General features: G+C 55.8%; 55 protein-coding genes, 2 tRNA genes and 1 riboswitch (1 of these 58 running past the window's edge). Of the genes, 33 read left to right on the top strand and 24 right to left on the bottom strand.

What is annotated here, in order from left to right; genetic code table 11:
* On the bottom strand, nt 1-416 hold the 5' portion of the coding sequence (locus tag NUV55_RS06465; RefSeq protein ID WP_367280366.1) for an RNA pyrophosphohydrolase. 73 nt of this gene lie to the left of the window's left edge; 416 of the gene's 489 nt are visible here — the first part of the coding sequence; it begins with the start codon at nt 414-416; its stop codon lies off the left edge, out of view.
* Between the two features lie 34 nt (nt 417-450).
* Here NUV55_RS06465 and NUV55_RS06460 point away from each other — a divergent pair, with 34 nt between their 5' ends.
* From NUV55_RS06460 to NUV55_RS06420, 9 genes are all read left to right on the top strand, one after another.
* Complete coding sequence (locus NUV55_RS06460) at nt 451-1,479, top strand: hypothetical protein (protein ID WP_296671386.1); 1,029 nt, start codon at nt 451-453, stop codon at nt 1,477-1,479.
* A gap of 70 nt (nt 1,480-1,549) precedes the next feature.
* A complete protein-coding gene (locus NUV55_RS06455) occupies nt 1,550-2,203 on the top strand; it encodes an HAD family phosphatase (protein ID WP_296671384.1) in 654 nt (217 codons plus the stop codon).
* An 11-nt stretch (nt 2,204-2,214) separates the two neighbouring features.
* The gene (locus NUV55_RS06450; RefSeq protein ID WP_296671382.1) at nt 2,215-3,186 is read left to right on the top strand and encodes an iron ABC transporter permease; all 972 of its coding nucleotides are present in this window, start codon (nt 2,215-2,217) and stop codon (nt 3,184-3,186) included.
* Nucleotides 3,186-3,947 (top strand): ABC transporter ATP-binding protein, encoded by a 762-nt coding sequence (locus NUV55_RS06445; protein WP_296671380.1) that lies wholly within the window; start codon nt 3,186-3,188, stop codon nt 3,945-3,947. Before NUV55_RS06450 ends, NUV55_RS06445 begins: the two co-directional genes overlap by 1 nt.
* A gap of 177 nt (nt 3,948-4,124) precedes the next feature.
* A complete protein-coding gene (locus NUV55_RS06440) occupies nt 4,125-6,488 on the top strand; it encodes an EAL domain-containing protein (protein ID WP_296671379.1) in 2,364 nt (787 codons plus the stop codon).
* Between the two features lie 176 nt (nt 6,489-6,664).
* Nucleotides 6,665-6,856: a hypothetical protein gene (locus NUV55_RS06435; RefSeq protein ID WP_296671377.1), complete on the top strand. Its 192-nt coding sequence runs from the start codon at nt 6,665-6,667 to the stop codon at nt 6,854-6,856.
* A 188-nt stretch (nt 6,857-7,044) separates the two neighbouring features.
* A riboswitch (cobalamin riboswitch) is annotated at nt 7,045-7,338 on the top strand.
* Nucleotides 7,339-7,449: 111 nt separating this feature from the next.
* Nucleotides 7,450-9,504: a TonB-dependent receptor gene (locus NUV55_RS06430; RefSeq protein ID WP_296671376.1), complete on the top strand. Its 2,055-nt coding sequence runs from the start codon at nt 7,450-7,452 to the stop codon at nt 9,502-9,504.
* Nucleotides 9,505-9,506: 2 nt separating this feature from the next.
* Nucleotides 9,507-10,136 (top strand): energy transducer TonB, encoded by a 630-nt coding sequence (locus NUV55_RS06425; RefSeq protein WP_296671375.1) that lies wholly within the window; start codon nt 9,507-9,509, stop codon nt 10,134-10,136.
* A gap of 2 nt (nt 10,137-10,138) precedes the next feature.
* Nucleotides 10,139-10,690, top strand: a complete 552-nt coding sequence (locus tag NUV55_RS06420; protein WP_296671373.1) for a cob(I)yrinic acid a,c-diamide adenosyltransferase — start codon at nt 10,139-10,141, stop codon at nt 10,688-10,690.
* On the opposite strand, the gene NUV55_RS06415 is transcribed toward NUV55_RS06420, so the two are convergent.
* The 9 genes from NUV55_RS06415 to NUV55_RS06375 all read right to left on the bottom strand — a co-directional run bounded on the left by NUV55_RS06415 (nt 10,687) and on the right by NUV55_RS06375 (nt 16,819).
* Entirely contained in the window at nt 10,687-11,586 is a 900-nt protein-coding gene (locus NUV55_RS06415; RefSeq protein ID WP_296671371.1) for a cobalamin-binding protein, read from the bottom strand. The genes NUV55_RS06420 and NUV55_RS06415 overlap by 4 nt on opposite strands.
* Before the next feature lie 23 nt (nt 11,587-11,609).
* A complete protein-coding gene (locus NUV55_RS06410; RefSeq protein ID WP_296671369.1) occupies nt 11,610-12,344 on the bottom strand; it encodes an adenosylcobinamide-GDP ribazoletransferase in 735 nt (244 codons plus the stop codon).
* Between the two features lie 3 nt (nt 12,345-12,347).
* Complete coding sequence (gene cobC, locus NUV55_RS06405; RefSeq protein ID WP_296671368.1) at nt 12,348-12,959, bottom strand: alpha-ribazole phosphatase family protein; 612 nt, start codon at nt 12,957-12,959, stop codon at nt 12,348-12,350.
* A complete protein-coding gene (cobT, locus tag NUV55_RS06400; protein WP_296671366.1) occupies nt 12,956-14,011 on the bottom strand; it encodes a nicotinate-nucleotide--dimethylbenzimidazole phosphoribosyltransferase in 1,056 nt (351 codons plus the stop codon). The genes cobC and cobT overlap by 4 nt, the downstream gene beginning before the upstream one ends.
* The gene (cobU, locus tag NUV55_RS06395) at nt 14,008-14,553 is read right to left on the bottom strand and encodes a bifunctional adenosylcobinamide kinase/adenosylcobinamide-phosphate guanylyltransferase (RefSeq protein ID WP_296671364.1); all 546 of its coding nucleotides are present in this window, start codon (nt 14,551-14,553) and stop codon (nt 14,008-14,010) included. Before cobU ends, cobT begins: the two co-directional genes overlap by 4 nt.
* 74 nt (nt 14,554-14,627) lie before the next feature.
* Nucleotides 14,628-15,557: a regulatory signaling modulator protein AmpE gene (locus tag NUV55_RS06390; protein ID WP_296671363.1), complete on the bottom strand. Its 930-nt coding sequence runs from the start codon at nt 15,555-15,557 to the stop codon at nt 14,628-14,630.
* 63 nt (nt 15,558-15,620) lie between these two features.
* Nucleotides 15,621-16,169, bottom strand: a complete 549-nt coding sequence (ampD, locus tag NUV55_RS06385) for a 1,6-anhydro-N-acetylmuramyl-L-alanine amidase AmpD (RefSeq protein ID WP_296671360.1) — start codon at nt 16,167-16,169, stop codon at nt 15,621-15,623.
* Nucleotides 16,170-16,237: 68 nt separating this feature from the next.
* Nucleotides 16,238-16,313, bottom strand: a tRNA-Thr gene (locus NUV55_RS06380).
* Between the two features lie 80 nt (nt 16,314-16,393).
* Nucleotides 16,394-16,819: a Fur family transcriptional regulator gene (locus NUV55_RS06375; protein WP_296671358.1), complete on the bottom strand. Its 426-nt coding sequence runs from the start codon at nt 16,817-16,819 to the stop codon at nt 16,394-16,396.
* 316 nt (nt 16,820-17,135) lie between these two features.
* On the opposite strand from NUV55_RS06375, the gene NUV55_RS06370 reads away from it, so the two are divergent.
* The 6 genes from NUV55_RS06370 to NUV55_RS06345 all read left to right on the top strand — a co-directional run bounded on the left by NUV55_RS06370 (nt 17,136) and on the right by NUV55_RS06345 (nt 24,825).
* On the top strand, nt 17,136-17,756 hold the full coding sequence (locus NUV55_RS06370; protein WP_296671357.1) for a GspH/FimT family pseudopilin: 621 nt from the start codon (nt 17,136-17,138) through the stop codon (nt 17,754-17,756).
* Complete coding sequence (gene pilV, locus NUV55_RS06365) at nt 17,753-18,244, top strand: type IV pilus modification protein PilV (RefSeq protein ID WP_296671355.1); 492 nt, start codon at nt 17,753-17,755, stop codon at nt 18,242-18,244. Before NUV55_RS06370 ends, pilV begins: the two co-directional genes overlap by 4 nt.
* The gene (locus tag NUV55_RS06360; protein WP_296671354.1) at nt 18,241-19,251 is read left to right on the top strand and encodes a PilW family protein; all 1,011 of its coding nucleotides are present in this window, start codon (nt 18,241-18,243) and stop codon (nt 19,249-19,251) included. Before pilV ends, NUV55_RS06360 begins: the two co-directional genes overlap by 4 nt.
* Nucleotides 19,248-19,748 (top strand): PilX N-terminal domain-containing pilus assembly protein, encoded by a 501-nt coding sequence (locus NUV55_RS06355; protein WP_296671352.1) that lies wholly within the window; start codon nt 19,248-19,250, stop codon nt 19,746-19,748. The genes NUV55_RS06360 and NUV55_RS06355 overlap by 4 nt, the downstream gene beginning before the upstream one ends.
* A gap of 31 nt (nt 19,749-19,779) precedes the next feature.
* Nucleotides 19,780-24,225 (top strand): VWA domain-containing protein, encoded by a 4,446-nt coding sequence (locus tag NUV55_RS06350; protein ID WP_296671351.1) that lies wholly within the window; start codon nt 19,780-19,782, stop codon nt 24,223-24,225.
* A 90-nt stretch (nt 24,226-24,315) separates the two neighbouring features.
* Nucleotides 24,316-24,825 carry a type IV pilin protein gene (locus NUV55_RS06345; protein ID WP_296671349.1) on the top strand — a complete coding sequence of 170 codons (510 nt, stop codon included), beginning with the start codon at nt 24,316-24,318 and terminating at the stop codon, nt 24,823-24,825.
* A 36-nt stretch (nt 24,826-24,861) separates the two neighbouring features.
* Here the strand turns inward: NUV55_RS06345 and ispH are convergent, their stop codons facing one another.
* From ispH to murJ, 6 genes are all read right to left on the bottom strand, one after another.
* Nucleotides 24,862-25,797, bottom strand: a complete 936-nt coding sequence (ispH, locus tag NUV55_RS06340) for a 4-hydroxy-3-methylbut-2-enyl diphosphate reductase (RefSeq protein WP_296671348.1) — start codon at nt 25,795-25,797, stop codon at nt 24,862-24,864.
* 31 nt (nt 25,798-25,828) lie between these two features.
* On the bottom strand, nt 25,829-26,299 hold the full coding sequence (gene lspA, locus NUV55_RS06335; RefSeq protein WP_296671346.1) for a signal peptidase II: 471 nt from the start codon (nt 26,297-26,299) through the stop codon (nt 25,829-25,831).
* Nucleotides 26,299-29,112, bottom strand: a complete 2,814-nt coding sequence (ileS, locus tag NUV55_RS06330) for an isoleucine--tRNA ligase (protein WP_296671344.1) — start codon at nt 29,110-29,112, stop codon at nt 26,299-26,301. Before ileS ends, lspA begins: the two co-directional genes overlap by 1 nt.
* Before the next feature lie 21 nt (nt 29,113-29,133).
* Nucleotides 29,134-30,105, bottom strand: a complete 972-nt coding sequence (gene ribF / locus NUV55_RS06325) for a bifunctional riboflavin kinase/FAD synthetase (protein ID WP_296671343.1) — start codon at nt 30,103-30,105, stop codon at nt 29,134-29,136.
* 84 nt (nt 30,106-30,189) lie between these two features.
* Complete coding sequence (locus tag NUV55_RS06320) at nt 30,190-30,606, bottom strand: DUF2203 domain-containing protein (protein ID WP_296671341.1); 417 nt, start codon at nt 30,604-30,606, stop codon at nt 30,190-30,192.
* Complete coding sequence (gene murJ / locus NUV55_RS06315) at nt 30,599-32,173, bottom strand: murein biosynthesis integral membrane protein MurJ (RefSeq protein ID WP_296671340.1); 1,575 nt, start codon at nt 32,171-32,173, stop codon at nt 30,599-30,601. Before murJ ends, NUV55_RS06320 begins: the two co-directional genes overlap by 8 nt.
* 175 nt (nt 32,174-32,348) lie before the next feature.
* Between murJ and rpsT the strand changes: the two genes are divergently transcribed.
* Nucleotides 32,349-32,612 carry a 30S ribosomal protein S20 gene (gene rpsT, locus NUV55_RS06310; RefSeq protein WP_296671338.1) on the top strand — a complete coding sequence of 88 codons (264 nt, stop codon included), beginning with the start codon at nt 32,349-32,351 and terminating at the stop codon, nt 32,610-32,612.
* 63 nt (nt 32,613-32,675) lie between these two features.
* On the opposite strand, the gene proB is transcribed toward rpsT, so the two are convergent.
* The 4 genes from proB to rplU all read right to left on the bottom strand — a co-directional run bounded on the left by proB (nt 32,676) and on the right by rplU (nt 35,505).
* Nucleotides 32,676-33,809, bottom strand: coding sequence for a glutamate 5-kinase (gene proB / locus NUV55_RS06305; protein WP_296671337.1), 1,134 nt, complete (start codon nt 33,807-33,809; stop codon nt 32,676-32,678).
* The gene (gene cgtA, locus NUV55_RS06300; protein ID WP_296671335.1) at nt 33,806-34,846 is read right to left on the bottom strand and encodes an Obg family GTPase CgtA; all 1,041 of its coding nucleotides are present in this window, start codon (nt 34,844-34,846) and stop codon (nt 33,806-33,808) included. The genes proB and cgtA overlap by 4 nt, the downstream gene beginning before the upstream one ends.
* A 74-nt stretch (nt 34,847-34,920) precedes the next feature.
* Nucleotides 34,921-35,178 (bottom strand): 50S ribosomal protein L27, encoded by a 258-nt coding sequence (rpmA, locus tag NUV55_RS06295; RefSeq protein ID WP_296671334.1) that lies wholly within the window; start codon nt 35,176-35,178, stop codon nt 34,921-34,923.
* 15 nt (nt 35,179-35,193) lie between these two features.
* Entirely contained in the window at nt 35,194-35,505 is a 312-nt protein-coding gene (gene rplU / locus NUV55_RS06290) for a 50S ribosomal protein L21 (protein WP_296671332.1), read from the bottom strand.
* A 160-nt stretch (nt 35,506-35,665) separates the two neighbouring features.
* Between rplU and ispB the strand changes: the two genes are divergently transcribed.
* The 17 genes from ispB to NUV55_RS06210 all read left to right on the top strand — a co-directional run bounded on the left by ispB (nt 35,666) and on the right by NUV55_RS06210 (nt 54,449).
* Nucleotides 35,666-36,634, top strand: coding sequence for an octaprenyl diphosphate synthase (gene ispB, locus NUV55_RS06285; RefSeq protein ID WP_296671331.1), 969 nt, complete (start codon nt 35,666-35,668; stop codon nt 36,632-36,634).
* 16 nt (nt 36,635-36,650) lie between these two features.
* Nucleotides 36,651-36,727, top strand: a tRNA-Pro gene (locus tag NUV55_RS06280).
* A 90-nt stretch (nt 36,728-36,817) separates the two neighbouring features.
* Nucleotides 36,818-37,054, top strand: a complete 237-nt coding sequence (locus NUV55_RS13805; protein WP_367280365.1) for a PP0621 family protein — start codon at nt 36,818-36,820, stop codon at nt 37,052-37,054.
* A gap of 166 nt (nt 37,055-37,220) precedes the next feature.
* On the top strand, nt 37,221-38,891 hold the full coding sequence (locus NUV55_RS06275) for a PAS domain-containing sensor histidine kinase (protein WP_296671329.1): 1,671 nt from the start codon (nt 37,221-37,223) through the stop codon (nt 38,889-38,891).
* Entirely contained in the window at nt 38,888-40,264 is a 1,377-nt protein-coding gene (locus NUV55_RS06270) for a sigma-54 dependent transcriptional regulator (RefSeq protein WP_296671328.1), read from the top strand. The genes NUV55_RS06275 and NUV55_RS06270 overlap by 4 nt, the downstream gene beginning before the upstream one ends.
* A 396-nt stretch (nt 40,265-40,660) precedes the next feature.
* Nucleotides 40,661-41,101 carry a pilin gene (locus NUV55_RS06265; protein ID WP_296671326.1) on the top strand — a complete coding sequence of 147 codons (441 nt, stop codon included), beginning with the start codon at nt 40,661-40,663 and terminating at the stop codon, nt 41,099-41,101.
* Nucleotides 41,102-41,215: 114 nt separating this feature from the next.
* Entirely contained in the window at nt 41,216-43,174 is a 1,959-nt protein-coding gene (locus NUV55_RS06260) for a hypothetical protein (RefSeq protein ID WP_296671325.1), read from the top strand.
* Between the two features lie 56 nt (nt 43,175-43,230).
* The gene (locus NUV55_RS06255; RefSeq protein ID WP_296671323.1) at nt 43,231-45,147 is read left to right on the top strand and encodes a hypothetical protein; all 1,917 of its coding nucleotides are present in this window, start codon (nt 43,231-43,233) and stop codon (nt 45,145-45,147) included.
* A 160-nt stretch (nt 45,148-45,307) separates the two neighbouring features.
* Nucleotides 45,308-47,284 carry a tetratricopeptide repeat protein gene (locus NUV55_RS06250; protein ID WP_296671321.1) on the top strand — a complete coding sequence of 659 codons (1,977 nt, stop codon included), beginning with the start codon at nt 45,308-45,310 and terminating at the stop codon, nt 47,282-47,284.
* Nucleotides 47,285-47,382: 98 nt separating this feature from the next.
* Nucleotides 47,383-48,261, top strand: coding sequence for a glycosyltransferase family 2 protein (locus NUV55_RS06245; protein WP_296671320.1), 879 nt, complete (start codon nt 47,383-47,385; stop codon nt 48,259-48,261).
* 70 nt (nt 48,262-48,331) lie between these two features.
* Nucleotides 48,332-49,096 carry a glucose-1-phosphate cytidylyltransferase gene (gene rfbF, locus NUV55_RS06240; protein ID WP_296671319.1) on the top strand — a complete coding sequence of 255 codons (765 nt, stop codon included), beginning with the start codon at nt 48,332-48,334 and terminating at the stop codon, nt 49,094-49,096.
* Nucleotides 49,090-50,181: a CDP-glucose 4,6-dehydratase gene (rfbG, locus tag NUV55_RS06235; RefSeq protein WP_296671317.1), complete on the top strand. Its 1,092-nt coding sequence runs from the start codon at nt 49,090-49,092 to the stop codon at nt 50,179-50,181. The genes rfbF and rfbG overlap by 7 nt, the downstream gene beginning before the upstream one ends.
* Nucleotides 50,171-51,400 carry a class I SAM-dependent methyltransferase gene (locus tag NUV55_RS06230; RefSeq protein WP_296671316.1) on the top strand — a complete coding sequence of 410 codons (1,230 nt, stop codon included), beginning with the start codon at nt 50,171-50,173 and terminating at the stop codon, nt 51,398-51,400. Before rfbG ends, NUV55_RS06230 begins: the two co-directional genes overlap by 11 nt.
* Nucleotides 51,401-51,928: a dTDP-4-dehydrorhamnose 3,5-epimerase gene (gene rfbC, locus NUV55_RS06225; protein ID WP_296671314.1), complete on the top strand. Its 528-nt coding sequence runs from the start codon at nt 51,401-51,403 to the stop codon at nt 51,926-51,928.
* Nucleotides 51,919-52,605, top strand: coding sequence for an acetyltransferase (locus NUV55_RS06220; protein WP_296671313.1), 687 nt, complete (start codon nt 51,919-51,921; stop codon nt 52,603-52,605). Before rfbC ends, NUV55_RS06220 begins: the two co-directional genes overlap by 10 nt.
* Nucleotides 52,598-53,317 (top strand): cephalosporin hydroxylase family protein, encoded by a 720-nt coding sequence (locus NUV55_RS06215; protein WP_296671311.1) that lies wholly within the window; start codon nt 52,598-52,600, stop codon nt 53,315-53,317. The genes NUV55_RS06220 and NUV55_RS06215 overlap by 8 nt, the downstream gene beginning before the upstream one ends.
* A gap of 7 nt (nt 53,318-53,324) precedes the next feature.
* Nucleotides 53,325-54,449, top strand: coding sequence for a DegT/DnrJ/EryC1/StrS aminotransferase family protein (locus tag NUV55_RS06210; protein ID WP_296671310.1), 1,125 nt, complete (start codon nt 53,325-53,327; stop codon nt 54,447-54,449).
* Here the strand turns inward: NUV55_RS06210 and NUV55_RS06205 are convergent.
* The 4 genes from NUV55_RS06205 to NUV55_RS06190 all read right to left on the bottom strand — a co-directional run.
* Entirely contained in the window at nt 54,446-55,279 is an 834-nt protein-coding gene (locus NUV55_RS06205; RefSeq protein ID WP_296671308.1) for a hypothetical protein, read from the bottom strand. The genes NUV55_RS06210 and NUV55_RS06205 overlap by 4 nt on opposite strands.
* 125 nt (nt 55,280-55,404) lie before the next feature.
* Nucleotides 55,405-56,274, bottom strand: coding sequence for a glycosyltransferase family 2 protein (locus NUV55_RS06200; RefSeq protein ID WP_296671306.1), 870 nt, complete (start codon nt 56,272-56,274; stop codon nt 55,405-55,407).
* Between the two features lie 23 nt (nt 56,275-56,297).
* A complete protein-coding gene (locus NUV55_RS06195; RefSeq protein ID WP_296671305.1) occupies nt 56,298-57,455 on the bottom strand; it encodes a hypothetical protein in 1,158 nt (385 codons plus the stop codon).
* Nucleotides 57,456-57,487: 32 nt separating this feature from the next.
* The coding region (locus NUV55_RS06190) for a hypothetical protein (protein WP_296671303.1) at nt 57,488-57,671 on the bottom strand (184 nt) is incomplete at its 5' end.

Below are 57,671 nucleotides of genomic sequence, written 5' to 3'. Positions count from 1 at the left end.
AAACTGATGATGTTCTCCAGCGCGCTCCAGTATTCGATCCAGCGCCATTCATCGAATTCGGGCCGCTCGCACAAATCGAGCCGCACATCCTGGTCCTTTCCGACCAAACGCAACAAATACCAGATTTGCTTCTGGCCCCGGAACGCACTGTGTGGATGGCGACGGCGAAAATTGTCGGGTATGTCGTAATGCAACCAGTCACGGGTGCGGCCCAGTATTTCAATGTGCGACGGCGACAGGCCCACTTCCTCACGCAATTCGCGGTACATGGCCTCGTTAATCGGCTCTTTGGGCCGGACACCACCCTGCGGAAACTGCCAGCCATCCTGGCCACAACGCCGTGCCCAGAAAACCTGGTTCAGGCGGTTGCATAGAATAATGCCCACATTGGGGCGGTAACCGTGTTCGTCTATCATTACAATCCCGTCAAAATCGGAATATTCCAAATCAATGCGCATGATTTTTCCACGAAGCCGCCGTGACAGCAATGCGGCATTGGGTCGACGGCGGTTCGCCGGTATTGTATGGATGATGGCCGGACTGGCACTGGTCGGATGCGTGTCGACACCCCGCGTTCCCGCCAATGTGGTCCTACGGGACGTTCACAACAACGGCTATGCGCTCGCCTTTGGCAGCGAATCGAAGACATTCGCCTCAGGCGGCTCGGAGGGGCGCATACGCCTGTGGACCTTGCCGGAAGGAAAAGAGGTCGCCGGCTGGGCGGCGCACGCTGGCTCGCTCCAAGGGCTGCAATTCCTCAACCATGATCGTGAAATACTGTCCGCGGCTTACGATGGTGTGTTGGCGCGCTGGACGCGCGACGGCACTCTGCTCAAACGCTTTGTCACGCCCTCCCCGATCACCGACATGGATGTCGATGAAGCCAGCGCCTTGGTCATCACGGGGCACAGCGACGGACATGTGCGCCTCTGGCGGTTGACCGATTTTTTTCTCATTCACGATCTGTCGCTTCACCGCGGCGCGGTGCGCGCCGTGGCCTACCACCCTTCCACCCGACAACTGGCTTCCGGCGGCACGGATGGGCGGGTCTTTTATTGGCGTCTGGAAGAACAACCACGACCGCTGCCGTCTCCGCCAACAGATGCGCAGGACCTGGCCTTCGCGCCCGATGGGAATTTCCTCATGGGCAGTGGCTGGTTCAAGCTGTTCCGCTGGCGGCTGGCCGACGAATCGCTCACTATTCTGCCCACGGAGCATCATGGCATCGTCAAGTCCATCAGCTTCAACCGCGATGGCCGGAGCCTCGCCAGCATCGGCCGGCAAACCGACAGCGCCGTATACATACTGGATGCGCAAACCGGCAATGTCCTGAAACGTTTCCAGCCGCATGAACTCTGCGGAACTGCCGTTAGTCTTTCGTCCGACGGGCGCTATCTGGCCTCGACTTCCGACGATGCGAATGTCTACCTCTGGGACTTGCAGCACCTGCTGCCAGAACAGACATTCTTTCCGAAATGAAATATATTCTCTCAGCCTTGAAGTTTTTGGCATCCTTGACGGTTCAAATTCATTAAACAGGAATTAATTCTTGAGTCTCGCGATTTTCGACCTCGATAATACCTTGTTGCGTGGCGACAGCGACTACGCTTGGGGGCGCTACCTCATCGACAACCACATTGTGGATGGCGAGGAGTATGAACGTGAAAACGAACGCTATTACGCCGAGTATCAGGCCGGCACGCTCGACATCATGGAGTTTCTCGCATTCGCCCTGCGTCCGCTGGCGCAACACGACCGCGCCACGCTCGATGGCTGGCACCGGCAATACATGCAGGCCAAAGTTCTGCCCATGATCACGCCCGCCGCCCGTGCGCTCGTGAACTTGCACCGTGCGCACGGCGACACGCTCGTCATCATCACCGCGACCAATCGCTTCGTCACGGCGCCGATCGCCTGGGAGTTCGATATTCCACACCTGATCGCCACCGAGCCGGAGGAACGCGACGGACGTTTCACGGGCAGGGTCGCGGGCACACCCTGCTACCGCGAAGGCAAGGTCACGCGGCTGAAAAGCTGGATGCAGGAACAAGGACAGACGTTGCAGGACAGTTGGTTCTACAGCGATTCGCACAACGATTTGCCGTTGCTTTCCATCGTCGACCACGCGGTGGCAGTCAATCCCGACGATATCCTGCGGCGCGAGGCGCAGCGGCGCGGTTGGCAGATTCTGCCCCTGCGCTGAGCGAATCGCCCATGAGCCACCGCCTGCTGACAATGCTGATCCTGCTGGCGCTGGCGCCACTAGCCCTGTGGTTCGCGCTATCCCACGGCAGCCTGAATATCAGCGCGCAAGAACTGTGGCTCGCGTTGCGCGGCAATTCCGACAACGCAATGTCATACATGGTCATTCACGAGCTGCGCCTGCCACGCGCCCTGTCGGCTTTCGCCGTCGGTGGCTTGCTGGCGCTTTCGGGCGCCTTACTGCAAGTGCTGTTGCGCAATCCGCTCGCGGACCCTTATGTGCTCGGCATCTCGGGCGGCGCGGCCGTCGCCGCGCTGCTTTCCATGCTGGGTGGTCTCGGCATCGGGTGGGTGCGTGGAAATGCCTTCTTGGGCGCGTTGCTGTCGATGCTCATCGTTTTCGGATTGAGTCGCCTGGGTTCTGTCTGGACACAGAATCGACTGCTGCTTACCGGCGTGGTGGTCGCGGCGGGCTGGGGCGCACTGATCAGCCTGATATTGGCGCTGGCGCCCGTGGCACAAGTACAGGGCATGCTCTTCTGGTTGATTGGCGATCTGAGTTACGCCACGCAACCTGCCATGGCGCTGCTGGCGCTGCTGGCCGGACTCGCCGTCTCGCTTTGGTTCGCCCGGGCACTCAATCTTCTGTTACGTGGCGAGAACACCGCTGCCGCGCTGGGGGCAAACCCCGCGCGCTTGCGCTACATCATTTACCTGGTCGCTTCACTATTGACGGCCATGGCAGTTACGCTCGCCGGCAGCGTGGGTTTCGTGGGCCTGGTGATTCCCCATATATTAAGGTTGGTGGCCGGCTCGGATCACCGCTTTCTGTTGCCGGCCTGTGTGCTGCTCGGCGGCGGATTTCTGACGATCGCCGATACCATCGCGCGCAGCTGGGTTGCCCCTGTACAGCTCCCTGTCGGGGTCATCACCGCCTTGCTGGGTGTTCCAGCCTTTCTTTTTCTTCTGATCCGCTCACGCTGATGCTGCGTGCTCAAAATCTGACGCTGAGGATCGCCGGACGTACCTTGTGCGCCAACCTGAATGTCAGTCTGGAAGCCGGTGAGAACTGGGTAATGCTGGGCGCTAACGGCAGCGGAAAAACCACTCTGTTGCATACGCTTGCCGGCTTGCGCGCGCCAGAGACAGGCACGGTCAGTCTCGACAACGGGGAGATCAACAAGATTCCGGCCCGCACCCGCGCACAGCGTCTCGGCGTGCTGTTTCAGGATATGGAGTCAGGATTTCCCGCGACAGTCATTGAAACGGTATTGACCGGTCGCTACCCGCATCTCGATCGTTGGCAATGGGAGGGCGCAGAGGATTACCGCGCGGCTGAAGCCGCGCTGGATGCCGTTGGTTTGAACGGCTTGGACCGGCGTCCACTGGCGACACTCTCCGGCGGCGAGCGGCGGCGGGTAGAGATCGCCACCCTGCTGGCGCAGGACGCGCCCATCTGCCTGCTGGATGAGCCGATTAATCATCTCGACCTGCGGCATCAGGTTCAGATGCTGGACTTGCTGGCGGATCGTGCACACCGGCCGGGGCATCTCAACCTTTTCGTGCTGCATGACGTCAACCTGGCATTACGCTTCGGCACGCATGGCATGCTGCTGTTCGACAATGGCGAGTGTCTGCATGGTCCGTTGTCCGAATTGCTGAATCGCCCCAATCTCGAACGGCTGTACCACTGCCGTTTGCGCGAAATCCGTGACGATGTCACCAGCTGGTTTTTGCCGGCGTAACGACCGTCGGGCGGTGTGGATTAATCAAGGACCGGCCGTTATACTTTCCGCCACTCGCAGCGGCACTTAATATAACGATAGGACACATGCCTTGGTGCTAAGTCGTCTGCCGGAAAACCCGCGGGAGCACTGGCTCCCTGACGGTTCTTTACTCTCTCTTTTCCCGGTGGTTCGGTAATGATCCGCCTGCCGTGGCTGCCGCGAACCCTGCGCAACCGGATAGCTGTCACTTTCTCTTTCCTGCTGTTGCTCACCGCCGCCGTCGTCACCGCGGTCTTTGCCCGTCAGGCAGCGCAGACCCATTTCGGGACTCAGCAGCAATTGGCGCAGAAACTCATGGTGCTGGTGGAGCCGGCGATCCGCAGCATGGTCGCGAGCTACGACATCGTCGGCCTCGACCGATACATGAGCCAGATTGCCGACGACCCGGCGATCGCTTCCATTCGGATTATCGACGGAGGTGGCGGCTCACTTCTCTACGGACACGAAGGCAATACGGAACCGGCCAGTTGGCTGGCACGGACACTTTCTGACGCCACCAAAACAACACCGCTGCTCGTCTCGGACGTTATCGTCAATGGCGCGAAAGTTGGCCGGATCGAAGCGGTATTATCCAACGCACCGCTCAATCAGAACATTCGGAATGTAGTCATGGTCGGCGTTATCCTGGCCGCCGTTTTGCTGGCCGTGGTTTTTCTGCTGGTTTATCTATTGTTGACCCGTTTCACCGCGCCGCTACGGCCGCTAATGGAATGGGCGCGCGAATTCGCCCACGGCAACTGGCATCCACGCACTAAACTCATTGACTCCGGGAGCCGCGAGATCCAGGAACTCAATCAGTCCTTCACCGAAGGCTCGGCAACCCTGCGCCATTACATTCAAAGCCTTGAGGAAACACGCGAGCTGCTCGAATACAGCGACACGCGGCTGCGCAAACTCGTCAACAGCATGCACGAAATCCTGTTTGAGCTCGACGCCGACGGACGCATTGTGTTTCTCAATCCGGCCTGGAAAGGATTGACCGGCTTTGCCGCGGACGACTCGCTCGGCAAACCTTTCGGCGATTTTCTGGTAGACGAGGACGCCATACGCGATTTTGACCCGCCGGCGCTGCCACGCCTGCACGAGAAAAACCGCGAAATTTCACTACGTTCGGCAGACGGCAAGCGCCTGTGGATGAGTCTCGACGCCGATGCCCAGACCGACTCGGCCGGAAACTTCACCGGCATCATCGGCACGCTCGGCGATGTGACCAAGAGCGTCGAGCTTAACCACCTGCTCACCAAATATCAGGACGAGCTCTATCATCTGTCCGTCACCGATCCTCTGACGGGTCTCTACAATCGACGACACTTCGACAGCCAGCTGGAAGTCATCCTGTCCGACCACCTGCCGAAGACTTTGCCCGTATGTTTGTTGTTGATTGATCTCGACGGGTTCAAATTCATTAACGATACCTACGGCCACCCTTTCGGTGACGAGGTGCTGCGTGCTACCGCGCAACTGCTCAAGCAACAGGTCCGACGCAATGACTATATCGCGCGTCTCGCGGGCGATGAATTTGCCATGGTGCTAAAAAATACCGACATTGAAAATGCCACGCGCATTGCCCAAAAGCTGCACGACCGCATCAGTGAAACCCGCATTCCGTTGCCGGTCGGGCACATGCAGCTCCAATCGTCCATGGGCGTGGCCGAAGCGCCAACGCATGGCGCTAATGCCCAGGACCTGGTGAGCGCGGCTGACGTCGCGCTGTATCACAGCAAGCGTCGCGGACGTAATCGTATCGAAGTACTGTCACCGGATATCAGCCGCGCGGTGATGTCTATTTTCAGTCAAGGCTTCCAGTTGCGAAATGCACTCGAACAGGGACACATCCATCCCGCGTTCCAACCCATCTGTAACCTCAAAAATGGCGAGCCCGTGGCCTATGAAGTCCTGGCACGCATGCGCGTCGATGGCCTCGTCATCCAGGCCAAGGATTTCATAACGGTGGCGGAGGAGCTGGGGCTGACACGAGAAGTGGATCTGCACATCATCGCCCAGGCCCTGAAGCTGACTCCGCCGGAATATGCCCTGTTCCTGAATGTGGATATTTCCTCCTTCAATGACAAGGACTTCGTGGGGGAGCTGAGTGACCTGCTCAAACCGGCCTGCGACGAAGGACGCTCGATTACGATCGAAATCACAGAACGTGAAACGATCCCCTTGAGCGACGGGCTGCATGAGGACATCCAGACCCTGCGTGCTCTTGGCTGCAAACTGGCCCTCGACGACTTCGGCAGCGGTTACTCTACCTATAACTTCCTTAACTTATTCCGCCCGGATTACCTCAAGATTGAGGGATCTTTTGTGCGCGGCATGCTGCGCAATGAATCCGATCACAAGATTGTCACGCATATTCACGAGCTGGCGACCTCTTTTGGCATGAAAACCATCGCTGAAAGCGTGGAAGACGCCGCCACTGAACGAGCCCTGCAAGCCATCGGGATTAATACCGCCCAAGGGCTGTTTTATGGCGCCCCGCGACTTGCTTCCTGAATAGTCCCCGGCCTTTGGCTGGGCAGGCATGCCAATTAATCCTGGCATGCAATAACAGCAATGAAAATTTTAATAATTTGAGTAAAATAGCAACCGGCTGCAAGATTTAGAGCTTAAACAGCCATTTTCCCATTCACGGTAAATCATCCACACCTCAACAAGGAAACGTAATTTATATGAAAAAGTACACGATTCTGCTGGCCACCCTGTTGTCCATGACGGCAATTGCTGCCTGTGAGAAAAAGGCAGCGGTGCCGGCGCCGGCAACCACGACTGCCCCGGCCGCTCCTGCGATGGATGCCGCTAAGCCGGCGGATGCGGCGGCGCCTGCTGCCCCAACTGCCCCTGCGGCTCCGGAAAAGAAATAAGGCTGATAGTTTTAGCTGTCAATCTGAAATTTCAAAGCCGGCCTTCGGGCCGGCTTTTTTATTTCTGGTGCTGTGAAAAAAATAATTATTTGCATCGCTCTCTTTCCTGGTGATTTGTTTCACGATTTCCGGCAATCTTTGAAAGTCATTGACACATTTCTTTCCTCTACCTATAGTGCATCAGAGTTTGCAGTTCATCAGCTTCAGGTGTTTCCCGTAACTGTCGTTTCGGGAAATGAAACGGGAAGCCGGTGCGTTCCTCGAGATTCCGCGATGAACCATCCCGGCGCTGCCCCCGCAACGGTAAACGAGTGTGTATGTTGAAAGAGTCCTTCCTTGGACTCTTTCGGGCGAATCAACCGCCACTGTCCGATCGTTAAATTGCCCAGGCAATTGACGGCGACGGGAAGGCGATTCGCCAAGAGTGACTCTCGTCACTCCACTCGTGAGCCCGGAGACCGGCCTGAAGCACAACCCATTAGGGTGTCGCGGAGGGCGGCCCGGGCGGCAATGGCCTTCGCATTCCGCTTTTCCATCCTCCGCACTTCCTGATCAACCACCGCGCGGGTGCGTGCGGTTTGCGGAGGAAATTCATGAAGTCAGCTTTTTATATTCTTAACGTTTCATTCGCCATCTGTACTTTCCCCTTTTATGCGATGGCTGCCACGACTTTGGAACACCCAGCCGTGATTGTCACCTCTACTCGCATGACGGATGACAACGCACGCTTGCCAGCATCAGTAAGCGTGATCACGGCAGAAAGTATCTCTCGCAGCCCGGCATCAACGCTTCCGGAACTGCTGGCACTGGAAGCCGGCGTTGCTACGCGCAGCCTGTATGGAAACCATGCCGCGCGCGCCACGGTTGACATGCGTGGCTTCGGTGCGGCCTCCACTCAGAATACGCTCATCCTGCTCGATGGCCGCCGGTTGAATGACATCGACCTCTCTGCCGTGGATTTCGCGGCTATCCCAGTGGAAAGCATCGAACGCATTGAAATCATCCGTGGGGGCGGTGGAGTGCTCTATGGCGACGGGGCGGCAGGGGGCGCCATCAACATCATCACCAAACAACCGGGGCGCCGTGGAACTTCCGGCAGTATTATCGCTTCCCTTGAGTCTCATCAATCACACCGACTGGACGCCGCCTTCAGCCATGGTCAGGATTTATTTGCGGCGAATGCCTTTGTGAGCAGCATTAATGCAGACGGCTACCGCCGCAATAATGAACTGAAGCAAAATAATCTCCAGACCGACCTGCGCTGGTTCCACGACAGGGGTGAGTGGTTTCTCAAACTGGGAGCAGACGACCAGAGCGTACGCCTTCCCGGGGAACGCCGTGTTGATCCCGGCGCCGGGGTTGATGAGCTGAACAATGACCGTCGTGGAACAAGTCGTCCCCGCGATTATGCCAACCAGAATGGCGGTTCCCTGACAATGGGTCACAGCCACTTCTTGTCAGCAGATCAGGAACTGATTATTGATCTGGGTTACCGCAAAAAAAATCAGAAAGCATTCTTTGATGATTATGCCTTCGGCGGAGCTTTTGCCAATTACTATGACACCAACCTTGCCACCGTCTCGCTCACACCGCGCTTGAAAATTCGCCATCGCTTGTTTGACCGGCCGGGAACTCTCGTCACGGGTGTCGATTATTATCATTCGCAATACGATTCCGATCGCTCATTGAACCCCTCCACTGCGAGCACTCCGATTCACCGGTTGGATGTGAATCAAACAAGTCTTGCCGTCTACGGACAAGACACCAGCGAAATCAGCGATCGGTCTCTGCTGACACTGGGGGGTCGATGGCAGCGGGTGAAAATGCAGGCCCATGATGACTTTAATCCGGGCGCTCCTGGCGGCGCTTTTGGAAGTGGCGCGCCGGAGCGCAAAAGCTCCGATACGGAACACATCCTCGACATGGGCCTGCGTCACCGGCTCAATGAGACACTGTCGATTTTCGGCAAGATAGGGCGCAGTGTACGATTTGCCACCATTGATGAATTCTTCCAGACGGATTCAAACAGCTTTCTTCAGACCTTTTCTCCCCTGAAACCGCAGACGGCGGAAAGTCTCGACCTGGGCGCAGACTACGCTCAAGGCGACACGCGTCTCGGGGTTGGCATTTATCGCATGAATTTTCGCAATGAAATTCACTTCAATTCTGCCACGTTCGCCAATGAAAATCTCGACCCCACGCGCCGCCATGGCATGACCGTGTCAGCCGAGAAACGGATAACGGAAAGTTCGCGCGTAACAGCGGATTACGCCTACACGCGCTCCACCTTCCGCTCCGGTACCTTCGCCGGCAATGAAGTGCCGCTGGTGTCGCAAAATACAGGCAGTCTCGCCTATTCCTGGGCTTCAAACCGGAAACTGACAGTCTCAGCGGCAGCACGTTATACCGGGGAGAAGCACTTTGACAACGATCAAACCAATACCTTCCAGAAAATTCCGGCCATTACGACAGTGGATATCAAGCTCATGAGAAAAATCGATGCCTGGAAATGGCAGGCGGCCGTCAACAATCTGTTCAACAGAAAAGCATTCGATTACGGAGTCCGCAGCACCAGCTCATCAAGCATCTACAACGCCTATCCCCTGCCCGAAAGATTTTTTTCATTTTCCCTGGGGAGGGATTTCTGAACATGATCCGGCCCCTTCATACTGTTTCGTTGGCGCGATTTCTGCTGTTGTCGTCCGGGCTACATTTTATCTTTCTGCTCGGCATGGACAAATCGGACGGCAACCTGTCTCTGCCTGATCTCGGACAGCGTGTGTTGGATGTAAGGATTGAGAATTCAATGCATCCTTTACAGACGGGGCCGGGAAAGACATCAATTTCACAACCACCCGGGCAGGAGGCAAATAATATCCTCCACGCTATCCACCCTGAAACACACCTCGCGTTCCAGCCCGCTTCATCGATCGTGGAAACCGCCCGGGAGACGGAACAGGAAACGGCCGCCGCCATGAGCACTGAACTGCGCAACCAACTGCTAGGAAAATTGCAAACCCGTCTTTCGCATTACCTGGTATATCCGCCACAGGCGCGCAAACATGGATGGGAGGGTACCGTGCTATTGAGATTGCGCGTGGAATCCGACGGACATCTCGATAAACTTCGCGTTGAGCGCAGCTCCGGCTATGCCGTTCTGGATCATTCGGCGTTAAACTCCCTGAGCCGGCTCGGCCATCTTGCCGGAGCGTCGCTCTGGCTTAACGGCCGCGGCGTGGATATGCAATTGCCCGTTATCTACCGGCTGGTGGAAAACTGAACATGGGACATCGCCTTTCCAAAATTTATACGCGCACGGGAGACGACGGCACCACGGGCTTGGGCGATGGCGCGCGCGTGAAAAAAACCAGTCCGCGTGTGGAAGCCATGGGCGCGGTGGATGAGCTCAACAGCGTCATCGGCATATTGCTGACACAGGATGTCCCGGAAGATATCCAGGCGCCTCTCACCGACATCCAACACGAACTCTTCGATCTGGGCGGCGAACTTAGCATCCCGGGGCGGACGGCCATCACGGAAGCCCAGGTCGAGCGCCTCGAAGCAACCCTGGATCAATTGAATGCCGGCTTATCACCACTCAAGGAATTCATCCTACCGGGAGGATCCCAGACATCGGCCACGTGCCATCTGGCGCGGGCGATTTGCCGCCGCGCAGAGCGACGCACGCATGCCCTGAGCGAAGTGGAGAAAATCAATGTCGTAGCGGCGAAATACCTGAATCGTCTTTCCGACTTGTTGTTTGTCATGGCACGTGTACTGAATGCCCGCGCCGGTCGCGGCGACGTCCTGTGGCAACCGGGGAAAAACCGCTAATGTTTTGCGCGCCGGGTCCGCACCTGCTCTAGATTCTGACAAACTTGCTCGGCTCCTTCCAGGATACGTGGACCGTTACGCTGCATCAAATCGGGGGGAATAAAAAATAAATTGTTTCCTCGAACCGCTCGCAGCAAAGGGTATTGGCGCCAATCCTCCAGCCACTCCGGCGACTTCTCATTCATACCGCTCGCAATAATCGCCTCAGGATCGGCTTTAAGTACCGCTTCAAGATCGATCACCGGCGCCAGGGGCGCTAATTCGGCAAATACGTTACGACCGCCACATAGCTGCATCATACGGCTGATTAAATGCTCGCCATTCACGGTCATCAGCGGTTGATTCCATATTTCATAAAACACACTCACCATGGGACGACTGGCATAGCGGTGTTGAAGACGCGTATAGCGCTGTCGAAAAGCCGTTGCGGCCTGTTGGGCGGTGCGCGCGGTGCCGGTCAGTTCTCCCAAACGTTCGAGGTTGCTCGGCACGTCTTCGAAGACGCGCGGTTCGCCCAAATAAATAGTCAAACCGAGATTTCTTAAACGCTCCACTTGCACCGTGGGATTTCCGCTCTGCCAGGCAACAACAAGATCCGGTTTTAACGCCAAGATGCGCTCGGCATCGAAGCTATCGTAATTACCGACGCGTGGAATCTGCAAAGCTTGCTTTGGATAATCGCTGTAATTCACCGTTCCAACAAGCGCTGAGCCGGCGCCGGCAGCGAACAGAATTTCAGTGAGGTATGGGGCCAAACTAATGATGCGCTTAGCAGGCATTTTTAGCTTAACAATGCGGCCGGCATCGTCAACGACTTCGACGCCCCATGCCGATAAGGAGATAAAGAAAAAAATGCCCAATACTGTCAAACAATGAAACCGTTTCTTGCGCGACAAATTTATCTCTCCTATGCGCATCGTTAGCTCACCACCAAGGCCATGGCCATCAGAACGGCAGCCTCGATTAATTCGCAAGCGGCGCCGAGTGTATCGCCGGTAGCGCCGCCCAGACGTTTTACCATCATTAACCGCAATATCAGCAACAAACCAAGTCCCGCCGCCAATGCCACCAGCCCTATTCCACCCCGTGCGATGACAGCTGCCGCGATAAGAATCAAGACAATAATGGCTGCGAGACGCGGTAAATGCATAGCGTGGTCAGCACCCAAACCTCCCATCCGGACATAAGGCGTGCTCGCAAACAAAAATACAATCGCCATACGGCCGAGCACCGGCGCCATCACTAAACTCATCCAAACATTTTCACGAAGCAAAACCGACAGGGCGGCGAACTTAAGCAGCAAAACCAAGACCACGGCGGTAACCCCGGCGGGTCCGCTGGCCGTGTCCTTCATGATGCGCAAGGCCTTGTCGCGATCGCCATGCGATCCCGCCCAGGCATCGGCGCTGTCCGCGAGCCCGTCGAGATGCAAGCCGCCGGTAAGGAGCACCCACAGCAACAACACCAAAGCCGACTGCAAACCGACATCCGCTGACGTCAGCAAAGCCTGCATGCCCGCGATCAGCGCGCCCAGCAAAAAACCCACCAAGGGGTAAAATAGCACGGATCTACCGCGATCTTCCGGGCTGGCTGACGTTGAACGTGGCGCCGGCAGGCGCGTGAGGAACTGCAAGGCGATCCAGAAATAACGCATCGCTCAAAGCCGGCCGGCGTGAAATACCAGCCGTGGCAACGGGCCCGTGCCGTTGGCATCGATACGGATACGGCTTATTCCCGCACTGGGCACATCGATACGAAACATTCGATCCAGTGGCATATCGAGCGCATGGCTGACGAGCAATCGTATGACGCCGGCATGACAGACAAGGAGCACATGCCGCCCTTCATGGCGTGAGAGCGCCTCATCGAATGCGTCTTTTATACGATTCCGAAAGGTCGCGAGGGTTTCACCGCCGGGTGGCGCATGATTGACCGGGTCTTGCCAGAAGCGCGTCAGCAACTGCGGATCGCGTTCAAGCAACTCGGTGGCCGTACGTCCCTCCCATTCTCCAAAGCCCAGTTCCATGAATCGCGTCTCGATCTCGAGGGGCAGATCATGCCGGATAGCCAGTTCCCGGGCGAATGCCGCACAACGGGAAAGTGGCGAGCTCAGAATAACGTCCCAAGGACAATGTTCACCGACGGCTTCACGCATTTGCCGCCAACCCCTTTCACTCAGGGGGTCGTCGAGTTGACCGCGATATTTTCTGCCGCCCACGGGCTCACCATGACGCAACAGATCGAATAACGTGGAGACTGCCTGCGTCATTCCAGCGCTCTTGACACACCGGCCTCGGCAAAGGTCGCCATCTGGTTATGCAGCAGGCAGGCCATGCGCAACAATGGCACTGCCACCGACGCGCCGCTGCCCTCGCCCAAGCACATGCCGAGATGTAACAAGGGGCGTGCTCCGAGCGCTTCCATGACAAATCGATGCCCCGGCTCCGCTGAATGGTGCCCATAGAAAAACCACGCCGATACGTCGGCGTTCAAACGTTGCGCACAAAGCGCGGCGACAGTCGAAATATATCCATCGACAAGCACCGGGATGCCCATCTGGGCGCAGTGAAGGTAAGCACCGGTTAAGGCGGCGATTTCGAAACCGCCGAGACAACGCAACACACCCAGAACATCGGCGCGCGCGCAACCGTGACGGGCAATGGCTTCATCAATGACACGTGCCTTGTGTCGCACACCAGCATCATCCAAACCCGTTCCAGGTCCAGCCAAAGCGGCGCCGGCCATACCCAGCAGGGCACAAGCCACGGCGCCGGCCGACGTAGTGTTAGCGATACCCATCTCCCCGCCGATGAAAAGATCCATACGGTTAACGCTGGCACGCTCGGCGGCCTCGATGCCAATCTGCAAAGCGTTTTCGAGTTGCGGCGGCGTCATGGCCGGTGCATGACGTATGTTGGCAGTACCGGGCGCAATGCGCCTGTTGATGACACCGGGCAGCGGGCCGAGATCGTCCGCCGTACCGACATTCACCACCTCGAGCGTGGCATTCAACGCACGCGCCAGCACACTGATCGCAGCACCGCCACGTGAGAAATTACGCACCATTTCCACGGTAACCGACTGCGGAAAAGCCGATACGCCTTCTTCGGCCACGCCATGATCCGCCGCAAACACCACGATAAGCAAACGATCAATGCCGGGCCGGTCACGGTCCTGCAATCCACAAAGACGTACTGCAATCGTCTCAAGTTCGCCGAGTGAACCGGGCGGCTTGGTAAGCTGCCCTTGACGCTGGCGCGCGGCCTGTGTGCGAGCCTCGCTGGGGCTGGCCATGGGTCGCAGCCACCATTTCGCACTCATGCGGCATTCCCCTTCACCACGAGTGGCAAGCCAGCGACCATCAATGTCACTCTGTCACAGAGTCCCCCCAGGTCTTGATGTAGCCTCCCGATTTCGTCACAGAAACGCCGCGATAATTCCCCGAGCGGGACAATGCCCATGCCCACCTCGTTACTGACAAGAATTATGTAGCCCGCGAGCGTAGGAAGCGTGGCGACCAGTGCCTCCCGCTCGCGCGCGAAAACCGATTCGGGTGAACCGACCACCGGATCGCCATGATCGGCATGCAGAGTGTTAGAGAGCCACAGCGTTAAACAGTCGACCAGCAAACACCGATCGGGAGCCGCCAGTGTTTGCAGGGTAGTGGCTAATGAAACAGGCTTCTCAACAACCTTCCAGTGTGGCGGGCGCTTCTCACGGTGGTAGCGAATGCGTGCAGCCATTTCTTGGTCGTTGGGTTGTGCGGTGACAATACAGGTCACGGCCATTCCGCTCGCTTCCGCCCTGCTTTCGGCAAAACCGCTTTTGCCCGAACGCGCCCCACCCAGAATCAACTCCTTCATTGAACCTCGTTAGCATATGCACAGCGATGGCGGAACAGACGCATAACCGGCCACATGAGACAGGAGATGGGAAGTCAGGCTGTGATAAAACCGATCAGATGCGCACCGGTCATCAAAATACCGATCACCAACCACAACAGCAGCATCCGCCAGACCAGCGCCACGGCGCGTTGCACATGACCGGCATCCGGGATGACGGTAAGGTCGGATGTTTTCTCTTCGTATTCACTCTCTTCAGCTGCTTCACAAATCTGCATATGCATGGCGCCGAAACCGGAGGCCAGCAAAGGACCGCTGTTAATATCCGACCACACACCGACACGCCGGCGCCAACAATGTAACGCGTCCTCGAAGCTGCCCATCAACGCGTAGGAGAGCGCCGTGATGCGCGCCGGTACCCATCCCATTAAATCATCGAAGCGGGCTGCGGCCCAACCGAACTCGGCGAAACGTTCATAACGATGGCCCCAAAGCGAATCGAGAATGCAGCTCAGCCGTTGCAACACGGCACCGAAGGGGCCCAGGAGAATGAACCAGAAGATGGGCGATACAATCAGCGAATTGCCCTGCTTAAGAACGCCTTCAACGGCGGCGCGTGCGATATTCGCATCGGTCCTTTCCGGAACGCCTTTTCCGATCAGATCCCGCAGTTTATCGTCCGCCTCGCCCAGCTCACCGGACTCCAGGGCATTCGATATCGCATTCGCGGTTTTACCCAGGCGATGTACATCCAGACACAGATAAAGCACCACGACATCGAAAGCAACGCGCAATATCCAGCCGAGCTCCCCGAGAATGTAATGAATCAGCATAACGCCCGCTACGATCGGAAGTGTCGCCAACATGACAGCGCCGATACCGTGCGTGCGTTTCCCGCCGTTGAAACGCTCTTCGATGGATTCCGCCCAATCCCGATACCAGGCGAATGGTTTGATGCCCTGACGATCGGGAATCAGATGGTCAAGCAGAATTGCCAGCAAAACAATAATCAGTATCTCGCTCATACCAACTGCTCTCTATCCTCTGTACTGTTAAATGTAACGGTCATGACTGACACAAGGCAAGCCCTAGGAGCAAGACTTCAAATAACGATTCCAGTCAAACATCGGTCCCGGATCAGTCTTGCGTCCAGGCGCAATATCGCCATGGCCGTATATACGCTCCCTGGTGATGGCAGGATATTGGAGCCGAAGAGCGCTGGTAAGTTTCGCGAGCGCCTCGTACTGGACGTCCTCGAAAGGAAGATTATCCGCGCCTTCCACTTCCACACCGATGGAAAAATCGTTGATATTCGTGCGTCCCTCACAATACGACTGTCCGGCATGCCAGGCACGCTGGTGCAGCGGCACGAACTGGACAAGATCGCCATTGCGGCGAACGAGAAAATGTGCGGAAACTTTCAGATCCTTGATTTCGCGATAATAGGGATGCTCATTCGGATCAAGGCTATTACAGAACAGACGTTCGACACCGGGCCCGCCGAACGTGCCCGGCGGCAGGCTGATCGAATGAATGATCAAGGTGTCCACCGGAACTCCGGTCGGGCGCGCATCGCAATTGGGAGATGACACGAATCGAACTCCCTGTATCAAACCGCTGCCAGAATCAATCTGCATGATCCCGCCGGATTCCTTTGCCGTTTCGAGAATTAACTCTCTGAAGATATTAGCTGACAACCCGGAAATGGTGCCGGTGACCGGAGTCGAACCGATGACCTACTGATTACGAATCAGTTGCTCTACCAACTGAGCTACACCGGCCTCACGCGATGACAGCGGGCCGAAAGTATAAGCTGTTCCTTCGGACGAACCAACCTTGCAGGGCGGTCAGAAAACCAGAATCACTTCTCGGGACGCAAACGCACGATCACGTCCACGCCTTCGAGCCTGGCGCCCGGCGGAAGTGGCGGCAAATTGCTCACGTGAATCTGATCCACGCTGATATCGGTCAGTTTGCCGGAGGTGACATCGAAGAAATGATGATGGGGTTGCGTGTTCGGGTCGTAAAAGATTCGCGTGGGATCGGCGAGCACTTCCCTGACGACGCCCTTCTCTGCCAGCAGTCCGAGCGTGTTGTATACCGTGGCCTTGGAAACCTGGCGGTTACCCGCGTTAACCAGACGGAAAACATCTTCCGCGGACAGGTGCGTGCACTTCTCAAACAGAAGCCGTGTGATAATTACCCTCTGAGAAGTAGGGAAAATACCATGGCTGCGCAAGAGATCTTTAATCTCTGGCTCTGATTTTGGTTGTGCGGTCATGCTCATTTAGAACGATTATAAATTAGAGAATTAGCGATGTCTAACAGCGTCGAGCTACGCGTCGAGATCTTTGCGCAATCAAATCAGAAATATATCCTGGCATCATGTAATAATTTCACATAATACAGTTACCGCCTATCGGCTATACATAACCATTCATCACCAGCGCTCACTTACCAACTGCTATTCTGGAAGTCACCAAATCAAGTTCGTCTGACAATTAGCGGCAATTGCGGATTACATATACGCGATTAGACTTAGGTAATTGAGACTATTTCAATATTGGAAAACGCGTATTTTTAAGCATTATCCGCACTGCACCATGCATAATCGTTATCTCAAGTTAGGAAAAGCCTCCCAGAATGAAACTCCTTCTGTCTGCCGATTAATGCCGTTCATCGGTATAAAGAATCCAGTAGTATCACCATTAGTCGGCCAGAAATTACCTTTTATCTGCAATAGAGGTTTCACGCTGGTTGAATTGATAATTGTCTTAACTATTGCAGGGGTATTGATGGCTTTGGCAGCTCCCGGTATGCAGAATTTTGTCGCGTCCAACCGACTTACCGCCCAGGTTAACGATCTTCTGGGAGATATAAACATTGCCAGAAGCGAGGCTATCAAACGCAATACCTCAGCTGGTATCTGCGTGACAGCCGTTGGCGGCTCAACCTGCACCGTAGCCGGTAACTGGGCAAACGGTTGGCTGGTTTACTACGTCGATCCTGACACGGCCGCTTCTGTCGCCATCAAAATTCACGAGAAATTCTCTGGAAATAACACCCTGACGGCGCCCACTGACGCATTGGTTTTCAACAAAAGCGGTTTTCTGACGACCGCCGCAGGAGATTTTACGTTATGCGACAGCAAGCTGGGCAAATCACGGCTCGTGCAAGTCATTATCACCGGACGACCTGCGTTGACGGAAGGGACCTGTCCATGAAACCGATTCACAACAACAGATCTCGTCCACGACACCAGGGCTTCTCTTTGATCGAAGTCATGGTCGCACTGCTGGTGCTCTCCATCGGTCTGCTTGGGCTAGCGGCACTGCAAACAACATCACTGCAATTTAACACTGGCTCCTATTACCGTACTCAGGCCACCTTCCTGGCCTATGACATCCTTGACCGCATGCGCGCCAACTCCATCGGGGTAAAGGCCGGTAGCTACAACGCCACGACTTCCGCTGCCGCAGCGGCCGCTAAAGCCGACACCACAGCCTGCAGTACAGGTTGCAACACCACCGACCTCGCCAAATACGATCTCGGTGAATGGTATAGAAGGATGGAGATCATGCTTCCGGGCTCCACACTCCCCACCAATAACTATGCATTGATATCAAGGGATGCAGCAAACGTTGTCACCATAACCATCAACTGGGTCGAAAAAGATTTAACGATGCGACAAATCTGGGTTGTTCAATTATGAAACCGTTAAACGCTTTCCGGCATCGCATGCTCGGACTGAGTCTGGTCGAGTTGATGGTGGCGATCACCATCGGGCTGATTATCCTGACAGCCGTTTCGACTCTTTTTGTCAGCAGCAAACAGACCTATACCACTCAGGACAGCCTGGCCCGTCTGCAGGAAAATGCGCGTTTTGCCATGCAGTTCCTGATCAAGGACATCCGTCTCGCGGGCTATTATGGCTGCCTGCACAATGTTGACGCGAGCACGACGAATACATCGCTGAATGGCGGTACCACCTTTAACAACGACGCCTTCTTCCCTTTCGAAGGTGTTGAAAATGCTACCGGGACATGGTCACGTTCCGGAACTGCACTTCCCGCGAGCATGAAATCAGGCACTGACGCTATCGTTGTCCGCTTGGCAAACGAATCAGTCTCGTCGACCGTCGCCCCTGGCATGCTCAACGAAGCGAGCACCTTGAATGTGAACGACGCCGCTCCCTTCGCCACCAATGATGATGTCGTCGTATCAGACTGCGAGGGCGCCGACGTCATGAGAGTAACCGGCATAGCCGGCAATGCGCTTCAGCACACTGCAGGAGGCCTTAAAAAGGCTTACGAGCCGCCGGCACGTGTTTACCAAATGGTTACACGTCAGTATTTCATTCAAACAAAAACGGTCAACGGAAAGACAGTCCCGGTGTTGCGTCGCCAGGAAAATGGCGGCCTTGCCGATGAATTAGTGGAAGGAATCGAAAGTCTGCAATTCCTCTACGGCGAAGACACTGACACCCCGCCGGATGGCGTGCCCAACATCTACCGAAAAGCCAATACTGTTGTCAATTGGGCCAGGGTATACAGCATACGCGTCGGAATCCTGGCAAGAACCATTGACGACAAGAATCCTGATTTGGACACCAACTCTTATGACGTGGACGGAGACGGCACAAATGAAGTCGCCGCACCGGGCGACCGTTACCGGCGCCGTATATTTCAAGCCACCGTCCAGTTGAGAAACATGCTATGAACGCACGCGCCCTGCATGCGGCCCGCCGCCATTCCCCGCCTCGAAAAATGGCAGGGCCGGCAGCACTTTCATGGGGAAATCGGCGTGAGCGTGGTACCGCACTCATCATGAGCCTGGTCATCCTGATGATCCTGACAATCCTGGGCATCTCGGCGATGGGCACGGCCACGCTTGAAGAAAAAATGTCCGGCAACATCCAGGAAGGCACACGGGGATTTGAAGTGGCGGAGTCCGGCCTGCAAAAGGCACTACTTGATGGCGCTCAGTACGCCGTCAGCACAACGCCCATTACGACAATCTATTCAGCGATCAACAATCGCAAGCCGCAAGTCACCACGACCTACCTGCAGGAAGGAAGCCCGCCGCGTGGTTTCGGTTTCTCAACCGATCAAAAGGCTTATCACTTTTCTCAGCAAAGCAAGGTAAATGCGCAAGTAGACAGCGTTAACATCGGTCTCAACACGACGGTCACGCGCGGCGTCGTGCAGATTAAATAGTTCACGAGCAAACTCAATTGAGGGCAACACCATGAACACGACAACCCCCAACCAGCGTCGCACTGCATTTGCATTCATCATCGCCGGTGTCCTTTTCGCGCTGGTCTCGACCAATGCTCCGGCGCGCGATACCGATATCTATTTCACCGACCCCTCCGCCAGCGGTCTCAAGCCCAACGTGCTGCTGATCCTGGACACCTCGGGCAGCATGAACGAGTACGTGAGCAACGGCATGAGCCGCATCGACCATATGAAGCAGGCGATGAAGACCATCATTGACGAGAGCACCAATATCAACCTGGGCGTCATGCGCTTCTCGCGCGGCCAAGGCGCGGCCGTGATCTACCCCCTAAGCGACCTCGATGCCGACGTGCCGGATGACGGCAATCTGATCGCCGCCATGCAGAACAGCGCCGATGACGCCTATGAATCATCGTCCGGCACCGTGACCACGACCGAGACAACCCATACCTTTCAATCCGGTCGTACCGTCGGCATCCGCTTTAGCAACGTTTACATCCCCAAGGGCGCAACCATCACCAGCGCCTATGTGACGCTGATCGCCTCGAGCAGCAATTCAAACGCGACAAGCATGACCATTTCCGCAGACGCCTCTGATAATGCGCCGGCCTATACCGCCGTCGCCAACGATATCACCAGCCGCGTCCAGACCGCCGCGGTAGCCTGGGCCACGCCGGCTTGGACCAACGGTGCGCGCTATTACAGTCCCGATATATCGGCGGTCGTGAAAACTATTGTCGACCGCAGCGGCTGGCAGAGTGGCAACGCCATGGCATTTCAATTCACCACCGCCTCGGGCACCCGCATTGCGTATGCGTATGACCGTTATGTCGATCCCGGTGCCAATTACGAGAGCTTCTTTCCCAAACTCGTCGTCAAATACGACTCTTCCGGGGTCGGCGGCTCTGTCACATGCAACAAAACCGCCGTTGCACGCGTGAATCTCGGGACCGACGATGCCGAAGAGCGCGCGAACGGCGCCGGCATTGGCGGCATGACGACCGCCCAAACCAACTCAAATCCGATTCAGCTCACAAAGCAGGGCACCAGCAACGAACAGTATGTCGGTGTCCGCTTCCAGAATATACAGGTTCCACAGGGGGCCACGATTGTTTCGGCGGAAATGGATTTCCGCATTCGCACTACCAACTCGGCAGCGGCCTCGTTAATCATCGACGGACAGGCGTCGGATAGCGCCACTACCTTTACGGGGACCGCCTTCAATATATCGAACACCACGCTGCGCCCGAGAACATCCAGTTCCGTATCCGTGCCGTGGAACAGTCTCCCCAATCCGGCGGCCGGACAACCGCTCACCACACCCAGCCTCACGGGTATTGTGTCGGAAATAGTGAATCGTACGGGCTGGGCGAGCGGTAATGCCATGGCTTTTTTCATCAAGGCCGGCGCGGCATCTGGCCCGCGTAACGTCGAGGCCTTCGAAACCTCGCCTGGCAGAGCGCCGTTCCTGCGCATCACCTATCAGGCCTCCTGCGCGGCGCGCAAGGCGCGCGATGAAATAAAAGCCGCCATCGTGGCCATGAGCGCCGGTGGCAGTACTCCGATCGTGGACGCCTTGTACGAAGGCGCACTTTATTTCCGCGGCGATGCAGCCGACTACGGCAAAGCGCGTGAAAACGGCACCTCCGGCACCAACACCTACCTGCTGCGCGTGAGCCATTCGCTATCCTACAGCCCCAACAACCTGAGTCAGCCAACGGGCTGTAGCAACGCGGACCTCGAGGCCGATGCCTGCATCACGGAACAGATTACCGGCAATGTGACTTATAAATCGCCGGTCACGGCGGGCTGCCAGTCGAATCATATGGTACTGCTCACCGACGGCGCGGCCACGGCCAACAACTCCAAGGTCAAGGTCAGGACCATGACCGGAGCCGCCAGCTGCTCCGGGTCAGGCTTCGAGGACTGCGGCGTTACGCTGACAACCTATCTTGCCAATAGCGATCAATTCTCCGCGTACGTCGGCACCCAGCCGATCTACACGCATACCGTCGGCTTCAACATCAGCAACACGTTCCTCAGCGACCTCGCCTCGACCGGCAAAGGCTCGTATCAGACGGTCAATAACGCCGACGAACTGACTGACGCCTTCCGGGAGATACTGAACCAGGTGCTGAGCGACCCGACGGGATTCGTCTCGCCCTCGCTCACGGTCAACGCCTTCAACCGGCTCTATGACCAGGACGATGTGTATTTCAGCGTGTTCAGCCCGCAACTGGCGGTCGGCTGGCCGGGCAACGTGAAAAAATACCGTTTGTGCGACAAGGGCGAATCCTGCCTCTTCGGCGAAGTAGTGGATGCCAACGACGACCCGGCCATCGATACCAACACAAGCAAAATCAAGGGCACGGCCCAAAGCTTTTGGAGCTCTTCACCGGATGGACCCACCGTGGATCTGGGTGGTGCGGGAGCGAAAGTTCCCGCCTACACCGCTGGCACACGCAAGGTATACACCTACACCGGTACGGCAAGCACAACCGATAACGACGACTTCCCCGCCAGTGCAGAAGACCTGACGCTGGCGAGACATGTCGTCAGCCAAGCCGTGGTTGGCACGCCTGATAACGCCGCCCTGTCCAAGACCCTGCTCGGCAACGCCTCGATGACCGATCAGGAATACTACGACACCATCCGCTGGATGCGCGGCCAGGACGTGCAGGACGACGACAGCAACGGCTCGACCACGGACAATCGCTGGAAATTCACGGACGCTTTGCACAGCCGTCCGGCCACGGTCACCTACGGTGGCACGGCCGCCAGTCCCGTGAGCAAGCTCTTCGTCGGCACCAACGACGGCGGCCTGCGCATGATCAATACCTCGAATGATGCCACTACCGGTGGACAGGAAGAGTGGATAGTTTATCTCCCCGAGTTTCTGCCGAAAATGAAGAGTCTCATGGACAACAACAGTGGCGAGCATATCATCGGCCTGGACGGTGCGTCATCGGTATGGGTTGTGGACAACGACAAAGACGGCAGCATCGAGCCCGGCGGCGGCAATAACGACAAAGTCTATCTGTATATAGGCATGCGCCGCGGAGGACGCGACGTTTATGCCCTCGACGTCACGCCCGACAGCGGTCCGGTGACCACCCCTGCGGCCACCGGCGAGATCAAGCCGAAATTTCTCTGGCGCATCAAGGGTGGTGGCGCTGGCGACTATGCGGAGCTCGGCCAGACCTGGTCATACCCAGCTGTCGCCACCATCCGCGTCAAGTGTGCGAGCGGCGACACCACCTGCGATGACAGCGACGGCAGCACGCTGGACAGCAAGAAGAAGACCGTGCTCATCTTCGGCGGCGGCTATGACCCCGCCCAGGACGGCGTGATGCCCGCTGGCGCGGATTCCATGGGTAACGGCATCTACATCGTGGACCCGCTTAATGGCTCGCTCGTGTGGCGGGTTGGCGGCACGGGTTCCGGCGCACCGCTGGTCATGCCCGAGATGAAATATTCCATTCCCTCGGATGTCGGCATGCTGGATAGCAACGGCGACGGCGCGGTGGATCGCCTTTATGTCGGCGACATGCGCGGCCAGGTGTTCCGCATTGACCTTAGCAACCAGATCGATCCGTCAGCCAGCACAGCAGCTTTGAGAAACGGCGGAACGAGCGGTTTTGTGTTTGCCGACATCGGCTGCACCGGCGGTGTGCGCAGTAATAATTGCAGTGCCACGGATAAATTCGAACGGCGCAAGTTCTTCTACGCACCCGCGATCGTGCAGACGCGCGACTCGACATACTCCTCGGCCAGCGATTACGATATCATCGCCATCGCCAGCGGCGACCGCGAGGATCCGCTCGACAAGATCACCAAAGCCCTGAGCATCGATGAGGTGCATAACCGCATTTATGCCTTCCGCGATTATAACTACCCGTACGGCAGTCCCGGGACAACGTCGACACTATCCGAAAGCGATCTTTACAACAGCACCTCCAATGCGTTGCAAGACCCGAGCGGTACAGGATATTCAGCGGCGCTGACGGACATCAAGGCGGCGGATGGCTGGTACGTAGACCTCGCGGAATCAGGCAGCGACTGGATCGGCGAAAAGGGGCTTTCGCACCCGACGGTATTCTCCAGCGTGCTTTATGTCACGACCTATATACCGCCCAGCGGCGGGCCTGTCGTCACGGGCACATGTCCGCCGCCGGCTGAGGGATCTGCCCGCCTCTATGGCCTCAATTATCTTTCGGGCGCGGGGATTATCGACTTGAACGGAACCACCGGCATAGATCGCTACGTCGACATCGGCGGCGGGATACCATCTGAAATCGTGGTTGTTAGCCGCGAGGGCGGTACCACCGCGATCGTCGGCACCAGCGGTGGCGCCAGCATTGGCGGCGGAGATGGCGGTGGCGGATGCACTCCCCCGTTTTGCTTTCCGTTTCCCGATGATGTGTCGCGCATTCCGACCTTCTGGCATGATGATTAGCCTGAGCTATAGTCAAACGCCATGAATCAAAGCGCCTCCTCCGGATAACCGGAGGAGGCTGGTATTTGAAACCTTGAGGAGAAAATCGGGATGAGGGATATACGGTTACACGGCTTTACACTCATCGAACTCATGATTGTGGTGGTGATCATCGGGATTCTCGCCACCATCGCCTATCCGAGTTACAGAAATTTCACCACCCAGGCCCGGCGTTCGGATGCGCAGATTGCCCTGACTCGGGTCGCCGCCCAGCAGGAAAAGTTTTTTTCAGACTGCACCACTTACGCTGGGACACTGGTGGGCACCCGGGATTGCGCCACGGGCATACTCGGCCTTGCGGCTGCCACCCCGGTGCTTTCTCCGGACCTGCACTATGAGATGACCCTGGTGGCCCCGACCGCCAGCACTGGCACCTGTCCCATCACCAGTTGTTTTCACCTACAAGCCAATCCTGATGGAGCGGGTGTAACACGGCGTCAGGCCGGTAATGGCCGGCTAAGAATCAATCACTTGGGCCAAAAGTCCTGGGATAAGGATAATACCAATACACCGAATCCCACGACCCACGGGAGTTATTCCAAAAAGTGGTCGGATAAATAATTAGGCTGGCCGTGCTGACGAAATATGAATACCAGATCAAGGGATAAAGTTTTTCCGTAATTCTTTGGGAATGGGGAAAGAAATACTTTCCGTTTTTCCTGGCTGTTCCTCCACGACCTCCGCGCCCCATTCGCGTAGTCGCGTGACCACTCGCTGTACCAGCTCCTCCGGCGCCGAGGCGCCGGCGGTCAGCCCGATTTTCTGCACTCCGGTCAACCATTCGCGCCGGATGTCATCCGGCCCATCAATCATGTACCCACGCACGTTCTGGCCCTCCGCCACTTCACGCAGGCGGTTGGAATTGGAACTGTTGAGCGAGCCAACAACCAGCATTACGTCGACAGCTGCCGCCAATGCCTTCACAGCATCCTGGCGATTTTGCGTGGCATAACAGATATCGTCTTTTTTCGGGCCTTTGATATTGGGATAACGCACACGCAAGGCATCGACAATCCTCGCCGTATCATCCATGGACAATGTTGTCTGGGTTGCGTACGACAGGTTGGCTTCATCTTTCACATGCAACTTTGCTACATCTTCGACCGCTTCAACAAGATGCATCCCGCTGTCCGCCTGCCCCATCGTCCCCTCCACCTCGGGATGGCCGGCATGGCCGATCAGGACGCATTCCGTGCCGTTGCTCCGGTGGCGCGCCACTTCCGTGTGAACCTTGGTCACCAGCGGGCAGGTGGCGTCAAAGATACGCAGGCCACGCTGAGTGGCTTCCTCGCGCACCGCGCGCGAAACGCCGTGGGCGCTGAATATGACCGTCGCCCCTGCAGGCACTTGATCCAGCTCTTCGACAAAAACGGCGCCCTTGGCACGCAAGTTTTCCACCACGAAACGGTTGTGCACCACCTCATGGCGCACGTAGATCGGCGCGCCGAATATTTCCAGCGCACGCTCAACGATTTCAATGGCGCGGTCGACGCCGGCACAGAAACCGCGGGGATTGGCTAGATAAACTTGCATGAATAAATAATACGCTGCATTGCGAACAGCATCAGGAGTTCCGCGTCTTCCGGATTCCCAGCGCATCAAGAATTAGCAGGGCTGCACCCATGGTGATGGCAGAATCGGCCACGTTGAACGCCGGCCAGTGCCAGGTTGCGTAATAGACATCAATAAAATCAATTACATATCCATGTAACAAGCGATCGGCGAGGTTGCCCAGCGCCCCGCCCAACACCAGCATCAGCGCTATAGCGAGAAGCCTTTCCTTGCTGTCCAGGCGCCGGATCATCCACAAAATAAAAGCGCTTGCGGCCCCAGCGACGATAATGAAAAAAATATTCTGCCAACCTCCTGCGCTGCTCAAAAAACCGAACGCCGCGCCAGTGTTATGGACCAGCACCAAACTCAGAAAAGGCGTAAGGAGAACATCTCCATGCCGCAACAGATAATCAGCCACGATGTATTTTGTGAGCTGATCGAAAACGAAAACGAACCCCGCAACCCACAGAAGGCGCCACATCAGGCGTAGCTCCGTGTTTCGCCCGGGCCGGTGACATTCTGCACGCAGCGACTGCAAATCTGCGGGTGTTCCTTGTTGCTGCCGATGTCCTCGCGGTAATGCCAGCAGCGTATGCATTTAGGGAAGGTTGAAGCGGCAACTCGCAAAGCCAATCCCTTGATTTCCGTATCCACTGCCGCGGCGGGCTTTTCCGACAGGGCATGCACTCGTACATACGAAGTGATGAACACGAATCGCAGTTCATCTCCGAGCCGACGCAAGCGCTCTTGCCACGGGTCATCGCAATATATATCGACTTCCGCCCCGAGGCCGGAACCGATATCGCCGGCGACGCGCAATTTTTCCAGCTCCTTGGCTACGGCCTGGCGCACGCTGATCACCTCGTCCCAGAAGCCGCGATCGACGGCGCCATCGGGCAGTGCCGGCAATGAATACCAGTTTCCCAGGAATACAGACTCACTTCGTTTCCCCGGCATGTAACGCCAGATTTCCTCGGCGGTAAAGGACAATACCGGCGCGAGCCAGCGCGCCAGCGCTTCCAGAATATGGAACATCGCGGTTTGAGCCGAGCGACGCCCACGGCTGTTGGCCGGCATGGTGTACATCCGGTCCTTGAGTATGTCGAGATAAAAACCGCCCATGTCCACGACGCAGAACTGATGCAATTTCTGATAAATCACGTGGAACTGGAACTGCTCGTAAGCTTCCAGCAATTCTTTCTGCAAATCATGCGCGCGAGCGAGCGCCCATTGATCGAGCGCGAGCATGTCTTTTACCGTCAGCAGCATCGAAGTATCGAAGTCGGAAAGATTGGCCAGAAAATAGCGCGTGGTATTACGAATGCGCCGGTAGGAATCGGCCATGCGTGTGAGGATTTCATCGGAAACACTCATCTCCGCGCGGTACTCGGTGGCCGCCACCCACAAACGCAAGATGTCCGCGCCCATGACCTTGATGACCTTCTGCGGCACGATCACATTGCCCTGCGATTTGGACATCTTCTTGCCCTTGGCATCCACGGTGAAACCATGAGTCAGAACACCCTTGTAAGGCGCCTCCCCATGCATGGCCACCGAAGTCAGCAACGACGATTGAAACCAGCCGCGGTGCTGATCCGAACCTTCAAGATACAAGTCAGCGGGAAACGGGAGTTCGGTCCGGCGATTCAGTACGCTACTGTGCGTCACACCCGAGTCGAACCAGACATCGAGGGTGTCGCTGGCCTTGTCGTATTGATCAGCCTCCGCACCAAGCAGTTCTGCCGGTTTCAATTCAAACCAGGCGTCAATGCCACGCTGTTGCACACGCTGCGCCACTTGCTCGATCAGTCTGCCTGTATCCGGATGCCGCTCGCCCGTTTGCCGGTGCAGAAACAGCGGGATTGGCACTCCCCAGGCACGCTGACGGGAGATACACCAATCCGGACGATTTTCAATCATGCCCTGAATGCGCGCCTGACCCCAATCCGGAATCCATTTGACGCCCGCGATGGCGCGCAGCGCCGGTTCACGCAAACGTTCCATGCTGATAAACCACTGGGACGTGGCGCGGAAAATGATCGGTGTCTTGTGGCGCCAGCAATGCGGATAACTGTGATTCAGCGCCTCGGCATGCAGCAGCGCGCCATGCGTCTTGAGTACTTCGATGACATGTTCGTTGGCCTTGAATACATGCTCGCCGGCAAAGAGCTCGGTGCCGGGCAGGAACTTGCCGTCCCCGCCAACGGGATTGTCCACCGCGAGTTTGTAACGTTCGCCAACCACGTAATCTTCCAGACCATGACCCGGCGCCGTGTGCACCGCACCGGTGCCGGCCTCTGTCGTCACGTGCTCACCGAGAATGATTGGCACCTCGCGCGCGTAGAACGGATGCCTGAGCTTCATGCCCTCCAGATCCTTGCCACGGCAATTGGCCACGACGCGGTATTGATCAATACCGTAACGCGCCATTACGTCTTTGACCAGAGGCTCAGTAACCAGCAAACGCTCGTGCCCTTTGGGGCTGGAACACTGCAACAATACATACTCCAGGTCCGGGTGCAGTGCGACCGCCTGGTTGGCCGGTAGCGTCCAGGGTGTGGTAGTCCAGATCACGACGTGGATCGGCCCCTCGCCCGCATGGCCTGCAACATGTTCGCAACGCGCGAGAAACGCTGCCGGATCCACGACGGCAAAACGCACATCGATGGCAGGCGATGTCTTGTCCACGTATTCCACCTCGGCCTCGGCCAGCGCCGATCCGCAGTCACTGCACCAATGCACCGGCTTGTGCCCACGCACCACGTGGCCATTGGCAATTATCTGCCCAAGCGCACGGATGATGTCAGCCTCGATGGAGAAATCCATCGTGAGATAAGGCCGCTCCCAATCGCCTATCACACCCAGTCGAATAAAATCCTCACGCTGCTTGTCCACCTGCACACGCGCATATTCACGGCAGGCCTGGCGAAATTTGGATGGCTCGACCTGCGCGCCCGCCTTGCCGATTTTTTTCTCGACGGCGTGCTCAATGGGCAGCCCGTGACAATCCCAACCCGGTACATAAGGGGCATCGAATCCGCTCAGCGTCCGGGATTTGACGATGATGTCCTTGAGAATCTTGTTGACCGCATGACCTATATGAATATCGCCGTTGGCGTAGGGCGGACCGTCATGCAGGATATATTTCGGGCGGCCGCGACCGTGTTCGCGCAGTTGTTGGTATAGATTGATCTCCTGCCAATGTTTCAAGACCTCCGGCTCGCGCGCCGCCAGGTTGGCCTTCATGGGAAAATCCGTCTGCGGAAGATTCAGCGTATTTTTATAGTCGTTCACCACAAGCCCTTTGCAAATATCTTATGCGCTCTTTTCATGATCGGCAATCTTGACGCGCCCCGGATGGTAGTCCTGAAAAAACGCGCGCACATCCACAACGTCTTTTTCAATCCAGTGGCGCAGCTCGTCCAGTGAATTGAAGCGTTTTTCATCGCGAAACTTGCGCAGGAAATTCACCTGCACGTAGGCACCATAAATATCATCGCTGAAATCCAGCAGATGGACTTCCAGCAGGGTGCGCGTACCGCCGACCGTGGGGCGCGTGCCGATATTGGCCGCCCCGGCCAGCGGTTCGGTATTGAGTCCGAATACCTCCACGGCGAAAATCCCCTTGATGGGCGTCACTTTGCGATGCAGATGGATGTTGGCGGTCGGAAACCCAAGAGTGCGGCCGAGCTTGTCTCCATGCGCCACGCGTCCGCACATGCGATACGGCCGCCCCAGCAGCTTTTCCGCCAGTACCAGATCCCCGGTCGCCAGAGCCGCGCGAATACGCGTGCTTGAAACGCGTTCATCGTCAATCGTCACGGTATGCATGTTCACAACCTGGAAACCATGCTTACGGCCGGCGGCCACCAGCATGGTGAAATCTCCCCGTCGTTGTCGGCCAAAACGAAAATCATCGCCGACGACGAGATAACGCACCTTGAGCCCGTCCACCAGCAGACGTTGAATGAATTGCTCGGGTTCCAGGGCGGCAAATTCAGCGTCGAAGCGCAGGCACAGCACACGATCGACCGAATAGCGACGCAACGCCTGAAGTTTTTCGCGCAGTCGCGTCAGACGCGGGATGGCCGCCTGCGGTTGAAAGAATTCCTGCGGCTGCGGCTCAAACAGGATCACCTGGGTGGGCAATCCGAGCTCCTGACCCTTTTCCGCCAGCTGACCGATCACTGCCTGGTGACCAAGATGCGCACCGTCAAAATTTCCGATCGTGGCCACACACCCGCGATGCTGCGGCTTGAGGTTATGCCACCCGCGTATGAACTCCATGGGACCGCTCAGATTTCACTCTGGGAATAACAGGGAAGGTTACCGTCTCGCGCACGCGAGAACAAGCGAGGAACAGCGGGAAATCTACAGATGCGCCCAGTCCGGGTCGAGTTCTTCGATGATGTCCTGCAACGGGCGACGCCCACCGAAACCTTCGTGGTAGCTGTGGTAGTGGCTAATGCGCAGTTCCGGAAATTTCCAGCAGATATAGCCATCGCCGGTGTCGAAATCCGCCAGCCACAACCCCTTGACCACCAGTCCGAGCCGCTCCATTTTTCCCATCCAGCGCCGGACGACTGCTTCATATTGTTTTTCGACATTGCGCACCAGGGGATTGCTCGGCACCATGGCCTCGAGTGCGCGGCGTACGGGCTCCAACTCGCGGTAGGCTTCTTCGGTGATTTTCCACATCAACGGAAACAGCTCTTCAGCCTCCGACAATGTGAACACACGCGGATTGTTACAGGCCGAAATCTGATATATCTGAGCTGCGCTAGTCATCGACTTTTGCCCCCGTCCCCTTCTTAAGCAGTAACTGTGCCAATCGTACTCCGAAAGCGGTTACGGTCAATAAATACACTACGGCGCCTGTGACTACCCATGTTGACAAACGCGTGGCCCGCTCCCATGCCGGGGCCCGCAACCAGGAATCAAGATCGCCTGCCCCCCAGGCGAGGACAGCGCCCATTACAATACTGGCAAGGCTGACACGCGTGAGAAAAACAATCCATCCGGGAGAAGGGCGATACACGTCTTGTCGGCGCAGTGTGAAGAAAAGCGCACCGGCATTGACAAACGCCGCCAGTGAAATAGCCAACGCCAATCCAACGTGTTTCAACGGAATTACCAGCACCAGGCTCAGGATAATGTTGACCACCAGAGAAAGCACACCGATGCGCATGGGAGTTTTCGTATCCTGGCGCGCATAGAATCCCGGCGCCAGCACCTTGATCAAAATAAAACCCAGCAGACCGAAAGAGAATGCCATAAGCGCGTTGGCGCTCATGTGGACATCGTTGACGCTGAACTTTCCGAAATAAAAGAATGTCGCCAGCAACGGACCGGACAGAATGACAAGGGCGACCGACGCGGGAATCGCTATCAGGAATACCCAGCGCAGGCCCCAATCAAGCAAATGAGAGAATTCCTCGCGCGAATTGCTGGCGTGGCGGCGCGCCAGGCTGGGGAGGATCACCGTGGCCAGCGCGATACCAAACACGCCCAAGGGAAATTCCATCAACCGGTCGGAATAATACAGCCACGAAACACTGCCGGTGATCAGGAACGAGGCCAGCAGCGTATTTACCAGCATGTTGATTTGCGCCACCGAGACACCAAAGATTGCCGGCAACATCAGCCTGAACACGCGTGACACGCCGCGGTGCCGCTCACGCAACCGCAAACGCGGGCGCGGCAGCAACCGGATTCTCCGCAGAAACGGTATCTGAAACAGCAACTGCACTATGCCGGCAATGAATACGCCCCAGGCCAACGCCAGGACCGGCTCGGCCATGCGCGGGGCGAGCCACACGGCAGCGCCGATAAGCGATAGATTGAGCAACACCGGCGTAAAAGCAGCCGCCGCGAAACGACCATAGGTATTAAGTATGCCCGCTGCCATCGCTACCAGGGAGACAAAGAAAATATACGGGAAGGTAATGCGCAGCATCTGAACCGTCAGATTGTATTTATGCGGCTCGTCGAGGAATCCGGGCGCGAGGGTCATCACTAGAATGGGGGCGGCGATCACGCCAACGAGCGTGACGACAAAAAGTATGGTGCCCAGGATGCCCGCCATGTGATCGACGAAGACCTTGGCCTCGTCGGCCGTGTATTTGGTCTTGTATTCGGCGAACACCGGAACAAAACTTTGGGAAAATGCGCCCTCGCCGAAAATGCGGCGCAGGAAATTGGGAATGCGGAAAGCGACGTAGAAGGCATCGGCCGCCACACCGGTGCCGGCGCCGATGAGGCTGGCAAAAAATATATCGCGAATAAGGCCGGTAATCCTCGACAGCAGAGTCATACCGCCGGTGACGGCCGTGGATTTGAGGAGCTTGCGGCTCACGAATGCGCGTTAATGACGTGACTCCATGTGGGTGGCGATAATACAGGATGTCACAGACCTCCCAAACCGTTTACACCCCGTGAATAACCGGCACACAGACCATCGGCGGGATTGACAAACACGCCCAAAATCAGCATAGTTGCCGCCCTTTTTGGGCTATTTCAGGAGAATTGTTTTGGCCAATACAGCACAGGCAAAGAAGCGCGCACGTCAGGCCGAAGTGCATCGCGCGCGTAACGCCGGTCAACGTACCGAGCTGCGCACACAGATCAAGAAGGTCCGTACCGCCGTTGTCGCCAAGGACAAATCCGCGGCACAACAGGCCTTCCGTGAAGCGACTTCCGTCATCGACCGTCTGGTCGGCAAAGGTCTGGTTCACAAAAACGCCGCCGCACGCTACAAGAGCGGTCTCAATCAGAAAGTGCGCACGCTGGCGTAATTTTTCAGACATCGATTCATAAAAAAGGCCGGCAATGCCGGCCTTTTTTTATTGCGTATTCCGTTACAGCACGACCATGTTATCCCGGTGGATCAGCTCCGGTTCATCAATATACCCAAGGATGGATTCAATCTTGTCGCTCGCCTGACCGATGATACGCTCGGCCTCTTCCGAACTGTAATTCACCAGTCCGCGCGCCACCTCATGGCCTTCGGGGTCAAAACAGGAAACAATTTCGCCGCGCGTGAAACTTCCCTCTACAGCCTTAACGCCCACAGGCAATAAACTTTTGCCGCCATCGCGGATAACCTTGACGGCACCGGCATCGAGCCTGAGTTTACCCGCGGCGCTTGCCTGGCCCGCGAGCCACTGTTTACGTGCAGCCACGCGGCCCTGTGCCGCGAGCAGATGCGTTCCGATAGCCTCTCCAGCCAGAACACGCGTAATGACATTCGCATCCCGCCCGGAGGCAATCACCGTTGAAGCGCCCGAGCGCGCCGCTTTTTCTGCTGCCAGCAATTTGGAGCGCATGCCGCCACGTCCGAGCACGCCCGAACCGCCTGCCATGGAAAGTAATTGCGCATCGCCGGCCTTGCCCTCGGCCAACAGCTTGGCATCCGGGTCCTGACGTGGGTCCCGGTCATACAAACCGCGCTGATCGGTGAGGATCAGCAATAAATCCGCTTCGATCAGATTGGCCACCAGCGCCGCCAGGGTGTCGTTGTCACCAAATCGGATTTCCTCCGTGGCCACGGTGTCATTTTCATTGATGACGGGAATGACACCCAGGCCGACCAGGGTTCGCAGGGTGGTGCGACTGTTGAGATAGCGCTTGCGGTTGGTCAGGTCATCGTGGGTCAGCAATACCTGGGCTGTATGCAGGCCATGACGCTGAAAGGCGGATTCATAAACCTGAACCAGATTCATCTGCCCCACCGCCGCGATGGCCTGCAGTTCATGCAGCGCGTGCGGACGCGTACGGCGGCCCAGACGCTGCATGCCGGCGGCCACGGCCCCGGAACTGACCAGCACCACTTCGATGCCGCGACCTCGCAGCTGCGAGATCTGCGCCGCCCAGTCATGAATACCGTCGCTGTTCAGACCCTGACCGTCACGCGTCAGCAGCGCACTGCCGATTTTCACGACGATTCGGCGCTTGCTTTTGAGCGAGTCGCGCAGATTAATGTCCATATTCATTTCTCGTTCTGCTTGTCTGTTTTCTTGTTGGTCTGCTCCAGCTGCCGCATCAGACCCATGCTCAGCTCACGACAGCCTTCACCACTGATGGCGGAGATTCTATAGACCGGGCGTTTCCATTTCAGCTTCTTAATGAGCCGGTTAGCAGCCTGCTCGCGCTCATTCGCTGGAAGGAGATCCATTTTATTCAGCACCAGCCAGCGCTCTCGCTTGGCGAGTTGTGGACTGAATTTCTTGAGCTCTGCCTCGATGGTCTTGATCCCCACCGCCGGATCGGCACCCGGCTCCAGCGGCACCATGTCCACCAGATGCAACAGAATGCGCGTACGCGACAAATGCCGGAGAAACTGATGCCCCAACCCCACGCCCTCGGCCGCGCCTTCGATCAGTCCGGGGATATCGGCCATTACGAAACTGCGAAGTTCGCCGACGCGCACCACACCCAGATGCGGATGCAGGGTCGTAAAAGGATAGTCCGCCACTTTGGGGCGCGCATCTGACACCGCCCGCAGCAAGGTGGACTTGCCGGCATTGGGCATTCCGAGCAGACCGACATCGGCCAACACCTGTAACTCAAACGCCAGCTCGCGATGTTCGCCAGGCTTGCCGGGCGTGGTGCGTCGCGGGGCGCGATTCGTGCTCGATTTGAATCGCGTGTTGCCGAGACCGCCTTTGCCGCCGTGGGCCACGAGCAGTGACTCGCCGTTGCAGGTAATCTCGCCGATCAGCTCTTCGGCCTCCGTATCCATCACGCGCGTTCCGAGAGGAACCTGTATATAAAGATCCTTACCGGATTTTCCGGTGCAATTGGCCCCGCCGCCCTTGCCCCCCTTCTCGGCGCGAAACACGCGGGTATGCCGGAAATCGGCGAGCGTATTGAGGCCTTCCTGTCCGACCAGATAAACACTCCCGCCATCGCCGCCATCGCCACCGTCCGGCCCACCGCGCGGAATGAACTTCTCACGCCGAAACGAGAGCGCGCCGTTGCCGCCGGTACCGGCTTCGACACGAATGGTAGCTTCATCAACAAATTTCATGTCTACGATACTCCAAAAATAAAAAACCCCGCCGTGTTGCCAGGGCGGGGTCTATCAATGCGTGCGTAAACTGGTCAGCCCGGTATGATGCTTATCGTTCTGCGATTCCGCGGCCCTTTGACGTCATACTTTACCCGGCCAGTGATCTTGGCGAACAGTGTGTCGTCCTTGCCAATACCGACATGGGGGCCAGGATAAAATTCGGTGCCACGCTGGCGCACAAGAATATTGCCCGCCAGAACCAATTCACCCGCGTAACGTTTAATACCCAAGCGCTGCGAATGGGAATCTCTGCCGTTGCGTGAGCTGCCGCCTGCTTTTTTGTGTGCCATGGAAGAATCTCGCTCTTACTTGATACCGGTTATTTCCAGCTCAGTGTAGTACTGGCGGTGTCCCTGGGTCTTGCGATAGTGCTTGCGCCGACGCATCTTGAACACCTTGATCTTGTCCGCCCGTCCGTGACTCTTCACCGTGGCCGTCACGCTGGCGCCCGCCAACACCGGATTGCCAACACGCGCGTCGCCCTGATCGTCGCTCACCATGAGAACCGGATTAAGATCCACGGTCTGGCCTGCTTCGACTTCCAGCTTTTCCACCCGGATGATATCGCCGGGCGCGACCCGGTATTGCTTGCCGCCGTTTTGAATGACCGCGTACATGAATTCGACTCCTGCTGGCCCCTTGGGGCTGATAAATGCGGAGAAAGACCGCTAAAAGGCCGGCAATTCTAACGATTGGGCCGCATCAGGTCAAACGGCTTGACGGGTGGAAACCCACCCCCTAGCATGCCGGCCCGGACCTCACCGACCCTTCATTTACATGGATTACGAAGCCATTAAGGCGCTGGTGCGGGACGATCTTCGGGCCGTCGACCGCGAGATTGAAGCCCGGCTCCAGTCCGACGTCGCCCTGATCAACCAGATGGGCTCCTATATCGTCCAAAGCGGCGGCAAGCGCCTGCGGCCTGTTCTGGTTCTGTTGGGCAGCCGGGCCTTCGGGTACACGGGCAACGCCCATATTCGCCTGGCCGCCATCATCGAATTCATTCATACCGCTACCCTTCTGCACGATGATGTGGTGGATGCCTCGGAATTGCGCCGTGGCCATACCACGGCCAACACCATCTGGGGCAACGAGGCCAGCGTGCTGGTCGGCGATTTCCTGTACTCGCGCGCCTTCGAAATGATGGTCGAAGTCGGCAGCATGCGCGTGATGGAAATCCTGGCCCACACCACCAACACCATTGCCAAGGGCGAAGTCATGCAACTGCTCAATTGCCATGATCCTGAAACCACCGAGGAGCGTTATATCGAGGTTATCCGCAATAAAACCGCCAAGCTGTTCCAGGCAGCGGCACAGCTTTCGGCCGTCGTCAGCGAGCAGAATCCACAGATCGAGCACGACATGGCGGCGTACGGCATGCATCTCGGTACGGCGTTTCAGCTGGTGGACGACGCACTCGACTATGGACGGGACAACCACGACCTGGGGAAAAACATCGGCGATGACCTCGCCGAAGGCAAACCCACCTTGCCACTTATCTATACCCTGCGGCAGGGGGATAATCGCCAGCGTGAGTTGATTCGCGCGGCCATCGAGGAAGGGGGGCTAGCCCAGATGGAGGAGGTCATGGACGCCATTGAATCAACAGGTTCCATCACGTACACTGCGCGCCGGGCTGAAGACGAGGCTGCCCGGGCCACGGCAGCCTTGACCGCCATACCGGATTCGCCCTACAAACAAGCGCTTCTCGATCTGGCTCAATTTTCCGTCCACCGCACTTATTAGGTATCGTCAGTATCATCGGGGTGTAGCGCAGCCTGGTAGCGCACTTGCTTCGGGAGCAAGGGGCCGGAGGTTCAAATCCTCTCACCCCGACCAATATTCCAGTTACGATTTCAGCCCCCTGCGTTTCCCGAGCGTAGTACCTATAGCGCTTCGTCTTCGGTATCAATAGATACGATATTCCCGATGGGACAGCTGTTGCGCATTATCATTATTCTGATCGGACTATGGCTAGTCCTGACAATCGTTAAGCGCGCCCTGGCTTCTCGCCAAAAACCACCCGCTGATAAACCCTCCGTAGCCCACATGGTCGTTTGCACGCATTGCGGGGTGCATGTGCCTGATTCCGAGGCTATCCGCGATGACAACATGATCTACTGTAGCGAGGAACACCGAAAAGCAGCGAAGAAAGGTCATGAGTAGGTAAAACAATCTGCTTTTTGCTCAATATATGAGTGGTAACAATTTTTGATTCGCTACATCCCTGTAGCTCACCCCTTCGGGGCGCGCTAAAGCGCGTCAAATTTCGTTCCTGACGAAATTTTGCCACTCCTCCATATCTGTGCTATTTCAATAAGGTATGACAGCCATGGAAAGCGCCCTTCCCCGCGCGGGGCAGAGCCAGGCAGAAGGCCGGGCCGCGGTAGACGCCCAGAACTGGAAGCTCCTTAAATACTTTAATTTTTACCGACTGGCGATTGCGCTGGCTGCATCAGGCATGGCCATTACGATCGGAAAATACCCGCCTTTCGGTGATGCCCACCCCGGCTTGTTTCTCAGCACGAGCGTGGTTTTCGCCATCATCAGTTTGACGGCGGCTTTTTCCATTCATTACCAGAAACCCGATTATGACAGCCAGGCAGCGCTGCTTTCCTTTGCCGATGTAACCTTGCTCACAATCATCATGCACGCCAGCGGCGGGTTGACCAGCGGCCTGGGGTTAATGTTGGTGGTCGCCATCGCCGGCACCAGTTTGATGCTCGGTAAACGTTTAACGATATTTTATGCCTCACTGGCCACCATCGCCGTGCTGCTGGAACACTCGTGGGGCATGCTGACCGGTGGCGACCCAACCGATACCGAGATGCTGCAAGGATTTCCGCAGGTAGGATTGTTTGGAGTTGGCCTCTATGCCACGGCCTTCTTCGGTTACTTGCTTGCCACCCGTCTGCGTGCCACGGAAGAACTGGCCCAGAGCCGCGGCGTGGACGTCGCCAACCTCACACAGCTCAACGAACTGGTCATCCAGCGCATGCAATCCGGCGTCGTCGTCTGCGATCCGCAGGGAAACATACGTTTGATCAATCAGTCCGCGCAGAAATATCTTGGCATTCACAACGAGGCCGAGAAAAAATCTCCGCTTAATGAGATATCACCGGATCTCGCTATCCAGCTGTTCCAGTGGCTGGGCAATAGCGCCGTCAATCGGGGGCGAAAAGTATTCACCTCACGCGTGAACTACTCCTTGCTGCCCCGTTTTGTGTCGCTGGGCGACGACAAAAACGCGGTCAAGCTTATTTTTCTCGAAGACATGTCGATCCTGAAACAGCAGGCCCAGCAGTTGAAAATGGCGGCTCTGGCGCGCCTGACCGCGAGCATCGCACACGAAATCCGCAACCCCCTAGGCGCGCTCTCCAATGCGGCGCAACTTCTCGGCGAGACCATGAATACCGAAAATGACGAGGAAAAAAGACTCGTCAAGATCATCGATGAACAAAGCAAGCGCATGAACGTCATCGTGCAGAATGTCACACAACTCAGCCGGCGTGACCGCATTAACCCGGTCAAGCTCGGTCTCGGCCCCTGGCTCCAGGAATTCCTGCGCCAATACGGCGAAACCGTATCCGTGCCGCGCGACGCTTTCGTTACGCACGGTATTCAAGGCTTGTCATTATGCGTGGACCCGGATCAGCTTTATCAGATCGTCTCCAATCTGTGCCAAAACGCCTTGCGTCACAGCCCGCCCTTTACCGGAACGCCTTTGATCAAATTCCAGGGCAGCCGCGACGGCGAGGATCGCCCCACCCTGGACGTCATTGATTGGGGTGCCGGCGTCAATCCCGATATCGCGGACAACATCTTTGACCCCTTCTTCACGACCACGCCGAAAGGAACGGGACTTGGCCTGTATATCGCGCGCGAGTTGTGCGAAGGCAATGGCGCCGCACTCAATTACCACCCCGGGGAAGGCGGCGTGGGCAGCCGCTTCCGGGTTTCATTTGTGCGCGCCGAAGATTGCGCCGAGCTGGGGGCGCTATGAATAAACCGAAAAACCAGATCCTGATCGTCGATGACGAACCGGACATTCGTGAGGTGCTCGAGCTGACGTTGGGGCGCATGAACCTCGAAACACGCTCGGCTTCGAATATCGACGAAGCGCGCCATTTACTGGAGGACTACAAATTCGATCTGTGCCTGACCGACATGCGCCTGCCGGACGGCAATGGCATCGAACTCGTGCGTCACATCCAGGAAAAGCATCCTTACCTGCCAGTGGCGGTCATCACCGCCTTCGGTAACATGGAAACCGCCGTGGCAGCACTCAAGGCCGGCGCTTTCGATTTCGTATCGAAACCCCTCGATCTTAACGATTTACGTAACATCGTCCGTTCTGCCCTGCGCGTGGGGCAGTCACAGGCGGTAAGAACAACCACCGGTGAAGACATTGAGCCACCGGATAGCGGGACCGGTGTCAGGAAAATGCTGGGCGAATCCGTGGCCATCCAGAAGGTGCGGGCCATGATCGAGCGGCTTGCCCGCGGGCAGGCACCGGTTTATATCGCCGGCGAATCCGGGACCGGCAAGGAACTCGCGGCACGACTGATTCACGAACTGGGTCCGCGCGCCGACAAGCCCTTTGTTCCGGTCAACTGTGGCGCAATACCCGAGAGCTTGATGGAAAGTGAATTCTTCGGCCACAAGAAAGGCAGCTTCACCGGAGCAGTAGCCGACAAGGATGGCCTGTTCAAGGCCGCCGACGGCGGCACGTTGTTCCTCGACGAAGTCGGCGACCTGCCGCTGTCCATGCAGGTAAAACTCTTGCGTGTAATACAGGAAAAATCCGTCCGCCCGGTCGGCGCCCAGATCGAAATCAAGGTGGATGTGCGGGTTCTCTCGGCCACCCACAAGAATCTGCACGACCTCGTGGCTCAGGGAAAATTCCGCCAGGACCTGTACTATCGGCTGAATGTTATCGAGCTCATGCTTCCGCCGCTGCGCGATCGCGTGGAAGATATTTCTCTGCTCGCGGAGGCGTTGAGCCGTAAGTTAGCTGACAGCATGGGAATGAAATCCCCCGGCCTGACTCAGGATGCCACGGAAGCTCTGCAACGCTATGCCTTTGCCGGCAACGTGCGCGAACTCGAAAACATCCTCGAACGGGCATTGACCCTGTGCAACGGCACGGAAATCAACGCCCAGGATTTGCAGCTCCAGATTGACGCAGATGAAAGTGAGGCGGAGACCGTCATGGGCAGCAAGGAATCGCTGGATGATTACCTGGAACGAGTAGAACGGGCCACGATTGAAAAGGCGCTGGCCCAAACCCAGCAGAACAAAACCGCCGCCGCCAAGCTGCTGGGGATCAGCTTCCGTGCTTTGCGCTACAAGCTGGAAAAACTCGGAATTGAATAAAATTTAAATATGAGCAGACAGGATTGGGCAGTTTTGCTCAAAAACGGCAATTAGTCTTGAATAATCAGGGCTGGAAATCGGGTATTGAAGGTGGTAGCTTTAAAAAACCGTTCTATTTCAATGGGTCATGATCCGCTAGGCGGGCGTCATGGAATTACCCGCTGGCATGGATCATGCACAATATGTGGGTCTGAAGCTTAGTAGTAATTGGCCGGGTTCTGACTGAATTGACTTCGGAAAAGGCTCTGCTAAGTAAGTACATTGAGGATGTCACGGAAAGCATCGGCCTGGCAAGGAGCCGGGGCCCCATGCTCGCAGACGGGCCCCGTTTAAGGATAAACAGGGCCGGTTATTTCCGGGGCACCCTCGCAACATCATCCAATTGGAGGTTTTTTTATGAAAAAGTTGCAACAGGGTTTTACTCTCATCGAACTGATGATCGTGGTCGCGATCATCGGTATTCTGGCAGCCATCGCGGTGCCGGCGTATCAGGATTATACGATCCGGTCGCGTGTATCGGAGGCCGCTTCGCTCTCGTCTGCCGCCAAGACCGCGGTCGACGTGACCTTCAGCGAAGGTGTACTGTTGGTCTCAATGCCCGTTACGCATTCGAGCATGGGCCTGGCGACAGCCGCCAGTTATGCGAGCAAGTACGTAGCCAGAGTCTCCATGCGGGCGAGCGGCGTGATCGTGGTCAGCATGACCGCCGACAGGGGGCTGGGCACCGCAGCGAGCGATATCATAATGTATGAACCGAGCAATCGTGGCGGTAACCTGTCGTGGTCCGTATCAGCCGCCGGCAGCACAGTACCAACCAAGTATCGTCCGAAAAACTAGATCAGCTGTATAGCAGTTATGGCAAGGGCGGCTTAGGCCGCCCTTGTTTTTTGCTTTACCGCATTCTCTTCGCGGACTATCGTTGTGGTAGGGATCCTCCTACCGGTCTACAGGATGTTGCTGAATTCACCCAAAATCCAGCTGTTATTCTTCTCCGCGCTGATCGCCCTTTCCGCCCTGGTGTTCTTGCCGGGGATATCCGGCCCTTATGTGTTCGATGATTACAGCAACCTGCTGAACAACAGCTTTGTGCAGGTCAAATCGCTGGGCGCCGACGAACTCAAAAATGCCTCCTACTCACTAGCCGCCGGACCGCTGAAACGCCCGGTGGCGATGCTCAGTTTCGCGTTGAACCATTACTTCGCGGGCGGCTTTGAGAAAACAGCGCCGTTCAAGCTGGTTAACATGTTCATCCATGCCTTGAATGGCCTCCTGGTGTTCTGGCTCACACGACTCGTGCTCGCCCGCCTTGGCCACCTCAACGATCGCGCTGGTCAGACCAGCGTCATCGGCGGACGCTACACGCTGCTGCTGGCCGGTGCCGTAGCGCTGCTCTGGGTAATTCACCCCATCCAGCTGACCAGCGTGCTCTATATCGTGCAACGCATGACCTTGCTGTCCGGCTTCTTTGTGCTGCTGGGTCTGATCGGTTACCTGCAAGGCCGGCTGTGGGTCGTTGAAGGCCACCGTCAGGGAATCTGGCTGATTATTCTTGCGCTGCTCGGCGGCGGCATACTGGGCATGCTCAGCAAGGAGAATGCCATTCTGCTGCCGATATTCGTGTTGGCTATCGAGTCTGTGCTATTTCCGAATGAGCGCCCCTGGCAGTCGTGGAACCGGATTCCCAGGTTTGGAAGAAATCTATTAATCTTAAGTGCCGCCGCGATCACTGGCCTGATATTGACGATCGCCTTGCACATGGCCTGGCCTGGCTATTCTATCCGGCAATTCAGCATGATTGAAAGGCTGATGACAGAACCGCGTGTGCTTTTATTCTATGTTTCCCTGATTCTGACGCCCCGCATCGACGAGTTCGGTCTGCTGCATGACGACATCGCTATCTCAAGATCCTTATTGTCGCCCTGGACCACGCTCCCATCCTTATTGGCGCTCGTCGGCATGTTCGGTTACGCGATATATGCGCGCCGGCACCAACCGTTACTGAGCCTCGGCGTATTTTGGTTTCTCTCCGCGCACCTGCTTGAATCTACGATTTTCCCCCTCGAAATCGCGCATGAACACCGCAATTATCTTGCCGTCCTGGGCATCCTGTTCATTCTCGTGCATCTGCTCGATCGCGGAAGCATGCGGCTCGGACACCTCAAACTCTGGAGCCTCATTCCCGTAATGGCCCTGGTCTTCGCGGGCACATCTTATGCCCGCGCTACACAGTGGGGTGATATCAACAGTCTCTACCGCTACGAGGCGATTCATCATCCCGACTCTGCCGGCGCCCAGGCGGGGTTGTCGACCCTGCTGAATACGCAGGGCGATTACAAAGGGGCGGTCGATCTACTGAGACGGGCCAGCGAACTCGATACGCACGAGGCCGCGTTTCTGTTGAGCATGCACTGGATAGCCGCAAAGCGCAGCGAGTCGATCACTCCGGAAGAACGCAAGGAAACGCTTCGGCGCCTGGCAGCCTACCCTGTTTCGCCCACCGCCGGACTCACATTGAACAGCATCAATGAGTGTATTTTTGCCTCCTGCCGCAGCTTGCAGGGAGACATGGCAATCTGGATGAAGGCACTGATTGAAAAAAAACACGCCCCGGTAGAAGCGTCGTTTTACTATTATCTATTAGGCAGGGCCGCCTATGGACAGGGAAATATGCAACAGTCCATCGATGCCTACATTGCCTCGTACCAGAACGACGCCAAGTATCTTCATCCCCTGATAGAACTCTGCGCTATCTATATTCGACTGGGAAAAACAGGGGCTGCGGAAAAAGTACTGGCCTTGTTGCAACAGACAAACAGCAATCATCCTCATCCTCAAGACGAGACGATAAAAAAACTTGAAGAGATGCTGGCTCAAGCCAAGACAAAGAATGCCGCTGACAGCAAGCGATGAATGGATCCCCGCAACGATCTGTATTTCGTGCCGCATGCATTCTATTTATAATCTTTTTGGCCGCTTTAATTGCCTACTACCCCGGCCTGCACGGTCCATTTGTATTTGATGACACCGTAAACATCGTCAATAACCCGCGTCTGGCATTGACACAATTCGAGACGGGGGCCCTGCTTGATGCCGCCCTCTCCAGTGACAGCGGCGCACTCAAGCGCCCGCTGGCGATGGCGACTTTTTCCCTGAATTATTACTTTGCCGGTGGGCTCTCTGACACATTGCCTTTCAAGCTCACCAACCTGGTTATCCACCTGATCAACGCGGGCCTGGTCTACTGGCTGGTATCGCTCCTGTTGTCGACACGGCAAAGAACCCACGGCCCTCAGGCCAAACGCTACCATGCCTGGCTGCCCGGGCTGGTTTCCGCGATCTGGATATTGCACCCGATACACCTGACTTCCGTGCTTTACGTCGTGCAACGCATGACAAGCCTGTCGTCACTGTTTGTACTGACAGGACTGATCGTCTACCTGTACGGCAGATTGCGCGTGAATACCAATCGACCGCACGCCTATACGCTCATGACCACGGGTCTTACAACGGGTCTTGTGCTGGGCCTGGCCTGCAAGGAAAACGCCACTCTGTTGCCTTTGTTTGCCCTGGTCATCGAGTTAAGCTTTTTTAATCGTCATCAGCTTGAGTCCACCAACCGCCAGAAACTGGCATGGTTTTATGGCCTATCGATATTCGTGCTCATCATCGCCGGCATGGCATGGCTCGCTATACAGCCTGACCTTATCGCCACCACTTATTCAGCGCGCGAATTTACGCTTTGGCAAAGGCTGCTGACCGAAACACGCATACTCTGGCTTTACACCGGTTTGTTGTTCCTTCCTGATATCGGGAAATTCGGTCTGTTTCACGATGACATTGCTATCAGTACCGGCTTGATTACTCCGTGGACAACGCTTCCGGCGCTGTTCGGGCTGATCGCGGTCCTGGTCCTGGCGCTAATGAGCCGAACTCGGACACGATATCCAATGTTCAGTTTTGCCGTGCTATGGTTTCTTGTCGGCCATAGCATGGAATCCGGCGTAATCGGGTTGGAGTTGGCACATGAGCACCGCAACTACCTGCCATCGCTCGGTCCCTTGCTGGGAAGCGTTCATGCCATCACATTGGTTTTCAATCAACGGGCCCGGCGGCATGCGGCGGTGGCCATGGTGCTGGTATTGGCTATAGCGTTTGGAACCGTGACGCATCTGCGTTCACAGGCATGGCGTTCGGAAGCGGAACTTATCCAGTCCATGGTTACGCACCACCCCCACTCCGCGCGCTCCCACGGCATGCTCGCGGAGCTCTATGCCAAAAGGAACGGCGACGTCGAAAAATCACTTTCTCATTACCAAATTGCTACAACGCTGGCGCCTTGGGAAACAAGCTATCTCATCCGAATGGCGCTGGTCACAACGCAAGCGATGGCGGAAAATCCGGCCACTGCCCTGAGTACGGCACAAACGGAAACAGTTGGTTATCAGCTGGCGCAGCGACCGCTTACGCCGTCTACCACAGTGGATCTCAGGACGATGGCAATATGCATTCCCAACGAAACCCAATCATGCGCCAGACTCTACCCCCATGCCGTCAGCTGGTATCGGGCCGTCATCGGGAATCGGCATGTCAGCGATAAATTACGTAATGCCGTCATCATCTACCTGTTCGACATTGGCATTTGGCAAAAAGATTATGCCACCGCCCTTGAGGCGGCCAGATCTGGCAGACTGCATTACCCGGCGGACATGAATTTTGCGCTGATGGAGGCAAACACCCATATTCTTTCCGGACGTCCCGATGAAGCACAAGCCATCATTTCATCGGTCAAAAATTCGGTCAGAAAGCAACGGGGAGATTTACCGGAAAAAATCGATGTTCTCCAGTTGATGCTCGAGAAACAGCAAAACAAGCTGGTGAAATAACGCGGCAAAATATGTATTACGATCCTTCATCACGATACACCGGTATCAGGCTTCCAATCATGGACGGCACATGAATACCAGGCTCACACACTTCTACATCCTTCTGGCCATTTCAGCGCTGCTTTTCCTGGCCTACCTGCCGGGGCTGAACGGGCCCTATGTGCTCGATGACGGCGAGAACATATTTCTGAATGACGCCATTGCCCTGAAGGATCTCAGCCCGGCCAACCTCCATAACGCTCTGCGCGCCAACGATAGCGGTCCATTGGGCCGCCCCCTCGCCTCATTGAGTTTCGCGCTTAACCATTATTTTTCCGGTGGCTTTGAGAATACCTTGCCATTCAAGCTCACCAACTTACTGATCCACATCGTCAACACCGTGCTGGTTTATTTTCTCGCCCTTAAATTGTTGCAAAGCCCGGCGCTGCGCGGCACGCCCAGCGGCGGCTACGCTCTGCCCGTCGCGGCGCTCACGTCAGCACTCTGGGCGCTGCACCCCGTTCAGTTGACGAATGTACTCTACGTGGTACAGCGAATGAACAGCCTGTCAGCGCTAGGCGTCCTGATTGGCCTGTTGATCTTCATGCAGGGACGCCGGCTGGTGGATGAGAATCAGCGGCGGGGCATTACCGTGATGACAATTGGGATCATTCTGGGCCTGTTCCTCGGCCTGATCTCGAAGGAAAACGCGGCCCTGCTGCCTTTGTTCGCGCTGTCCATCGAATATGCATTTTATCGGCGCGACAACCTGAATAATCAAATGCGCAGGCGTCTTTACGCCTTCTATCTGTTCATGGTGCTGATACCGGTCGCCATCTTTACGATTTATTTAATCGGCCATCCGGAGTTCATCACAGGTTCTTACGCTTTACGCCACTTCACACCTTATGAGCGCCTGCTGACAGAGACGCGAGTGCTGTGGTTTTATCTGGGCCTGCTCATTTTTCCCACGCCCGCTCGGCTTGGCCTGTTTCATGACGATATCGCCCTCAGTACGAGTCTGTTCGCTCCGCCCACGACGCTGCTCGCGGCCGCTGGCCTGGGAGCGCTTGTGTTGTTCGCTTTGATAAAAACCAGGCGAGGGCCTGTCATAAGTTTCGCTATTTTATGGTTCCTCGCCGGACATGCGCTCGAATCCAGCGTGTTTGGACTTGAACTTGCCTACGAACATCGCAACTACCTGCCAAGCCTGGGATTCTTTTTTCTTGTTTCATCCGCTTTTCTGTCTCTGTTCCAGCAATTGAAATCGGCGACGGCTATCCGCTTATTGCTTCCTCTGGGACTGGTTCTCGTGCTGGCCCTCACGACCTGGAACCGTGCCGCGACATGGAGCGACATCTACACAATCGCTGAAACCAACGCACGCTATCACCCGAAGTCTCCCCGGGCCAATGACTTCGCCTCAAAAGTAAATCTGCTGGAAGCCAATGACATCAATCGCGCGATTGTCTACGCGCTCAGAACCGTTGCCAGCGCCCCGCAAGAACCCGGCTCCCGCATCTATTTGCGGATGCTGCTGGCAACGGCAGAAACCGAAATCAACACATTGCTGACCAAACCGCGGAGGGAGGCTTCGAGTGCACCGAATAATGTCAAGATCAAGGGCTTGCCTGAGGAGATCGGAGTAAAAACAGAAAACCGGACCGTGCACCTGTCCCATGAAACGACTTCAGCGGAAATCATCATGAGGTTGCTTAAAACCGAACCCATTACCGTCCACACAGTGGTTGCAGTGGAGAATCTGCGCCGATGCGTGATCAACACGCGACAAGTCTGCGGTCGCATGCTATCTGACGCTCAGGATTGGGTAACCACTGCCACAAATAATCTCCGTTCATCGAATGGTTACCGCGCGATCATGCTCCGCAATGCCGCCATGCTGAGCGCACACCAGAGTGACTATGACCAGGCGCTGCGTTACATGGAAAAAGCTGCCGAGCTGGATCCTGATATCCTGGCCTATCGACTGGCAATAACAGAATATCTCATCCGGACGGGACGCCTGGGCCAGGCAAAATTAATGCTGGGCACACTGCAGGCAGACGTCGTCCAATTCCCGAGGTTTTCAGCAGAAAACCGGGGCACCTTGGACGCACTTGCCAAAATGCATGCACAGGCCGTGGAACAATCACGCTAACCGATACATCACCATGATCTATAATAAAAAGTGGGGTAGATTAAACCAAATACAATCCACGACGAAAATAACCGGTTAACGTGACAGTTTCCAATTCCATGGAAGACCAGAAAAATCACTCTTCGCTTTCGATTATCATTCCGGCCAAAAATGAGGGGGTTGCGCTGAACGCGATCCTACCTCGGCTGCGTCAGATTCTGCCACGTGCTGAAATTATCGTGGTCAACGATGGTTCGTCGGACGATACGGAAAGTATCTGTCGGGCGCATGATGTCGTGCTGCTGTCACATCCATACAGTGTCGGTAATGGCGCGGCCATTAAATCCGGCGCGCGTATCGCCAAGGGAAAAATTCTTGTCTTCATGGATGCCGATGGACAACATCATCCAGAAGATATCCAAACGCTGACGGCTCAGTTGGAGAAAGGATATGACATGGCGGTTGGCGCCAGGAGCAGACAGTCACAAGCAACCATCGGGCGCTCAATCGCCAATACGATTTATAATCTGCTTGCAAGCTGGATGGTGGGCAGAAAGATCGATGATTTGACTTCCGGATTCCGTGCAGTGGATGCCGAAATATTTCGTGATTTTCTGTATTTACTGCCAAACGGATTTTCTTACCCGACCACGATCACGATGTCGTTCTTTCGCGCCGGATACAGGGTGTCCTATGTCCCCATCCACGCATCGCCGCGACACGGCAAGAGCCATATCAGGATTGTACTGGATGGGCTGCGTTTTCTGACAATTATCTTCAAGATCGGCACTTTGTATTCTCCCTTGAAACTTTTTTTGCCGATCAGTCTCGGGTTTTTCATGCTCGGGCTCGGTTACTATGCCTATACTTTTTTGTCTTTCGGGCGGTTTACCAACATGAGCGGATTGTTGTTCACCACCTCACTGCTGATCTTTCTGATCGGATTGGTATCTGAGCAGATCACAATGCTACTTTATCGTGGCACAGGAAAGAAATAGATGGTTCGTGAGCACGTATCACCAGACCGTTGCCGGCACCGGTCCACTTAACCATAACGAGAATATTCCCATGAAAGTTGTAATACTCGCCGGCGGCTACGGAACCCGCCTCTCCGAAGAAACCGAAGTTCTGCCAAAGCCGATGATCGAAATCGGCGGTCGGCCTTTAATCTGGCATCTAATGAAGATATTTTCCAGTCAGGGATTCAATGAGTTTATTGTCGCTTTGGGTTACAAGGGCCAGGCCATCAAGCGCTACTTTCTGCAATACCCGCAAATCGAAACAAACTTGCAGATCGATCTATCTACCGCCACCATCTCAACGGCCGGACATACCGACGAAAACTGGAAGATCGATCTTGTCGATACCGGACACGACACCATGACAGGAGGCCGCCTCAAGCGGCTGCGTGACATGCTCGATGACACATTCTTTTTCACTTATGGTGATGGCCTGGCCAATGTCGACTTGCGGCGGCTGCTCGAGCTTCATCGTTCGCATGGAAAGCTGGCGACCGTTACCGCCGTGAAACCCCCCTCTCGCTTTGGCCTGATACAGATTGAGGAAGACAAAGTTTCCTCATTCAACGAAAAACCTCGTAATCCCGTTGACTGGATCAATGGTGGATACTTCGTGCTTGAACCGGGAGCTATCGATTACATTGACGGTGATACCACGTCATGGGAGCGGGATCCCTGTCAGCGCCTCGCGCGCAATGGGGAACTCTTTGCTTACCGCCATGAAGACTACTGGCAATGTGTCGATACGTTGCATGAATTGCGCTTGCTGCGGGAAACCTGGAACAGCGGTAAAGCGCCCTGGAAAACATGGTAATTTCCCCTGCCTTTTGGAAAAACAAGAAAGTCTTTCTCACCGGCCATACCGGCTTCAAGGGAAGCTGGCTGTCCTTGTGGCTACAGAAGCTTGGGGCAGAGCTAACCGGTTACTCTCTGCCACCGCCTACGAATCCGAGCCTGTACGAGCTTGCCTGGGCAGGCAAACACATGCGCAGCATTGAGGCGGACGTTCGCGACGCAGACCGGCTGGGCAAATCGATTTCGACATGTCAGCCCGATATCGTTATACACCTGGCGGCGCAATCGTTGGTATTGCCGTCGTACGCCGACCCTTTGACGACCTACGCAACCAACATCATGGGAACAGTGAACCTGCTTGAGGCCACGCGCCACTGCGGGTCTGTGCGGGTAGTTATTAACGTCACCAGCGACAAGTGCTATGAGAATCACGGCGGGAACCGTGGTTTCAGTGAATCCGATCCAATGGGTGGTTTCGATCCTTACTCGAGCAGCAAGGGCTGCGCGGAACTCGTTACCTCCGCCTACCGTCACTCCTTTTATAGTGATGCTGGCCATGGGAATAAACCGGTAGCTACAGCAACAGCGCGCGCGGGCAACGTAATCGGCGGGGGTGACTGGTCACCCTATCGACTCATTCCCGATATCATGCAGGCCTTTATTGCCCATCGCACTGCTGTTATCCGCAACCCTGAAGCTACCCGCCCATGGCAGCATGTGCTGGAACCGCTTGGCGGCTACCTTCGCCTGGCAGAATGCATGTGGCAGGATACTACCGGGTATTCCGAGGCATGGAACTTCGGGCCGGACGAGAAAGATACGCGCGCCGTATCGTGGATTGCGGATGAGCTGGTGCGCCTCTGGGGAGGAGAAGCACGGTGGGAAACGGACTCGAACAGCCACCCCAAAGAAGCCACTTCTTTGCGCCTGGACTGCTCCAAGGCCAAGTCGAGGTTGGGTTGGGCCCCAAGACTGGATCTGCTAACGGCGCTGACGTGGACAGTGGAATGGTTCAAATCCTATGACTCCGGTTCCGACATGCGGCTAGTGACTGAAAAACAGATCGACCGCTGCCAAAACATGGATTCTCACTGTGACCAGTAAATGCAGGTTCTGTGCTCACCCGTTGACCCGCACGTTCGTGGATCTCGGCATGAGTCCACTATCTAATCGTTACCTGACCGCGGAACAACTGAACCAGATGGAACCGCTCTATCCCCTCCATGCCTATGTGTGCGACAGGTGTTTTCTAGTCCAGTTGGATGAATTCGAGACGCCGGAACGCATCTTCGAAGACTATGCCTATTTTTCTTCCTACTCTGATAGCTGGCTGGAACACGCACGCCAATATGCCAATCAGATCGAACAACGATTGCACCTGGATGCTTCGTCGCAGGTAATCGAGATTGCCAGTAACGACGGGTATCTGCTGAATTTCTTCCAGAAAAAAGACATCCCGGTGCTGGGCATCGAGCCAGCAACCAACGTCGCAAAAACCGCGGAACACAAAGGCATACGCACACTCAACCGGTTTTTCGGAACAAAACTGGCAACGGAACTTGTCGGCCAATCCATCCGCGCCAACCTGCTGATAGCAAATAATGTTCTGGCACACGTGCCCGATCTGAATGATTTCGTATGTGGTATGAAACAGCTTCTGGCTCCGCGTGGCACAATCACGATTGAGGTCCCGCACCTGGCCCGACTCATCGAACAGAATCAATTCGATACGATTTACCATGAACATTTCTCGTACTTTTCCTTTCTGACCGCCCGGCAAGTCCTACAACACCACCAGTTAACAGTTTTCGATGTTGAGGAACTTGATACCCACGGCGGCTCCCTGCGTCTGTACGCCAAACACGCCGAGGATCAGACAAAAGAAATATCTGATCGCGTCGAGAAAATGAAAGCGTGGGAAATTGCGAGATCGTATGACCAGTTGAGTCCTTACCTGGCCTTTGGTGAAAGAGTATGTGATGTCAAACGCAAATTGCTGAGTTTCCTAATTTCCGCCAAACAGCAAGGCAAACGTGTGGTGGGCTATGGTGCCCCGGCAAAAGGCAACACCCTGTTAAACTACTGTGGCATCAGAACCGACTTTCTGGATTTCACTGTAGACAGGAGCCCGCACAAACAAGGTCGTTTCTTGCCAGGCACGCATATACCGATTTACTCCCCGGAAAGGATTGATGAAATAAAACCTGATTACTTGTTGATCCTGCCGTGGAATCTCCGCGAGGAAATCATGCAACAAATGTCACGCATACGTAATTGGGGAGGTAAATTCGTCGTCCCGATTCCCGAATCAAGGGTGCTCTGAATGATCTTCGTGGAAACCAGGCTCCGTGGAGCCTACATTATTGAACTGGAACCCCATGTGGACGAACGAGGTTTCTTTGCGCGGACATTTTGCCGGGAAGAATTCATCGCACATGGCCTTAACCCTGATTTCGCTCAATGCGATATTTCCTTTAACAAAAAACAGGGTACTCTGCGAGGCCTGCATTACCAGACAGAACCTTTCGAGGAGGTAAAACTGGTGCGATGCAGCCGAGGCGCAATCTATGATGTGGTTATCGATTTGCGCCCTGAATCTCCTACGCACCGCCAATGGATGTCTGTGGAACTAACCCAGGAAAACCATAAAGCGGTTTATATCCCAGAGGGCTTTGCCCACGGTTTCCAAACACTGCATGACAATTCCGAGGTTCTCTATCAAATGTCCGAGCCCTATCATCCCGATCATTCACACGGCATCCGATGGGACGATCCAGCACTGGGGATCACCTGGCCACCAGCGTCGCAACGTATCATTTCTGCGAAGGATCTCGCCTATCCATGGCTCTGACGAATCTTTTCAAAAAAAGAATTGTAATATGGGGTGCCAGTGGTCATGCCAAGGTGCTTCACGAATTCCTCGGAAAACTGGGATACGAGATCATTGCGGCGTTCGATAATGATACGAATGCAGTGTCTCCAATCCCAAATGTTCCGCTTTACCACGGTACGGACGGATTCCAGCGCTGGAAGCAACAGCAAAGTCGCCCGGACAAAGTAAGATGTCTGGTGGCCATCGGTGGATGGCATGGGTACACCCGACTGGAAATTCAACGATACCTGCAATCCCAGGGGCTAATACCCGCGATAGCGGCACATCCTGCGTCCTACGTCGCTGATACCGCGACTTGCGGTCCGGGCTCCCAGATTCTGGCCGGATCAGTTATTGGCGTTGACGTGCAGATGGGCGATGCCTGTATCGTCAACACATCAGCCAGCGTAGATCATGAATGCCGACTGGGTGATGGAGTACATCTCGCCCCGGGGGCTACAATTGCAGGCTGTGTACACATCGGCAACTTTTCCTTCATCGGCGCCGGAACAGTGGTCTTACCACGAGTCCGAATCGGCAATCACTGCATAATTGGCGCCGGTTCTACCGTAACGCGCGACATTCCCGACGGGGTTGTCGCCTATGGAAATCCCGCGAAGGTAGTGCGGGTCAATTCGGAGCAACACAATGATTGAAGGCGAAAAAGAAGAAATTGAAAAAATGGGCCAGGACACTAACCTGCAATCACTCTCGCGAACGCTATTCGTCGAGAGTTGCAAACACCGTTACTCATATCATTTTTCCTGGCTCGGTCGTCCGATAATCCAGTATCCGGAGGATATCATTGCCATACAGGAGATTATCTGGAATACCAAACCCGACCTGATCGTCGAAACAGGCGTAGCCCACGGTGGCTCCATCATCTTCCATGCCTCAATGCTGGAGCTCCTGGGTGGTAATGGTATCGTGGTTGGCATAGACATCGATATACGAAAACACAACCGAAACGAACTCGAAAAGCACCCTCTTTCCAAACGCGTCACGTTGATTGAAGGGTCGTCCATTGATACATCCGTTGTCAGTCAGGTTCGCCAGCTGGCGCAGGGACGAAAACGCATCATGGTATTGCTGGACTCAAACCATACACACGAACATGTGCTGCAAGAGCTCAAGCTATATTCCCCTCTTGTCGCTTCCGGTAATTATCTGATTGTTCTCGATACGGTAATCGAAGACCTCCCCAAATCCCTCTTCCCCGACAGGCCGTGGGACAGGAATGACAACCCCAAAACGGCGGTACATGAATTTTTAAAGCTGAGCGACCGTTTTATTATCGACAAAGAGATACAAAATAAATTATTGCTTTCAGTTGCCCCAGACGGTTATCTCAAGTGCATCAAGGACTGAACCGGTCGTGAAACACATACCCGTCTCTGGCCCCTGGATAACGCAGAAAGAAATCGATTACGTCACGGAAGCTGTGACGACAGCATGGTATGAAAACGCCAACGTCTATCACGCGCGTTTCGAGCGGGATTTTGCCCGCTATCATGACGTACGCCACGCCGTGGCGTTGCCATCGTGCACCTCCGCCATCCACCTGGCCCTGCTCGCGCTGGGCATTGGCCCCGGCGACGAAGTGATCGTGCCGGACATCACCTGGATTGCCAGCGCCGCCCCGATAACCTACGTCGGCGCGACTCCTGTCTTCGCGGACATCGAACGCGACTCGTGGTGCCTGTCCGCCGCGTCTCTGAACGCCGCCATCACCCACCGCACAAAGGCGGTCATTCCGGTGGACCTGTACGGCAGCATGCCGGACTACGACGCCATCCGCACCATCGCCGACAAGCATGGAATTGCCATCATCGAAGACGCCGCCGAAGCGATCGGCTCACGGTACAAGAACAAGCCCGCGGGCGCGCTCGGGGACATCGGGGTTTTCAGTTTTCACGGTTCCAAAACCCTGACCACCGGTGAAGGTGGCATGCTGATCACCAACAACGGACAAATCGCGGAAAAAGTGCTGTTCCAGCGTGACCATGGCCGTCCACCGGGCGACCGCATGTTCTACAACACGCAGATCGCCCAGAAATACAAGATGAGCAGCATGCAGGCGGCGCTGGGCATCGCGCAACTAGAGCGCCTCGGGCAACTCGTGGCTCGAAAACGTGAAATCTTCAAATGGTATGAGGAAGAATTGCGCGGACTGAAGGGGATTACCCTGAATTACGAAGGACCGGATTTCACCAACAGCTACTGGATGACAACGGTAGTTATCGACCCCGAATACGGTCTGGACAAGCAACAACTCATGGAAAAGATGATGCCGCACGGCATTCATTGCCGGCCGTTTTTCCACCCCCTGAGTTCCCTGCCTGCGTATGCCGCTGTGCCAGGCATTCGCGAAGCCCGGGAACGCAATCGGGTGAGCTACGAAATCAGCCCCTATGCCGTCAATTTACCCTCGGCGCTGAATTTAACGCCGGAAGACGTGCAATACGTGGTCAAATATTTCAGGCAGATATTATCGGTCTAGCGTCGGCGCGAGAAAATCGGCCGAGAGGCAAACCAGACTGCCGTATCGGCACACAACATGATAAGCCGGAAACCGCTGATCAGCACCGCTGTCGTCGCCAGGGGCAGCGAATCGGAAATCAGGTTCGCAAGCACCGCCTCAAAAACACCAACCCCCTGCGGAGCAAACACCGCCAAAAAGCCCAAACCCCACGCCAACAGATAGGCTCCGCCGATCTGCAACCATGAAACCGATAATGCCCAACCGGGAAAGGCATGCAAATACAACAAGAAGGCCGCTACGGCGAATGCCCAAAAGAATCCAACGGCCACGATACATCCGGTATAAATTGCAAATGAGATTTTTTCACTGCCCGACACCACCCATCGATTGACAATGAAACGCGACATCACCAAGCCGATCAACCCGGCAAAAAAACCGATCGCGCCGATAATGCCCCACCCATCCCCATAAAAATACCAGACGCTCGCGCCGCCCAGAGCAAGCGTGATGGACACGGCAAGACTGTTTTCCAGAAACACGAAGCCGGCGATTCGCCGGGGAGATAAACCTCGGTCAGAAAAGTCAGCAACACGGCCGACGGTATGCCAGACGCCACCGGGGATATATCGGGCGATGATGTTGCGCGCATGAATCCTGAATGCTGTTTCGTAGCTGATAACCTGATGCTGGCGACTCAGGCTCAGTGCACTGAGAAACGGTGAGACCAGATGAGCGCCAATCCAGAAAAACACAGAGGCAACCAGGTAAATACCATTTGTTTGACTGAGCACTTCGCCAAGTGACGCGTGCAAACTCCATGCGAGATACACGAGAAAACCCAACGCCACTGGCAGGATCCCAAGCCTGGTCGCGCGCAGAACAGATCGCCACTCGGGGGACCGCCAGAAATCAAAAATTGATTTTAGTTGCACAAACAGCTTTCCAGTTACCTGAAACGATGAATCGGATGAGGTCAGGCGCTACGCCCACGGCGACCGATCACATATTTAACAGGAAGAGACGGCACCAATATTCCAACAATCCCCAGCTTCTCGAACCATGGAACGCGTGCGCGCAATGCCACCTTGATAAGCTCGAGCGGCAACCGTACCACGGGGAAGAACCGGTCGATCAGCGAATGCGACAGTCTGTACTGAGAGCTGCGGTAGCGTTTCATGCGATCACGATAACTTTCGTCATCTCGAAACTCGCGCCTGGACCATGAAGCCGAAGATGCATGAATAAAATGACCCATCAGGGCAAGCTCTGAAAGCATCAGAAGATCTGTACCGATACATGCCTGAAAGCGCGCCTGCCGCAAGGCGTCGATTCGCATTACACCCAGAATTGGATGCATATTCCCCCAGAATACCGAAAAGAAGCGCGCGATGGGATCCATTCCGCGCGTGTCTGTCCATCCTGAAGCTCTGGCCATTTGCCTGCCTGCGGCGTCAATCCATGTGCAGGAGCCAAACGCAATAACGCCATCGGGATTTTTCTCAAGAATACTTGCACATTCCGATATTAAATTTGGCGACCACAGATCATGTCCTGCAGCCCACATGAAGTATCGGCCCTGCGCCAGCTCAACAACCTTCCTGAAATTCGCCGTCGCGCCCTGATTGCTTTCGAATCGGTGATACCGAATCCGATGGTCACGATTGCAGTATTTACGGCAAATTGCCTCGGTCTTATCCGTTGAGGCGTTATCGGAGATGATGATTTCGAGATTTCGGTAATCCTGGGACAGCAACGACTGGAGCGATTCTTCGAGAAATCTATCCTCGTTGTAAACCGGAATACCGATGCTTACTAACGGCGGGGACGGAACTTCCTCATTCATTCCTGCACCCGGTCATGTGGTAATTATTCATTGTTCGTTACCGTCAATTTTTGTGCGGCATATCGTTGCCGTACTCTCTGCGGCCCAAATCGTTTCGGATCACCAATATCAATCATTCCAAACTGTGGAAATACTGCGATATCGCGGGCATCAACAGTGCGGGCGTTAGCGGGCTTCCAACCATTACTTGCCGCAATTTTATCTGTCGCAAATCGCCATAATCCACCATCGGCCACGAGAAAGTAATAGGCTGACTTGTCATCAGGCACGACTCGCACCAACCCCAAAGGAGGTTCTTTCACATATTTCCCGATCGCCGGAGCAAGCACGCTGGCGATGAGTCGGTACCCGTTTTCCATAGGATGGCCATTCGTTTGCGAGGGATATAATCCGGGATAGGAAAATGCGGCTTTTTGCAAGGGTTCAACCAAGTCGACGTATACCGCATTCGGTAACAGCTTGAACGATTGGGCCAATCGGTTGATATTTTCCCGTTCAAGCTCAACAAGTTTCTTATAGTCTGCGCTGGCGGTTATTCCCTCACGGTGGACTCGCTGCGCATACACCAATTCTTTCGTTGGGATGATGGTCAAGACAATGTGGATACCGGCCTCGCTGGCACTTCTTGCTATCAACTGCGCAACCTTCTCCATGATCTGATAACCGGCACGCACGGTGGCATGCGCGGTGTCGTTGGACACTAACCGTAAACTTGGCGTGAAGGTAATGGTCTGACCGTCCTTGAAATGTGCTCGCCACTGCTCCGTGAGGGGGACTGGAAAACCGGGATATCGCGGCTTGTCAGATAAATCCAGGCTTGGATCCGGGCGGAGCGGGGCCCAATGCTCGACAGAATAGGCGAGAGTCACCGATTCATCGGGGTCGTTACCGCTATAAAAGGCGATGACAATCACGCGTGGCCTGAAAAATGTGGCATGAGTATACATATTAAGATACTGGACAGCGCCCCAGCCGCCCGATGCCATGCTGTACACCACGGATCGTTTGACTTTAAGCAGCCTCTCAAGCTGGCTTGGCCAATTTTCCGCAATACCGACATTATTTCCATATGTTTGGCTGTCACCGATTGTAACGACATCAGCAACATTTGGAATATTCATATTTCGGAATCCGAGCAGATCATGAGGTCCTAGAATTTCAAGAGAGAAATCGACAAGCATCGGCCTTCCGCGAATGTTGGTGTAAGGGTCTTTCAAATGATAAGACTTGCTTTCAATATCTTCCTTCCGAAACACATTTTCGAAGAACGGGGCACCTCTTTACTAACGCGAACGCTCTGCAAGTCCACCGGGATACCCAGAAGTTGGGGCGCAAACCAGCGAATCAAGCCGATGGCAACCGTCAGCGTGATGACCACCACGCCAATTGACAATACC

The sequence above is a fragment of the Sulfuricaulis sp. genome, assembly GCF_024653915.1.
GTDB lineage: Bacteria > Pseudomonadota > Gammaproteobacteria > Acidiferrobacterales > Sulfurifustaceae > Sulfuricaulis.
The sequence above is the reverse complement of the archived record's forward strand: the minus strand, read 5'-3'. Positions and strand labels throughout refer to the sequence as shown.

Bases quoted from the DNA above. Each gene is read 5' to 3' on its own strand.
- NUV55_RS06460 (WP_296671386.1), top strand. From the start codon at position 451: ATGCGCATGATTTTTCCACGAAGCCGCCGTGACAGCAATGCGGCATTG.
- NUV55_RS06450 (WP_296671382.1), top strand. From the start codon at position 2,215: ATGAGCCACCGCCTGCTGACAATGCTGATCCTGCTGGCGCTGGCGCCA.
- NUV55_RS06445 (WP_296671380.1), top strand. From the start codon at position 3,186: ATGCTGCGTGCTCAAAATCTGACGCTGAGGATCGCCGGACGTACCTTG.
- NUV55_RS06440 (WP_296671379.1), top strand. From the start codon at position 4,125: ATGATCCGCCTGCCGTGGCTGCCGCGAACCCTGCGCAACCGGATAGCT.
- NUV55_RS06435 (WP_296671377.1), top strand. From the start codon at position 6,665: ATGAAAAAGTACACGATTCTGCTGGCCACCCTGTTGTCCATGACGGCA.
- NUV55_RS06430 (WP_296671376.1), top strand. From the start codon at position 7,450: ATGAAGTCAGCTTTTTATATTCTTAACGTTTCATTCGCCATCTGTACT.
- NUV55_RS06425 (WP_296671375.1), top strand. From the start codon at position 9,507: ATGATCCGGCCCCTTCATACTGTTTCGTTGGCGCGATTTCTGCTGTTG.
- NUV55_RS06420 (WP_296671373.1), top strand. From the start codon at position 10,139: ATGGGACATCGCCTTTCCAAAATTTATACGCGCACGGGAGACGACGGC.
- NUV55_RS06410 (WP_296671369.1), bottom strand. From the start codon at position 12,344: ATGCGTTATTTCTGGATCGCCTTGCAGTTCCTCACGCGCCTGCCGGCG.
- cobC (WP_296671368.1), bottom strand. From the start codon at position 12,959: ATGACGCAGGCAGTCTCCACGTTATTCGATCTGTTGCGTCATGGTGAG.
- cobT (WP_296671366.1), bottom strand. From the start codon at position 14,011: ATGAGTGCGAAATGGTGGCTGCGACCCATGGCCAGCCCCAGCGAGGCT.
- cobU (WP_296671364.1), bottom strand. From the start codon at position 14,553: ATGAAGGAGTTGATTCTGGGTGGGGCGCGTTCGGGCAAAAGCGGTTTT.
- NUV55_RS06390 (WP_296671363.1), bottom strand. From the start codon at position 15,557: ATGAGCGAGATACTGATTATTGTTTTGCTGGCAATTCTGCTTGACCAT.
- ampD (WP_296671360.1), bottom strand. From the start codon at position 16,169: ATGCAGATTGATTCTGGCAGCGGTTTGATACAGGGAGTTCGATTCGTG.
- NUV55_RS06375 (WP_296671358.1), bottom strand. From the start codon at position 16,819: ATGAGCATGACCGCACAACCAAAATCAGAGCCAGAGATTAAAGATCTC.
- NUV55_RS06370 (WP_296671357.1), top strand. From the start codon at position 17,136: ATGCATAATCGTTATCTCAAGTTAGGAAAAGCCTCCCAGAATGAAACT.
- pilV (WP_296671355.1), top strand. From the start codon at position 17,753: ATGAAACCGATTCACAACAACAGATCTCGTCCACGACACCAGGGCTTC.
- NUV55_RS06360 (WP_296671354.1), top strand. From the start codon at position 18,241: ATGAAACCGTTAAACGCTTTCCGGCATCGCATGCTCGGACTGAGTCTG.
- NUV55_RS06355 (WP_296671352.1), top strand. From the start codon at position 19,248: ATGAACGCACGCGCCCTGCATGCGGCCCGCCGCCATTCCCCGCCTCGA.
- NUV55_RS06350 (WP_296671351.1), top strand. From the start codon at position 19,780: ATGAACACGACAACCCCCAACCAGCGTCGCACTGCATTTGCATTCATC.
- NUV55_RS06345 (WP_296671349.1), top strand. From the start codon at position 24,316: ATGAGGGATATACGGTTACACGGCTTTACACTCATCGAACTCATGATT.
- ispH (WP_296671348.1), bottom strand. From the start codon at position 25,797: ATGCAAGTTTATCTAGCCAATCCCCGCGGTTTCTGTGCCGGCGTCGAC.
- lspA (WP_296671346.1), bottom strand. From the start codon at position 26,299: ATGTGGCGCCTTCTGTGGGTTGCGGGGTTCGTTTTCGTTTTCGATCAG.
- ribF (WP_296671343.1), bottom strand. From the start codon at position 30,105: ATGGAGTTCATACGCGGGTGGCATAACCTCAAGCCGCAGCATCGCGGG.
- NUV55_RS06320 (WP_296671341.1), bottom strand. From the start codon at position 30,606: ATGACTAGCGCAGCTCAGATATATCAGATTTCGGCCTGTAACAATCCG.
- proB (WP_296671337.1), bottom strand. From the start codon at position 33,809: ATGAATATGGACATTAATCTGCGCGACTCGCTCAAAAGCAAGCGCCGA.
- cgtA (WP_296671335.1), bottom strand. From the start codon at position 34,846: ATGAAATTTGTTGATGAAGCTACCATTCGTGTCGAAGCCGGTACCGGC.
- rpmA (WP_296671334.1), bottom strand. From the start codon at position 35,178: ATGGCACACAAAAAAGCAGGCGGCAGCTCACGCAACGGCAGAGATTCC.
- rplU (WP_296671332.1), bottom strand. From the start codon at position 35,505: ATGTACGCGGTCATTCAAAACGGCGGCAAGCAATACCGGGTCGCGCCC.
- ispB (WP_296671331.1), top strand. From the start codon at position 35,666: ATGGATTACGAAGCCATTAAGGCGCTGGTGCGGGACGATCTTCGGGCC.
- NUV55_RS13805 (WP_367280365.1), top strand. From the start codon at position 36,818: ATGGGACAGCTGTTGCGCATTATCATTATTCTGATCGGACTATGGCTA.
- NUV55_RS06275 (WP_296671329.1), top strand. From the start codon at position 37,221: ATGGAAAGCGCCCTTCCCCGCGCGGGGCAGAGCCAGGCAGAAGGCCGG.
- NUV55_RS06270 (WP_296671328.1), top strand. From the start codon at position 38,888: ATGAATAAACCGAAAAACCAGATCCTGATCGTCGATGACGAACCGGAC.
- NUV55_RS06265 (WP_296671326.1), top strand. From the start codon at position 40,661: ATGAAAAAGTTGCAACAGGGTTTTACTCTCATCGAACTGATGATCGTG.
- NUV55_RS06260 (WP_296671325.1), top strand. From the start codon at position 41,216: ATGTTGCTGAATTCACCCAAAATCCAGCTGTTATTCTTCTCCGCGCTG.
- NUV55_RS06245 (WP_296671320.1), top strand. From the start codon at position 47,383: ATGGAAGACCAGAAAAATCACTCTTCGCTTTCGATTATCATTCCGGCC.
- rfbF (WP_296671319.1), top strand. From the start codon at position 48,332: ATGAAAGTTGTAATACTCGCCGGCGGCTACGGAACCCGCCTCTCCGAA.
- rfbG (WP_296671317.1), top strand. From the start codon at position 49,090: ATGGTAATTTCCCCTGCCTTTTGGAAAAACAAGAAAGTCTTTCTCACC.
- rfbC (WP_296671314.1), top strand. From the start codon at position 51,401: ATGATCTTCGTGGAAACCAGGCTCCGTGGAGCCTACATTATTGAACTG.
- NUV55_RS06220 (WP_296671313.1), top strand. From the start codon at position 51,919: ATGGCTCTGACGAATCTTTTCAAAAAAAGAATTGTAATATGGGGTGCC.
- NUV55_RS06215 (WP_296671311.1), top strand. From the start codon at position 52,598: ATGATTGAAGGCGAAAAAGAAGAAATTGAAAAAATGGGCCAGGACACT.
- NUV55_RS06200 (WP_296671306.1), bottom strand. From the start codon at position 56,274: ATGAATGAGGAAGTTCCGTCCCCGCCGTTAGTAAGCATCGGTATTCCG.
- NUV55_RS06195 (WP_296671305.1), bottom strand. From the start codon at position 57,455: ATGCTTGTCGATTTCTCTCTTGAAATTCTAGGACCTCATGATCTGCTC.